This is a genomic window from Amycolatopsis stemonae (assembly GCF_054781455.1).
Genome location: NZ_BAAGUJ010000025.1, coordinates 1 through 56,353 on the forward strand (window position 1 = coordinate 1; position 56,353 = coordinate 56,353).

A 56,353-nucleotide genomic window follows, 5' to 3' on the forward strand; every position below is an offset into this window, starting at 1 on the left:
TTTCAACAACCCCCCATGCGAGGAGCTGTGATATCCGGTATTAGACCCCGTTTCCAAGGCTTATCCCAGAGTGCAGGGCAGATTACCCACGTGTTACTCACCCGTTCGCCACTCATCCACACCCGAAAGTGCTTCAGCGTTCGACTTGCATGTGTTAAGCACGCCGCCAGCGTTCGTCCTGAGCCAGGATCAAACTCTCCAACAATGTCTTCGAATTCAATCGAGGCAATTCAATGCTCTCAAAGGAACCTCATACGAGGTTCAATACATAAGCTCTACTGGCTTAGTTCACTAGCACACTGTTGAGTTCTCAAGCAACACACTCTGGATTAACCGCCTTATCAGCGGCTTCGTCCTCGGCGTTTGTTCCAAGCGATATTCAAAGCTTTTGGTCGAGCATGCCTCAGCCTACGGTGTTAGTCGTAGGGGATCGGCGGCCGCTCGTGGGCCGACGCTGAACATTACCCGGTCCGATCCGCGGTGTCAACCCGCTCGTCCCGTCCGGATCTCCGGGGCTTGCGGCCCCGGTGTGACCCGGTGTTCCTGGCGACGAAGAGTAGATTACATGCCCCGAAACCGGTCCCGAACAGGGGGGTCACTTAACGCCATTGCCGCAGGTCAGAGCGTGTTCAACGGGCTACTGGGGCAAGGCCGGCAGGTAACGCGGCGGGACGCGGGCCGGCGCGACGCGTTCGAAGTCGGCCGCGAGCGCGAGCATCCGGGCGTCGGACCACTGCGCCCCCATGAACGAGATGCCGACCGGAAGCGGTCCCGCGAAGCCGGCCGGCACCGTCACGTCGGGGTAGCCCGCGACCGCGGCCGGGGTCGACGACGGGATCACGTCGTCGTCGCCCGTCGCGCAGTCGGTCTTCCACGCCGGCGGGTTGGTCGGCGACGCGATCGCGTCGAGGTGGTACTTCGCCAGCGTCTCGTCCAGGGACCGGCGGGCGAGGTCCGACAGCTCCGCGCGGCCGGCGAGGTAACCCGGGTCGGTCGGCGGCGGCGCGGCCAGTGCCTGTTCGAACAGCTCCTGCCCGGCGAAGCAAGTCCGCTCCAGCGGGTCGGACCGGTTGTACGCGATCAGGTCGGCCAACGTTCGCGGTCCGGCCGGCCGGGTGGCCAGGTACCTGTCGATGTCGCGGTGGAACTCCGTGAGCAGCGCCGGGAACTCCAGCTCGGCCAGCCGGTCCTGGTACGGCGGCGTCACTTCGACGACCGTCGCACCCGCCTTGACCAGGGAGTTCCGCGCGGACGTCAGGATCGCGTCCGTCGCCGGGCCGAGCACCGGCAGCCGCCACAGGCCGATCCGGGCGCCGCGCAGGACACCCGGCCGGAGCAGCTTCGCGTAATCCGTCGGCTGGGTCTTCGGGTACCGCGAGGTCGCCGGGTCGGCGGGGTCGCGCCCCTGCAGGACCGAGAGCGTCAGGGCGACGTCGACGACGTTGCGGCCGATCGGGCCGGCGGTGTCCTGCTCGGCGGAGATCGGCACCACGCCGGCGCGGCTGACCAGGCCGAGGCTGGGTTTGTGCCCGACCGTCGCCGTCATGCCCGCCGGGCAGACGATCGAGCCGTCGGTCTCCGAGCCGATCGCCACCTGGGCCAGCGAAGCGGCGACGCCGGCCGCGGATCCGGCGGACGACCCGCACGGGTTGTGGTCCAACACGTACGGGTTGTTCGTCTGCCCGCCTACGCCCGACCAGCCCGACGTCGGCTTCGCGGCGCGGAAGTTCGCCCATTCGGAAAGGTTCGCCTTGCCGAGGAGCACCGCCCCGGCGTCACGCAACCGGGTGATCAGCGTGGCGTCCTTCGCCGGGAGGCTGCGCAGGGCGCGCGACCCGGCCGTCGTCTGCTGGTCACGCGTGTCGACGTTGTCCTTGACCAGCACCGGGATGCCGTCGAGCGGGCCGCGCAGGTGGTGCGCGCGACGCCGGGCGTCGCTCGCGGAGGCCTGCGAAAGGGCGGCGGGGTTGAGCGCCAGGACGGCGTTCACCTTGCCGTCGAGCCGGTGGATCCGCTCGAGGTAAGCGCTGGTCAGGCCCACCGCGGTCAGCCGGCCGGACGCCATCCGCGCCTGCAGGGCCGGGATGTCGGCCGAGTCGAGGTCGAACTTCGACGAGGCCGACGCCGGCACCGCGGTCGCGAGGAGCAACGCGGCGGCCAGGATCGCGAGGAACACCGGCCGCCGCCCCATCAGAGCACCGGGAGGAGCGTCCGGAGTTCGTACGGGGTGACCGCACTCCGGTAGTTGTCCCATTCGACGCGCTTGTTCCGGAGGAAGAAGTCGTAGACGTGCTCGCCGAGGGCTTCCGGCAGGAGCTCGGACTTCTCCATCTCGGCCAGGGCCTCCCCCAGGTTCTGCGGCAACTGCGCGTAACCGGCGGCGCGCCGCTCGGAATCGCTCAGCTGCCAGATGTTGTCCTCGGCGGGCGGCGGCAGCTCGTAGCCCTTCTCGATCCCCTTCAGCCCGGCGGCCAGGATGACCGAGTACGCCAGGTACGGGTTGCACGCCGAGTCCAGGGTACGGATCTCCACCCGTCGGGATGACGCCTTTCCGGGTGAATACATCGGGACGCGGACGAGCGCGGAGCGGTTCGCGCGGCCCCACGAGACCGTCGTCGGCGCCTCACTGCCGCTGATCAGGCGTTTGTACGAGTTGACCCACTGGTTGGTGACCGCGGAGATCTCCTTGGCGTGGTGCAGCAGGCCGGCGACGAACGCCTTGCCGGTCTCCGACAGCTCGTGCGGGTCCTCTGCGTCGTAGAAGGCGTTGCGGTCGCCCTCGAACAGGCTGATGTGGGTGTGCATGCCCGAGCCGGGCTGGTTCGTGAACGGCTTCGGCATGAACGTCGCGCGCACGCCCTGGGTCAGCGCGACCTCCTTGACGACGTAACGGAACGTCATCACGTTGTCGGCCATCGTCAGCGCGTCGGCGTAGCGGAGGTCGATCTCCTGCTGGCCCGGTGCCCCTTCGTGGTGGCTGAACTCGACCGAGATGCCCATCGCCTCGAGCGTCTCGATGGCGTGCCGGCGGAAGTGCGTCGCCGTGGCGTGGCTGGCCTGGTCGAAGTAGCCGCCGTTGTCGGCGGGCTCCGGCTCGCTGCCGTCTTCGGGCAGGTTGGCCAGCAGGAAGAACTCGATCTCCGGGTGCACGTAGCACGTGAAGCCCGCTTCACCGGCCTTCGACAGCTGGCGGCGCAGGACGTGGCGCGGGTCGGCCCACGACGGCGAGCCGTCCGGCATCGCGATGTCGCAGAACATGCGGGCCGAGTACGGGCTGCCGTCCGGGGTTTCCCAGGGCAGGACCTGGAACGTGGCCGGGTCCGGCTTGGCGACCATGTCCGATTCGTAGACGCGCGCGAAGCCCTCGATGGCGGAGCCGTCGAAGCCGATCCCCTCGGTGAAAGCGCCCTCCAGCTCGGCGGGCGCGACCGCGACGGACTTGAGGAACCCCAGCACATCGGTGAACCAGAGACGGACGAAACGGATGTCGCGCTCCTCGAGCGTGCGGAGCACGAATTCCTGCTGGCGATCCATGGCCGCACCCTAACGACAGCGTGTTAACGGGATGTTTCACGACGCGCCGGGGGTGACGAAGTCACGTCGCGAGCACCGGAACGGGCTTCTTCGCGCGGGTGATGGCCAGCGATGCCGCCGACGCCAGCACCGCCAGGACGGCCGCCGAGTACCAGGCCACGTTGTAGTTGCCCAGCTGGTCGCGGACCAGGCCGGCCGCCGATGCCGCGAAGGCTGCGCCCAGCTGGTGGCATGCGAAGACCCAGCCGAACACGATCGGGCCCGCTTCGCCGAACGCGCGGACGCACAGGGCCACCGTCGGGGGGACCGTGGCCACCCAGTCCAGGCCGTAGAACAGGATGAACGCCCACATGCTCGGCTGGACCGAGTTCGTGAACAGCTGCGGCAGCAGCGCCAGCGAGAGGCCGCGCAGCGCGTAGTAGACGCCGAGCAGGATGCGCGGGTCGACGCGGTCGGTGAGCCAGCCCGAGAAGATCGTGCCGACGACGTCGAAGACGCCGACCAGGGCCAGCAGGCTCGCCGCGGTCGTCTGGGGCATGCCGTGGTCGTGGGCGGCCGGGACGAAGTGGGTGCCGACCAGGCCGTTCGTCGTCGCGCCGCAGATCGCGAAGCCGATCGCGAGCAGCCAGAACGTCCGGGTCTTCGCGGCTTGGCCCAGCACCGACAGCGCGCGGCGGGCCGAGCCGGTCTTCGCCTCCGGGCGGGCGACCTCGGCGTCGGCCGGAGCACCGTACGCCGTGGTGCCGATGTCGGCGGGGTGGTCTCGGATGACCAGCAGGACCACCGGGACGACGGCCAGCGCCGCGATCGCGATGACCAGCGACGCCGTCCGCCAGCCCGAGCCCACCGCGAGGTTCGCGATCAGCGGCAGGAAGATCAGCTGGCCGGTGGCGCCCGCCGCGGTCAGGACGCCGGTGACGACGCCGCGGCTGCGGACGAACCACCGCGTCGCGACCGTCGCCGCGAAGCTCATCGCCATCGAGCCGGTGCCCGCGCCGATCAGCACACCCCAGCACAGGACCAGCTGCCAGCTCGCGCTCATGAACACCGTGCCGGCCGCGCCGAGGGCGATGACGAACAACGCCGTCGCCGAGACGCGGCGGATGCCGAAGCGCTCCATCAGCGCGGCCGCGAAGGGCGCGAAGAGGCCGTAGAGCACGAGGTTGACCGAGACGGCCGAGCTGATCGTGGCCGTGGACCAGCCGAACTCCTGGTGCAGCGGGTCGATGAGGACGCCGGGCGCGGACCGGAAGCCGGCGGAGGCGAGCAGCGCGACGAAGGCGGCGCCGGCGATCAGCCACGCGCGGTGCAGCCTCGGGGCAGGGCGGGTCTCAACAGTCACCTCAGCAGTGTCACCGTGCGCGCGAGCCGTCGAAAGTGGCCTGAAGGACATCGTCCGCAAGGATCGGGCCACCACTAGGCTCGGAGGATGTCCCGCGCCGCCCTCCTGCTCGTGCTCCTGCTGACCGCCGGGTGCACCGGTTCACCGGACACACGCGGGCCGTTCCCCGCGGGGTCCGAGCTGGTCCGCGACGCGGCGACGTCGTTCGCCGAAGTCCGCAGCGTGCACTTCGCGGCGGGCGTCAACGGCGTGCTGGCGGGCTTCCCGCTCCGGCAGATCGAGGGCGACGCGACCCTCGACGGCGGCGGCTCCGCGACCGGCACGGCCGACGTCCAGGACGGGGACGGGCACACGAAGTTCCGCTTCGCCGCGCGGGACGGCCAGGTCAGCACCGACGCCGGGAACTCGCCGCTCCCCGAGATCTACGCGGTCGGCAGGTTCCTCGGCCCGTCCGCCGGGCTGAAGCGGCTGCTCGACGGCGTCGCCGACGCGAAGACCGAGGGCAAGGAGAACGTCGACGGCGCCGCCGCCCTGCGCGTCGGGGGCCGGGTGCCCGCGGCCGTCGCGCACGGCGTGCTGCCGCAGGTCACCACGGACATCGTCGTGAAGGTGTGGGTTTCGGCGGACGGGCCGCGGCGGTTCGTCCGGCTCTGGGCGCAGATCCCGTCGGCGGGCGACCACCTCAGCCCGGTGATGATCGAGCTCTCCCTGACCAAGCAGAACGAGCCCGCGAACCTCGGCTAGCAGCGGGTCTCGGCGGCCGTTCCGTCGATGAGGTACGCGATGCCCGCGCGGTCCACGCACGCGTTGCCCTGAAGGAACACCGTGTGCTGCACGCCTTCGTAGGTGAGCAGCGTGCCGCCGAGGTCCTTCGCCAGGTCGACGCCCTGCCGGTAGGGCGTGGCCGGGTCGTGCGTCGTCGAGATGACCAGCGGCTTCGGCACGCCGGCCGGGTGCGGCGCGTGCTCGGCCGACGTCGGCGGGACCGGCCAGGTCGAGCAGATGTCCAGCTCGCTCGTGTCCGGGGTGCCGCCGGCCAGGAACGGCGCGCCGGCCAGCATCTTCTCGTGCGCGCGGTCGATCGTCGCGCGGTCCGCGACGCGGGTGTGGTCGACGCAGCGGACGGCGAAGTACGCGTCGATCGCGCCGCTGTAGTGCCCGTTGTTGTCGCGCTCGTAGTAGTCGTCGGCGAAGGCCAGCAGCGTCCGGCCGTTGCCCGCGGCGAGCTGGGCGAGGGCGGCGTTCAGGGCGCCCCAGTCGCCGCGGGAGTAGAGGCCGCCGAAGGTGCCGGTGATGGCGTCTTCGAACGACAGGTGCCGGTTGCCGGCCGGGGCCGGGTTCTTGATCAGCGGGCGCACCAGCCGCTGGAACGCCTCGGTGCCGCCGGGGATCGCGCAGTCGCGGCGGGCCGCGCACCACTTGCCGAACTCGTTCAGCGCGTCCTGGAACCCCGCGGCCTGCGTGACCAGCGAGTCGACCAGGCCCTGCGCGGGGTCGATGGCGCCGTCGAGCAGCAGCGCGCGCACGTTGCGCGGGTACGCCTCGGCGTAGGCCGCGCCGATCTGCGTCCCGTACGAATAGCCGAGGTAGGTCAGCTTCTCGTCGCCGAGAGCGGCGCGAAGGACGTCGAGGTCGCGTACGACGTCTCGCGTGCCGACGTTCGCGAGGAACTTCTTGCCGTACTTCGTCGCTTCGGCGCACTTCGCGCCGTACGCGGTCGTCTCGGCGAGCTGCTTCTTCACCCCATCAGGCGACATGTCGCTTTCGCTGTCGGAGGCGCGGTCCGCGTCCTGCTCCGCGTCGGAGCGGCAGGTGATCCGCGGCTCGCTCGTGCCGACGCCGCGCGGGTCGAAGCCGACCAGGTCGAAGCGGTCGAGCAGGGGCGCCGCGGCGGGTGTCCTGGCCAGCGACGCCGCCGTCGCCGTCCCCCAGCCGCCCGGCCCGCCCGGGTCGACGACCAGCGAGCCGATCCGCTGCTTCGCCGCCTTGTGCCGCAGCAGGCCGACGGTCACGGTCGTGCCGTCCGGCTTCGCGTAGTCCAGCGGCACGGTCAGGTGCGCGCAGTCCAGCGCGTCCCCGCACGGCGTCCACGCGAGCTTCTGCGAGGTGAACTTTCCCAGGTCAGGAGCACGCGGCGCGGGTGGCGGCGTGCTTTTGCACGCCGCCAGCAGCACCGCCAGGCCGACGGCTCCTACTGCCCGGAGCACCGCTTGCCGTCCGGCGGCACCGTGCCGTCGACCAGGTAGGCCGTGCCGGCGTCGTCAACGCACTGGACGCCCTGCAGGAACACCGTGTGCTGCGTGCCCTCGAAGGTGAGCAACGCGCCCTTCAGGCCCTTCGCGAGGTTGACGCCCGCCTGGTAGGGCGTCGCCGGGTCGTTCGTCGTCGAGATGACCAGCGTCTTCGCCAGGCCTTCGACGTTCGGCACGTGCGGTTCGGACGTGTTCGGCACCGGCCAGAACGCACAGGCGTCCCGGGCCGCCGAAGCCGGGCGGCCGTCGTCGAGGAACGGCGCCACCTTCACGTACTCCTCCTGCGCCTTGAGGATCACCGCCGGGTCCGTGACGCGCGGGTCGTCGACGCAGCGGATCGCCGTGAAGGCGTCCTGGGTGGTGCCGTACTTGCCGTCGGAGTCGCGCTCGTTGTAGATGTCGGCGAGCTTCTCCAGCGTCGCGCCGCGCTGCTGCTTCAGCTCGTTGAGGCCCGAATTGAGCGCGTCCCACAGGCTCTGCTGGTAGAGCGCCTGGATGACGCCGGTGGTCGCGTCCTCGTAGGAGAGCTTGCGGCCGTCGCCGACGGGCACCGGGAAGTCGATCAACGGCCGGACGAGGTCCTGGAACGCCTTGACCGCGGCGTTCGCGTCCTGGCCGAGCGCGCAGTCCTGCTGACCGGCACACCACTTCGCGAACTGCGTGAAGGCCGTCCCGAAGCCCTGCCCCTGGGCGACCAGCGACTCGACCGCGTCCTGCTCGGGGTCGACCGCGCCGTCGAGGATCATCGCGCGCACGTTCTTCGGGAACGCTTCGGCGTAGGTCGACCCGATCCGGGTGCCGTAGGAGTAGCCCAGGTAGGTGAGCTTTTCGTCGCCGAGGACCGAGCGGAGGACGTCGAGGTCCTTGACGACGTCCCGGGTGCCGAGGTTGGCCAGCATGCCGGTGCCGTCTTCGGTGCGCTGGGCGCACTTCGCGGCGAAGTCCTTCTCCTGCGATTCCTGCTTGAGCACACCCGCCGGTGAGCCGTCGGTCTCGCTGTCGTCGGCCCGGTCGGCGTCCCGCTCCTGGTCGGTCAGGCAGTGGACGGCCGGCTGGCTGGCCCCGATCCCCCGCGGGTCGAAGCCGACCAGGTCGAAGCGCTTGCCGAGGTCGGACTTCGCCGTCGGCTTGACCAGCCCCGCGGCCGCGACCATGCCGGACGCGCCCGGGCCGCCGGGGTTGACCACCAGCGACCCGATCCGGGCGCCCGCGTCCGTCGCCTTGTGCCGGAGCAGGCCCAGCGTGATCGTGTCGCCGGCCGGCTTGGCGTAGTCCAGCGGCACGGTCAGCCGGGCGCACTGGAGGTCCTTCGCCTGGAACGCCGACCTCGCGTCCTCGGACGTCGCGTAGGGTGCGCAGTCAGCCCAGGTCAGGCTCTGGCCGTAGAACCGCTCCAGCCCGGCGGGCACCGGCCCGGACGGCGGGTGCGACTCGGTGGTCGGCGCGGCCGGCGCCGGCCCACCGGTGGACGTGCAGGCGGCCAGCGAGGCCGCGATCAGCACGGATGTCGCAATTGCGGTGATCCGGCGACGACCGGACCTGGCGCTGGGATGAGGGAACACGGTTGGATCGTCCCATCCGGCCGCGGAACTCCGACGCACCACTGCCGCGTTGGGTGGTGGAGGCCGGTCGAGCGAAGAGAGAACGGGAGACCAGGGGTGGCAGCACTGATCAGCCGGGTGGGCAAGAAGCTCCGCCGGATCATCCAGCGGCCGGGCAGCGTCGAGCTGACCCGCTACGAAGCCTTGCTGCCCGCGGTCGAGAAGCTCGAACCCGAGCTCGAGAAGCTCTCCGACGAAGAGCTGACCGAGCGCGCGGGCAAGCTTCGCGAGACGCTGAAGGACACCGCGTTCGGCGACGACCAGCTGATCGAGGTGTGCGCGCTGGGCCGCGAGGCCGCCCGGCGGGCCCTCGGCGAGCGCGCGTTCGACGTCCAGGTGCTGGGCACGATGGGCCTGCTCACCAAGCACGTCGTCCAGATGGAGACCGGTGAGGGCAAGACGCTCGCCGGCGCGCTCGCCGCGGCCGGGTACGCGATCCGCGGGAAGCGCGTCCACGTCGTCACGGTCAACGACTACCTGGCCCGGCGCGACGCGGAGTGGATGGGCCCGGTGTACGCCCTGCTCGGCGTGTCGGTCGGCTGGGTCGAGCCGGCGCACTCCCGCGAAGAGCGCCGCGAGGCCTACGCCAAGGACGTCACCTACGGCGCGGTCGCCGAGATCGGCTTCGACGTGCTGCGCGACCGGCTGGTGACGTCGGTCGACGACCTGGTCCAGCCGGCCCCCGAGGTCGCGATCGTCGACGAGGCGGACTCGGTGCTCGTCGACGAGGCCCGCGTCCCGCTGGTGATGGCCGGCTCGATCGACCACACCGACGCCGACGAAGAGGTCGCGAAGGTCGTCCGGCGGCTGCGGCTCAACCTGCACTACGAAACGGACAGCGAAGGCCGCAACGCCTGGCTGACCGACGCCGGCGCCTCCGTCGTCGCGAAGTCGCTCGGCCTGGAGGTCGACGACCTCTACGGCGAGACGGCGTCCGACCGGCTGCCCGCGGTGAACGTCGCGCTGCACGCGCACGCGCTGCTCACCCGCGACGTCGACTACCTGGTCCGCGACGGCAAGGTCCAGCTCATCAACGCCGCCCGCGGCCGCGTCGCCGAGCTGCAGCGCTGGCCGGACGGCCTCCAGGCCGCCGTCGAGGCGAAGGAGCAGGTCACCGCGACCGACCGCGGCGAGATCCTGGACTCGATCACCGTCCAGGCGCTGCTGGCGCGCTACCCCGAGGTCGCCGGCATGACCGGTACCGCGGTCGCCGTGGCCGAGCAGCTGCGCGAGTTCTACGAGCTCGAGGTCGCGGTCATCCCGCCGAACACCCCGAACATCCGCGAGGACCTCGAGGACCGGATCTTCGCGTCGCCGTCGCAGAAGCTGCGGGCGATCGAGGAGGAGATCAGGACGGTCCACGAGACCGGCCGGCCGATCCTCGTCGGCACCCAGGACGTCGCCGAGTCCGAAGAGCTGGCCGAGAAGCTGGCGAAGGTCGACCTCGAATGCGTCGTGCTCAACGCGCGCAACGACGCCCAGGAGGCCGCGATCATCGCCGAGGCCGGCAAGAAGGGCGCGGTCACCGTGTCCACGCAGATGGCCGGCCGCGGTACGGACATCCGGCTGGGCGGCACCGACGGCGCGACCCGCGACGAGGTCGTCGAACTGGGCGGGCTGCACGTCATCGGCACCGCGCGGTACCCGTCGAGCCGGCTCGACGGCCAGCTGCGCGGCCGGTCGGGCCGCCAGGGCGACCCGGGCAGCGCGATCTTCTTCGCCAGCCTGAACGACGAGCTCGTGCTGTCGAACGCGCCGGACGTGCCCGAGGGCATCACCGACGACGAGGAGACCGGCGAGATCGTCGACAACGCGGCGCTGCGGCAGCTGAACCACGCCCAGCGCGTCGCCGAGGGCGTCGACCTGGAGATCCACCGCAACACCTGGCGCTACACCCGGCTGATCGAGCGGCAGCGGCGCGACCTGCTGGTGCACCGCGACAAGGTGCTTCGCACCGCGTACGCGGCGGAGCAGCTCGAGAAGGCGCACCCGGAGAAGTTCGCCGAGCTGAAGGAGAAGCTCGACGACCAGGACAAGCTGGAGCAGATGTGCCGCGAGGTGCTGCTGTTCCACATCGACCAGCTGTGGTCCGACCACCTGGCGTACCTGACCGACGTCCGCGAGAGCATCCACCTGCGCGCGCTGGCGCGGGAGACGCCGCTGGACGAGTTCCACCGCGCGGCGATCCCCGAGTTCCACAAGATCATCGGCGAGGCGGACTCGCGGGCGGCGAAGACGCTCGAAGAGGCGGAGCTGACCGACGAAGGCATCGACCTCGGTGAGGCCGGTGTGCGGCGCGCGAACACGACGTGGACGTACCTCGTGCACGACAACCCGTTCGACTCCGACTTCGAGCAGACCATCAAGAAGGTCCGGAGCATGATCAAGCGGAAGTAGCTTCGCCGAAAACCCCCGCCCGGTTCGTCCGAGCGGGGGTTTTTTCGGTTGCCGCGAGCGGCAGAATCGGCGCCATGCGCAAGATCCCGACGCTGTTCCGGCGCGACCCCGAAGACCTCCGGCGGGTGATCCGCGAAGTGCACCCCGCGTGCCAGTGGGTCCTCGACGGCGAAGGCGTGCCCACCCGCAAGTACGACGGCACCTGCGTCCGGCTCGACGAGTCCGGGACCTGGTGGGCGCGGCGCGAGGTGAAGCCGGGCAAGGACGCGCCTGCCGGGTTCGAGGCCGTGCAGACCGACCCCGAGACGGGCAAGACCGTCGGCTGGGAGCCGATCGGGCAGTCGGCGTTCGCGGCGTTCTTCGAGGAGGCGCAGGAGCGGCTTTTCGGGGCGGCACCCGGCACGTACGAACTGTGCGGCCCGAAGGTCAACGGCGATCCGGAGCAGCTCGGCGCGCACCGGCTGGTCCCCCACGCGAGCGCGCAGGAGTTCGCCGACGTCCCGCGCGACTTCGACGGGCTGATGGCGTGGCTGCTCGCGCACCCGGAGTTCGAGGGCGTCGTCTGGCACCACCGGGACGGCCGGATGGCGAAGCTGAAGCACCGGGACGCCGTCGCGTCGACCTAGCGTGGCATTTCGCCCACATTCGCTCGGCCGTGCGGGTGGCCGTGGTTCAGAATGACGGCATGCCGCAACTGCGCATCGCGCTCGCCCAGGTCAACCCCACGGTCGGCGACCTCGACGGCAACGCCGACCTGCACGTCGAATGGACCCGCCGGGCCGCCGAAGCCGGCGCCCACGTGGTGGTGTTCCCCGAAATGTCCCTCACCGGCTACCCCGTCGAGGACCTTTCGCTGCGCGGCACCTTCGCCGCCGCCTCCCGGCAGGGCGTCGAGTCGCTGGCCCGCCGGCTCGACGACGCGGGCTGCGGCGACGTGCTGACCTACGTCGGCTACCTCGACCTCGACGAAGCCGGCCCGCGCGACGCGGCGGCGGCGCTCTACCGCGGCGAAGTCGTCGCGCGGCAGTTCAAGCACCACCTGCCCAACTACGGCGTGTTCGACGAGCACCGCTGGTTCAAGCCGGGCACCGAACTCGACGTCGTCCGGTTCCACGGGCTCGACATCGGCATGGTCATCTGCGAGGACATCTGGCAGGACGGCGGGCCGATCTCGGCGCTGGGCCGCGCCGGCGTCGACCTCGTGGTGGCACCGAACGCGTCGCCGTACGAGCGGTCTAAGGACGAGCAGCGGCTGCCGCTCATCGCCCGCCGCGCCGCCGAAGCCGGCGCGCCGCTGGTCTACACCAACCAGGTGGGCGGCCAGGACGACCTCGTGTTCGACGGCGACTCGCTCGTCGTCGGCGCGGACGGCTCGGTGGTGGCGCGCGCGCCGCAGTTCGTCGAGCACCTGCTCGTGCTGGACATGGACCTCACCGCGGGCGGGCACGCCGGCGACGGCGAGCTCGAAGGCCTGCACGTCCGGCGCCGGGTGGTGAGCTCGGAACCGCTGCCTCCCTACGAGCCGACGGCCGAGCCGGTGATCAGCGAGCCGCTGTCGGACGAGGCCGAGGTGTGGTCGGCGCTGGTCGTCGGGCTGCGGGACTACGTGCACAAGAACGGCTTTTCGTCGGTGACGTTCGGGTTCTCCGGCGGCATCGACTCGGCCGTCTGCGCGGCGCTGGCCGCGGACGCGCTGGGCGGCGACAACGTCTACGGCGTCTCGATGCCGTCGAAGTACTCGTCGGGCCACTCGAAGGACGACGCGGCCGACCTCGCGCGGCGGATCGGGGCGCACTACCGCGTCGAGCCGGTCGAGGACATGGTGCGGGTGTACGTCGAGCAGCTTTCGCTGACGGGCCTGGCCGAGGAGAACATCCAGGCGCGGACGCGGGGCATGCTGCTGATGGCACTGTCCAACCTGGACGGTCACCTGGTGCTGGCCACGGGTAACAAGACCGAGCTGGCTGTCGGGTATTCGACGATCTACGGCGACGCGGTGGGGGCGTTCGCGCCGATCAAGGACGTCTTCAAGACGCACGTCTGGCAGCTCGCGCGGTGGCGGAACGACACAGCGGCTCAACGCGGCGAGACTCCGCCGATCCCGGAGAACTCGATCTCGAAGCCGCCGTCGGCCGAGCTGCGGCCGGGCCAGATGGACTCCGACTCGCTGCCGGACTACGCGCTGCTCGACGACATCCTCGACGACTACGTCGAGGGCGACCGCGGCTACGCCGACCTGATCTCCGCCGGGTTCGACCCGGACACCATCGACCGCGTGGTGCGGATGGTCGACAAGGCCGAGTACAAGCGGCGCCAGTACCCGCCGGGCACGAAGATCACGTTCAAGGCGTTCGGCCGCGACCGGCGGCTGCCGATCACGAACGCGTGGCGCGAGGGCAAGGCTTAGGTCAGCGCGACCTGGCGGCCGTCCTTCGCTTGGAGGGCCGCCGTCAGGCTCGCCTGGTTCGCCCGCCGGACCAGGAGTTCGAGGCCGAGCGCTTCCGTCGCGGTCTTGACCGACTCCGGGTCCGGGTGGGCGCCGGTGACCATCAGGAGCGGGATCGACGGCAGGCCGCGCGACGTCGGGTGCGGCGTGGTGCCCCAGTCGATGAGGAACGGGCGGAGCGTGCCCGGGAGGCTCGGCGGGGTCAGGCGCCAGCGGAGGACTTCGCCGTCTTGGGTCGCGCGGGACATCTCGACGGCGTCGCCCGGGTCGAAGCCGTGGGCTCTCGCCTGGGCGATCGTCGCGTCGAGGTCGGTGGTGCGGACGGCCCAGGCGACGAGCGCGGGCTCGGTCAGGTCGTCGATGCCGAAGGGGCGCGGGTTTTCGGGCTCCGGCTGCGCGGGATCGGGACCGACGACCTCCAGGTACATGCCGGCACCGAGGTCGGCGAGGTGGTTCGCGGTGCCGAGGCCGACGTGGCTGCCGCCGGGCGCGGGCGTGACGCCGGTGAGCGCGGTGACGCGGGCGACGGCCTCGGCGAGGTCCGGGCCGGCGTAGACGAGGTGATCGAGCACGGAGTCATTTTGTCGTACCCCGGTCGTAGGCTCGCAAGATGACATCGGGGTGGACGGCGTTCGACACGGCGATCGGCGAGTGCGGGCTCGCGTGGCGTGACGACGTGGTGGTCGGCACTTCGCTGCCTTCTTCGTCGTTGCGGGCTTGGTTCAGCCGACGGTTCCCGGAGGGCGCTCCGGGGCCGGGGGCGCAGGCGGCGGTGGACGGGATCGTGGCGTTGCTGGGCGGCGCGCGGGCGGATCTGACGTCGGTGGAGCTGGACATGGCGGGAGTGCCGGAGTTCAACCGCCGCGCGTACGAGATCGCGCGGACGATCCCGCCGGGCAAGACGCTGACGTACGGCGACATCGCCCACCGGCTGGGTCAGCCCGGTTCGGCGCAGGCCGTCGGGCAGGCGATGGGGCACAACCCGTTCCCGATCATCGTGCCGTGCCATCGGGTGCTGGCGGCGGGAGGGAAGGACGGCGGGTTTTCGGCGCGGGGCGGCGTCGAGACCAAGCGGCGGATGCTCGTGATCGAGGGGGCGTTGGCTGACGAGCCGACGCTGTTCTGACGGGACGCTGTTTTGACGGGACGCTGTTCTGACCGGCTGTGGGGCCTGGACGCTTGGGTGGGCGCGGGGGCCGGAGTGGTGGTGTGGTCCGGGGCCGGGCTTGTGCGCGGAGGTTCGGCACGCGTGATTGAGCGGTCGACGCGCGTGACTGGGGAGCCGACTCGCGTGATTGAGGGGGCGACACGGCCCGGCGGGGGTGCCGCCGGGCCGAGGCGTGGGGTGAGGTGGGCGGGGCGGGTCAGGCGGGTTGGGGTTGTGGCTTCCAGGGCTTCATCCACGGGGACTCCGGCCAGCCCTCCGCCGCGGCCATCAGGGGGATGGCCGTGCCGCCGTCGATGTGTTCGCGGATGATGTCCGCGTGGCCCGCGTGGCGGGCCGTCTCCTCGATCAGGTGCAGCAGGACCCAGCGGACCGACCACGCCTCGACGTCCTGCGGGTACCACGGCACGCCCTTCGGCACCGGGACCGCCTGGCCGAGGTCTTCGATGCCCGCGATGACCTCCGCCGTGCGGGCCGCCACCTCGTCGTAGCGGGTCAGGACGGCCGCCAGCGTCTCGTCCGGGCCCAGGCTGTAGCCGGTCCGGTAGTCCGCCATCGCTTCGTCGAACGGCTTCTGCGGCAGCTGCAGGATGATGTCCAGCCAGCCGTCCTCGGTCGTCGCGACGTGCTTGACCAGGCCGCCCACCGAGAGCGCGCTCTTCGTCGGGGTCAGGCGGGCCTGCTCGTCCGTCAAGCCGTGCGCCGCCAGCTTCAGCACGTACCTCTGCTGCTCGAGGAACTTCACCAGCCCGTCACGCTCGTCGGTCACCGGGGACACGTTTCCCGCCATCTTGATCCACTCCTTCGGCTTCGTCGCCCGCATCTTCCCACCGGCCACCGACATTTCCGCGCAGTCATAAGCAAAGTAGTCAGTATCAATTTCGTCTATGTACTTTGCGGGTAGAGTCGGGAGCGTGTCAACGGAGAACACCCCCAGCGGTGCGGAGCTGGCCGACGCGCTGCGGCGCATCACGCACGTCCTGCGCCGGTACGCGGGTGCGCCCTACGCCAAGCGCGGCTGGCCGACCGCCCAGGTCCAGCTGCTGCTGATGGTCGACCTGCTCGGCGACCGGCCGCGGATGGGCGAGGTCAAGCGCCGCCTGGGGGTGACCGGCCGGGCGATCACCTCCGCCGTCGACGCGCTGGAGCGCGACGGGCTGCTGCGGCGTGAACCCGACCCGACCGACCGGCGGGCGAGCCTGCTGGCCGTCACCGACGCCGGACGGCACCGGCTCGGGGAGATCGAGAAGATCCAGCACGGGCACGCCGACGAGACGTTCCGCGTGCTCGACCCGGCCGAGCGCAAGACGCTGCTGGAGCTGCTCAGCCGGCTCGAGGAGCATGTCGTGGCGCAGGCTTGACGAACGCGTACGTCCCGCCGACGCCGTAGAGCACGGCCCGCACCACCAGCTGGGCGCGCGTGAAGATCCCCTCGTACGAGCCCGTCTGCCGAGCCAGCACGACGGCCAGCCAGGTGGCCATCACCAGCACGAGACCGGCGACGGCGAGGGCCCGCCAGCCCGGCGGCCACCACAGGATCAGGCTGACCACCCCGACCGCGAGCACCACGCTGAGCAGCGACGAAAGGACGTCACTGTGCTCCGGGTAGACGGCCTGGATCAGCACGAGCAGGCCGAACGCGCTCACCGAGATCGAGCTGAGCCGCGCCGACCACTGGACGGGCCCGAGGCGGTGCAGCGGCGGCCCGGCGAGCAGGAACGCGACACCGGACACCGCGAGCAGGACCCGGAACACCGGCGGGCCGGCGAGCAGCGCCGACGCCGGATCGTCCACCGGGGACACCCCCGTCGGCAGGAAGAACTCCAGGAGCCAGCCCGAATACGCGAGGACGGCCACCCCCATGAGGAAGGCCGAGGCGATCCGAGCCGTGCGCACGAGGCACACATTAAGCGACCCCGGCGGTTCCGGCGGAACCAGCGTGATCAGTTCGACCGAGTCGTTACGCCTGCGGACGGACGAACGGGAACAGGACCGTCTGGCGGATCGACGCCCCGGTCAGCATCATCAGCAGCCGGTCGACGCCCAGACCGAGCCCGCCGGTCGGCGGCATGCCGTGTTCCAGGGCGAGCAGGAAGTCTTCGTCCAGCTCCATCGCCTCGACGTCGCCGCTGGCCGCGCGCAGCGACTGCGCCTCCAGCCGCCGCCGCTGCTCGACCGGGTCGGTCAGCTCGGTGTAGGCGGTGCCGACCTCGGAGCCGAACGCGATCAGGTCCCAGCGCTCGGCCAGCCGCGGGTCCTCGCGGTGCTCGCGGGTGAGCGGCGAGACGTCGGTCGGGTAGTCCGTGTAGAACGTCGGCAGCACGGTCGCGCCCTCTACGAGGTGCTCGAACGCCTTGAGCACGAGGTCGCCGTGGCTCGGGTCCTCCCCCACCGGCACGCCCGACGCGGCGCACAGCCGCCGCAGGTCGGCCACCGAAGTCCCCGAGTCGACCTGCTCCCCGAAGGCCGCCGAGACGGCGTCGTGCACCGTGATCACCGGCCAGTCGCCGGAGATGTCGTGCTCGACGACCCGGCCGTCCGCGCCGGGCCGGCGCACGACCTGGGCGCCGTACGCCGCCTCGGCCGCGTGCTGGACCAGCTCGCGCGTCAGCGTCCGCATGGTGTCGTAGTCCGCGTACGCCTGGTACGCCTCGAGCATCGTGAACTCGGGGTTGTGCGTCGCGTCGACGCCTTCGTTGCGGAAGTTGCGGTTCAGCTCGAAGACGCGCTCGACGCCCGCGACGCACAGGCGCTTGAGGTACAGCTCGGGCGCGATCCGCAGGTACATCCGCATGTCGTAGGCGTTGATGTGGGTGACGAACGGGCGGGCGTTGGCGCCGCCGTGCACCGTCTGCAGCATCGGCGTCTCGACTTCGAGGTAGTCCGCGTGGTGCAACCGGTCGCGCACCGCGCGGACCACAGTGGACCGCAGCCGCAGCATGGCCGTCGAGTCCGGGTTGACCGCGAGGTCGAGGTAGCGCTGCCGCACCCGCGTCTCCGGGTCGGTGAGGCCCTTCCGCTTGTCCGGCAACGGGTGCAGGCACTTCGCGGTGACCGTCCACTCGTCGACGAGCACCGAGAGCTCGCCGCGCTTCGACGTCACGACCAGGCCGCTGACGCCGACGTGGTCGCCGAGGTCGACGCCCGTCCGCCAGCCGGTGAGGTCGAGCTCGCCGGCCTCCAGCATCAACTGGATTTCGCCGCTGAAGTCCTTGACGCGCGCGAAGCACAGCCCGCCCATGGTCCGGAGCGCCAGCACGCGCCCGGCGATCCGGACGCGGTGGCCGGTGGCGGTGTCCGGGTCCAGGTCGCCGAACTTCTTGACGACGTCGCCGATGTGGTCGTCGCGGCGGAAGCCGACCGGGTACGGGTCGATCCCGGCTTCGCGCAGCTTGGCGAGCTTGGCCATCCGGACGCGGACCTGTTCGGGCCGCCGCACCGGCTTCGCCGCCGGGACCGCCGCGGACTCCTCGATGGCCTTGACGCGCGCGACGAAGTCGTCGGTGACCGTCTCCAGCCGCAGCGACCGCGACCGCCCGGTCGGGACGAACCCTTCGAGCGCGCCCGCGACGATGCCGACGCGCGGGAGGCGCCGCGCCGAGGAGTAGCAGAGGAACCGCGGCTCCCAGTCCGGCCCGTACTTGGCGTTGGACCGGTACAGCGACTCCAGCTGGAAGAACCGCGAGGCGACGCTCAGGATCCCCTTCCAGGCCCGCAGGACCGGGCCGGCGCCGATCCGCTCGCCCTCGGAGAACACCGCGCGGAACATCGCGAAGTTGAGCGAGATCCGTTGCGCGCCCAGGTGCGGCCCGGCCGCGACGACCTCGGCGATCATGTACTCGTTGAGGCCGTTCTCGGCGTCGCGGTCGCGGCGCATGAGGTCGAGGGACAGCCCGCGCCGCCCCCAGGGCACGAACGACAGCAGGCCGCGCAGGTCGCCGCGCGCGTCGTAGGCCTCGACCATCACGCTGCGGCCGTCGCTCGGGTCGCCGAGCCGGCCCAGCGCCATCGAAAACCCGCGTTCGGTTTCGGCGCCGCGCCAGGCCTGGGCCCGCGCGAGCAGCTCGGCCATCTCGTCGTCGGGGATCTCGCCGTGGCGGCGGACGCGCGAGGTGTACCCGGCGCGTTCGATGCGCTTCACGGCCTGGCGCACCGAGCGGCGCTCCGGCCCGGCGAGGCTGAACTCGCGGACGTCGAGCACCGCCTCGTCGCCGATCTCCAGGGCGCGGAGGCCGGCGTCGGTGTACGCCTTGGCGCCGCGTTCGCTCGCCCCGAGCACACCGGGCGTCCAGCCGTAGGTGCGCGCCTCGTCGAGCCACACGCGGACGGCGTCCGGCCAGGCCTCGGGGGCGCCCACCGGGTCGGCGCTGGCGACGCTGGTGCCGGCCAGCACCCGGTAGGTGACGGCCGCGCGGCCGTTCGGCGAGAAGACGACGCTCTTGTCACGCCGGGTGGCGAAGTAGCCGAGGGAGTCGTCCTCGCCGTGCTCGGCGAGCAGCTCACGCACGCGAAGCTCTTCTTCGTCGGTGCGCAGGCGGCGGCTGCGGACCCCGCGGAAGAGCAAGTACAGCGCCCCGGTGACGACCGCCGTCGCGCCCAGGTCGATGAGGACGTCCAGCCAGGCCGGGCCCTCGCCGACGCCGATCCGGCGCAGCTGGAGGTTTTCCCCGGTGGCGTGGTTGACGACCCAGGCGAACCGCTCCCAGGCGTCGCCGAGGTGGCCCGGGAACGCCTCGGCCAGCAGGAAGCCGACCGCGATGACCGTGGCGAACCCGCCGACCAACATGGTGAGGCCGTCGCGCCAGGCGCTCGGCGCGAGCCGGGCGGGGAACGCCCTGCGCAGCGCGAGCAGGAAGATGATCAGCGCGACCGACAGCACGTCGGCCGCGGTGAGGGCCCACAGCTGGGCCGGGATGTGGCGGGCCTGCTTCGCGCCCAGCGAGAGCAGCTCGGGCGACCACAGCAGCGTCGCCTGCAGGGCGACCGTGAGCACCAGGCCGACGACCTGGAACAGCACCAGCGTGTACAGGGCCGCCTTCTTGCGCCGGCGCAGCGCGGCGCCCAGCACCGCCATCAGCAGCACCATCACCAGGCTCGCGCTGGTCGGCACGCTCAGGCTCGAAAACGCCATGTCGATGCCGTTGAGCAGCCGTCCGTGCGGGCCGTTGGTGAACAGGAGGATCACCGAGAACACCGCGGCCAGCTGGACCACGGTCGCGACGATGCCGCCCGCCTTCGCCTTCCACGCGGGGAGGCGCGGGCGCGTGCTCGCGAGGTTTCCCATGGGTGCTTTTGTCGCCTTTCGCGGCCGATCGGGGGTCATGCCCTCTACTTGACGTAAGTGAACACAGGTTGGTTGTCCCCGGGCATCAACCTGAAGGCTGACGGCGTCTGGTCCCGCCGCACGAGGGTGTGAAGCTGGTCCCACCAGGTTGGGGCCCGTGCGTCAGCGTGTCACGCTTTGAGACGCCTCTGCTCCACGACCCGGGGACCTCACCGAGGCCTCGAGGGAAGGACGGTCGACGACGATGTCTGCCAGCGCCGAAGAACCCGCCCCCTACGGCACCGGACCCGCCGCCAAGCCGGCGCCGGGCCGGAAGGTCCGCGTCCACCACCTGCGCGAGCTCAAGGACCGCGGCGAACCGTGGCCCATGCTCACCGCGTACGACATGTACACCGCCGCCCTGTTCGACGAGGCCGGGATCCCCGTGCTGCTCGTCGGCGACTCCGCGGCCAACAACGTCTTCGGGTACGACACGTCGCTGCCGGTGACGGTCGACGAGCTGCTGCCGCTGGTCCGGGCGGTCACCCGGTCGGTCAAGCGGGCCCTGGTGGTCGCCGACCTGCCGTTCGGCTCCTACCAGCTCTCGCCGCAGCAGGCGCTCGAGACGTCCGTGCGGTTCATGAAGGAGGGCCGCGCGCACGCCGTGAAGCTCGAGGGCGGCCGGCGGTTCGCCGCGCACGTCGAGGCGCTGACCTCGGCCGGGGTGCCGGTGATGGGTCACATCGGGTTCACCCCGCAGAGCGAGCACCACCTCGGCGGCTACCGGGTGCAGGGGCGCGGCGAAGCGGCGGACGTGCTGCTCGCCGACGCGCTGGCGCTGCAGGAGGCCGGGGCGTTCGCGGTGGTGATGGAGATGGTGCCCGCCGAAGCCGCGAAGCGCGTCACGGCGGAGCTGAAGATCCCGACGGTCGGCATCGGTGCCGGCCCGGACTGCGACGCCCAGGTGCTGGTCTGGCAGGACATGGCCGGGCTGCGGCGCGGCAAGGCACCGCGGTTCGTCAAGCGCTACGCCGACGTCGCGACCGTGCTGCAGAACGCGGCGACGGCCTTCGCCGAGGACGTCCGCCGCGGCGAGTTCCCGGCTCCGGAACACGCTTTCCACGACTAACCCCGGTTCCTGAACCGCTCGGCGAGCGCCGGGTCGTTCTCCCACCACAGCCCCGACGTCGAAGCGGCGCCCGAAGCGGCTTGTTCGTCCAGCTGGACGTCGATCTGCTTCGCGCGCCGCTCGTCGTCGCGGGCCCAGCGGACGAACAACGCCACGACGAACGGCAGGCCGGCGACGTCGCCACCGATCCACAGCACGCCCGCGCCGATGATCTGGTCGGTCCGGGGGTCCGGGCCGTGGCCGGGGTGCGCCGCGGCGTAGTGGTCCGGGGCGAGCAGCGGGCCGAGCCAGAGCACCAGGCCGAGCGCGCCGTCGAAGATCACCTCGGTGAACGCGATCCACACGGACACGAGGTGCGGGTCCCGGCGCGGCGTCGGGTCGAGGCCGAGGCGCGTCCAGAAGTACGTGAAGCCGCACAGCACGAGAACTACCCGGACCAGCCCGTCGGCAACCGGCGAGCGCAGCGTGAGGTCGTAGAGCGGGGTCAGGTAGACCACCAGCACCGGCGCGACCAGCACGACCGTGACGACCGGCGGGAACGTCAGGGCCCGCGCCACCGGGCCGCGGCCGTGGCGCCGCAGCCAGGCCGCGGGCCGCGTGTCCAGCAGGAGCCGGATCGGCGCGCCCAGGGCCAGCAGCAGCGGCGTGACCATCAGCAGCGTCGTGGTCTGGACCGCGCGGACCCAGAAGAACGTCGTGTCGTAGACGGCCAGCGGCGAGCAGGTGACCAGCACGATCGTCGCGAGGCCGGTGAGGAACGCCGTCGTGCGGCCCGCCGGCCAGCCGCGGCCGCGGGCGGCCCGGACGTAGAGCACGCCGAGCACGAGGACGACGATGACGGCCGGGGCGTCGAACGTCAGAGGCACGTCACACCGCGAAGTAGAGCAGGCTGCCGATTCCGGCGACCACGCAGTAAATGGCGAACGGGGTCAGAGTTCGCGTTTCGAAGTATCCGGTGAGGAACCGGACAGAAATGTACGAAGCCACCCCGGCGATGACGCTGCCGACGAGGGCCGGGCCGAGCGAAGCCTGGTTCTCCGGGGCGAACAGCGTCGGCATCTTGAGGACGCCGGCGGCGAGGATGACCGGGGTGGCGAGCAGGAAGGCGAACCGCGCGGCGTCTTCGTGGCCGAGCCCGCGGCGCAGCCCCGCGACCATCGTGATGCCGGACCGGCTGATGCCGGGCAGCAGCGCCAAGATCTGCGCCGCGCCGATCAGCACGGCCTCGCCGACCCCCAGCTTCGCCAGCCGGACGTCGGTCGCCTCCTCGACCGTGACCGCCCGCATGACCAGGGTTTCCTCGGCCGAGAAGTCCACCGTGTCCGCTTCGTCGGACGGTTTGGCGCGCGAGAACTTCTCGGCGGCGTAAAGCACACCGCCGTTGAGCGCCAGGAAGATCGCCGACGGCACCGGCTTGCCGAGGAAGTCGCGCAGCAGCCCTTCCAGCAGCAGGCCGGCCAGCCCGACGGGGATGGTGGCGAGCACGAGCAGCCACGCGAGCCGCTGGTCGGGGGTGCGGACTTCGCGGCGGCGGATCGACGTCCAGAGGCCGCCGATGATCCGCACCCAGTCCTTGCGGAAGAACAGCACCAGCGCCAGTGCGGTGGCGACGTGCATCGCGACGAGCACCGCGAGGTACGGCGAATCCTTGCCGATGCTCAGGTCCCGCTGCCATTGCCCGCCGAGCCAGGCGGGCAGCAGGATGCTGTGGCCGAGACTGGACACCGGAAACAATTCCGACACCCCTTGCAAGGCGCCGACGACAATCGCCTCGACATAGGTCACCGCGGACATTCCGGGTCCTTCCGTACCGCTTTCCGAGATCTCGTCACCGGAAAGTACCGGCCCATTCGTTAACACCGGGCAAGGGGGATGTGGTCACTCAGCGTTCCCTCAGCGGATCCTCTACCAGACGTTCACATCCATGAACATCAATCATGTTCTTGACTGGTGTTCCGGTCGTGGCTTAGCGTTTAGCCCGTCGCCGCCACGACGAAGAGTTCGAACCCTCGACGAGGAGGACCGGAATGCGTGAGCGGATTGCCGGCCGTCGTGACCACCCCGACGGCAGCGGTGTTCACCACCACGACCGCGGGACCCGCATCTGGGCCGCCGCCCCCTCCGGAGCCGGGAACTTCGCGGACGCGGCCACCGGCCGCTGACGCGTCATCGACCGGGAGCCCGCTCAGCCCGGCGGCGGGGGCGGGCTCCCACCTTTCTTGGCCGTCGTCCCGGTACCCGGCGGCGGGGCATCGGGGCGACGGTCAGGACCCTCCGGCAAAGTGTCACCCATGGACGAGCTCTACCCGCCGGTTCCCCTGCGCGCGGAAGGTTTTCTGGACGTCGGCGACGGCCACCGGATCCGCTGCCAGGAGGCCGGCGACCCGGCCGGGAAGCCGGTCGTGGTGCTGCACGGCGGGCCGGGCAGCGGGATCGCGCCGATGGCGGCTCGGCACTTCGACCCCGCGGCCTACCGGATCGTCCTGTTCGACCAGCGCGGGTCCGGCCGGTCGACACCGGGCGCGGACGACCTGGGCGCCAACACCCTGTGGCACCTGGTGTCCGACATGGAAATGCTGCGCGAGCGGCTCGGCATCGACCGCTGGCAGCTCTTCGGCGGTTCCTGGGGCGCGACGCTCGCGCTCGCCTACGCGGAGACGCACCCTTCGCGCGTCAGCGAGATCATCCTGCGGGGCGTGTTCACCGTGCGCCGCAGCGAACTCGACTGGATCTACCGGGGCGGGGCCGCGAACCTGTTCCCGCGCGAGTGGGAGGCCTTCCTCGCCCCGATCCCGCCGGACCGCCGGGAAGACCCCCTGGCCGCCTACGCCACCTTGCTCGACGACCCCGACGAAGGCGTCCGGAACCGGGCCGCGGTCGCGTGGAGCACGTGGGAGGGCGCGACGGTCTCCGTCCGGCCGCACGAGTCGTTCCTCCGCCAGTACGCCGACCCGGAGTTCGCGCTGACCTTCGCGCGGCTCGCCGTCCACTACTTCTCCCACGGCGCGTGGCTCGAAGACGGCCAGCTGATCCGCGACGCGGGCAAGCTCGCGGACATCCCCGGCACGATCGTGCAGGGCCGCTACGACGCGGTGTGCCCGCCGGTCACCGCGTACGAACTGCACCGCGCGTGGCCGGGTTCGGTGCTGAACCTGCTCGAGGGCGCGGGGCACGCGGTGACCGACCCGGGCGTGCTGGCCGCCCTGCGCGCGGCGACGGACTCATTCCGCGAGTAGCACCGCGAACACCTTTTCGAGCTTGCGCCGCAGCGTCCCTTCGTCCGCGCGGTTCAGCCCGGTGCTGCCGATCAGCGTGCGCATGACCCAGAACCCGGCGATGACCGCGAGGACCATCGCGGGCCCCTCGGTGCCGTCGCGGACCGGGAGGACGTCGGTCAGGTGCTTCTCGACGTGCCGTTCGATGCCGGCGCGCAGGATCTCCGCGGCCCGCGGGTTCGGCGCCGAGCGCAGCATCAGCAGGAACGGGTCGAGCCGGCCGGCGTCCGGCGCGGTCCGCCGGACCAGGGCGACCGCGATGTCGGCGGCCAATGTCGCAGGGTCGTCCGTCAGCACCGTCCGCTCGGCCATCGCCGCCTCGACGACCTCGGCGAACAGCCCTTCCTTCGAGCCGAAGTAGCGGTTGACGAGCATTGCCGTGACCCCGGCGGACTGGGCGATCTCGCGCACGCCGACGCCGTCGTAGCCGGCCCGGGTGAACGCTTCGAGCGCGGACGCCAGGATCGCTTCCCGGGTCGCGGCGGCGTTGCGGGTCTTCATGTATACGAGTGTAGACTTGCGTTAAGTCTACAGGTGTATACATAGATCGGAGGGGTCTAGTGGACCTCGGAATCACCGGCCGGCGCGCCCTCGTCACCGGCTCCAGCGCGGGTCTCGGCGCGGCGATCGCGCGGCTGCTGGCCGCGGAGGGCGCGGCCGTGGTCGTCCACGGCCGGGACGCGACCCGCGCCGGCAAGGTCGCGGCCGAGATCGGCGCGGCCGGGGTGGCCATCGGCGACCTGTCGACCGACGAGGGCGCGGCCGCGGTGGCCGCCGCGGCCGGGAACGTCGACATCCTGGTCAACAACGCCGGCTCGTACGACCACCTGTCGTGGTCCGACGCGACGCCGGAGGACTGGACGGCGACCTACGAGGCGAACGTCGTCTCGGCGGTCCGGATGATCCACCGGTTCGTGCCGGGCATGCGCGAGCGCGGCTGGGGCCGCGTGGTCCAGATCGGCGGCGGGCTGGCGATCCAGCCGATGGCGCTGCAGCCGCACTACACCGCGACGCTCGCCGCGCGGCACAACCTCGCGGTGTCGCTCGCCCGGGACCTCGCCGGGACGGGCGTGACGTCGAACGTGGTCTCGCCGGGCGCGATCCTGGTGGACTCGGTGCGGGACCTGCTCACGGAAATCGCACCCGCACACGGCTGGGGCGACGCATGGGCCGACATCGAGCGCAACGCGGCGCGCGACTTCGTGCCGAACGACGTCGGGCGCTTCGGGCGTCCCGAGGAGATCGCGGCCGCGGTCGGCTACCTCGTGAGCCCGGCGGCGGCGTACGTGAGCGGCGCGACGATCCGCGTCGACGGCGGCACGATCCGTTCGGTGCACTGAAGTTCGCCCGTTCGGGCCCGGCCCGGCGGCCCGTGCTGAGGACACTGGCGCCATGAGCGACTACATCCTCGCCCAGGCGCCGGACCGCGAAACCGAGCGGCGGCGGCTGGCGTTGCTGCAGGAGTACCACGACGCGCCGACGATCCGCGGGCTCGAGGCCACCGGCGTCACGGCGGGCTGGCGCTGCCTCGACGCGGGCGCGGGCGCCGGGTCGATCAGCCGGTGGCTCGCCGGCCGGGTCGGGACGGGTGGCGCCGTGCTGGCCGTCGACCTCGACCCGAGTCTGCTGGAAGAGCGGGAAAACCTCGGCGTGCGCCGGCTCGACCTGCGGAGCGACCCGTTGCCGGACCGGGCGTTCGACCTCGTTCACGCGCGGCTCGTGCTGACCCACCTGCCGGAGCGCGAAGAGGTCCTCGACCGGCTGGTGCGCGCCGCGCGCCCGGGTGGCTGGGTGGTCGTCGGCGACATCAACTTCGGCACCACCCGGCCGGACGGCGACGACGCCGCGTTCACCCGCGTCGCCGACGCCTACCCGGCGGTGTCGGCGAGCGCGGGCGGCGATCCCGCGCTCGGCCCGAAGCTCGCCGGGATGCTGGTCCACCGCGGCCTCACCGAGATCCACGCCGAGGCCTACCGGACCTACGAGTTCGGCGGCAGCGTCGGCTCGCTCGCGATGAGCTTGACGTTCGAACGGATCCGGGAGCCCGCTCGCGCCCTCGGCGTGACCGACGCCGACGTCGACCACGCCCGGGCGCGGCTGGCCGATCCCGGGTTCGGCTTCTTCGGCCCCGAGTTCTGGACGGTCCGGGGCCGGAAGTCAGAGACGTCCGCCTGAAGCCGTGTCGCCCGAAAGCCGTTGCGCCAGGTACACCGGCACCGTCGACACCACGATCAGCACCGCCGCGACGACGTTGACGATCGGGGCCTGGTTGGGCCGGAACAGGTTGTCGTAGATCCAGATCGGCAGCGTCTCCATGCCGGTGCCGAGGGTGAACGTCGTCACGATGATCTCGTCGAACGACAGCGCGAACGCCAGGAGCCCGCCCGCCAGCAGCGCCGAGCGCAGCATCGGGAACGTCACCAGCCGGAACGTCGTGAAGCCGGTCGCGCCGAGGTCCATCGACGCTTCCTCGAGGTTGCCACCCATCCGCCGCAGCCGCGCGACGACGTTGTTGAACACCACCACGATGCAGAACGTCGCGTGCGCGATGATCGCCGTGAGCAGGCCGAGGTCGATGCCGAGGATCGTGCGGAAGGCGTTGTTCAGCGCGATGCCGGTGACGATGCCCGGCAACGCGATCGGCAGGATGATCAGCAGCGACACCGGGTTCCGGCCGAAGAACCGGTAGCGCTGCAACGCGAACGCGGCCATCGTGCCGAGCACCAGCGCGATCGCCGTCGCCGCCAGACCGGCCTCGACGCTCGTCCACAGGGCGTGCAGCGCACCCTCGTTCGACGCCGCGCGTCCCCACCAATCCAGCGTGAAGCTCGACGGCGGGAAGCCGAACGTCGTGTCCGCGTTGAAGGAGTTGAGCAGCACCACCACCAGCGGGAAGTAGATCACCGCCAGGCCGAGGCCCAGCGCGGTCCACAGCAGCGCCCGGGACGTCCGCACCGCGACTCCTAGAGGTTGTCCAGCGCGCCGGTGCGGCGCACCGCGGCCAGGTAGACGAGCATGATCACGACCGGCACGGTCGCCACCGTCGCCGCGAAGGGCAGGTTGTTGGCGGCGCCGATGTTGTCGTAGACGACGTTGCCGAGCATCTGCGACGTACCGCCGACGATCTTCACGGCGATGTAGTCGCCCAGCGACAACGAGAACGTGAAGATCGAGCCGGCCACGATCGCCGGGAACGTCAGCGGCAGGATCACCGAGCGGAACGTCCGCGGCGAGCGGGCGCCGAGGTCGCCCGAAGCGTCCACAAGGGAGTCCGGCAGCCGGTCGAGGCCCGCGTAGATCGGCAGGATCATGTACGGCAGCCACAGGTAGGACAGCGTGATGATGGTGGCCGTGACGCCGTACCCGGGTGAGATCCAGCTCAGGGCGCCGTTGCCCGACAGCATCGAGCGCCAGGCGTACGCCTTGACCAGGTAACTCGCCCAGAGCGGCGTCATCACCGCGATCACCAGGATCCGCTGCGCGCGCGGCGACGCGAGCTTGGCCATCGCGTAGGCCATCGGGAACGCGATGACCGCGTCGATCACCGTGACCAGCGCGGCGATCCCGACCGTGCGGAAGGTGATCGTGCGGTAGACCGCGTCGCTGAACAACGTCTTGAAGTTGTCCAGCGACCACTCGATGGCGACCTGGCCGGTGAACGCGTCGGTGTGCCAGAACGCCGTCACGAACAACGCGGCGAGCGCGCCCAGGTAGGCCAGGCCGAGCCAGAGCAGCGGGGCCGAGAGCAGGAAGCCCAAGCGCAGCCTGGGCTTCCTGTAGAAGAAGGCCGATACGGCGGTCATGTCAGCCCTTGATCTCGGTCCACGCCTTGGTCCACTCGCCGTAGTCCTTGCACTTGACGTCCGTGCGGCCGTCGAGGCACTGCTGGATCGGCGTGGTCCAGTACGCGATCTTCGACGCGTAGGCGGAGTCGTTGGCGTGGTAGGTGTCGCAGAGCGTCTTGTCGGTCATCTCCGCGCACGCCTTGGTGTTCGCCGGCGCCTCGCCGAAGTATTCGGCGACCTGGGCGTTCACCTTCGGGCCGATGATGTAGTCGAGCCACTTGTAGGCGCACGTCTTGTGCGGCGACTTCGCGGCGACCATCCAGGTGTCCGACCACCCGGTGGCGCCTTCGCTCGGCACGGACGCCTCGAGCGGCGCGCCCTCGCCCTTGGTCAGGTTGACCGTGACCTGCCAGGCGGTGCCGACGACGGCGTCGGCGTTCTTCAGCGCCTGGGACTCCTTCAGGTAGTCCGACCAGTACTCGGACACCAGCGGCCGCTGCTGCTTGAGCAGGTTCACCGCGGCGGTGAACTGCTTGTCGTCGAGGGCGTACGGGTTCTTGATGCCGAGGTCCGGCTGGTGCGCCATCAGGTACAGCGCGGCGTCGGCGATGTAGATCGGCGAGTCGTAGGCGATCACCTTGCCCTTGTAGGGCGAGTTCGCGTCGAACATCACCGACCACGAGTCCGGCGCCGGGGTCACCTTGTCGGTGCGCCAGGTCAGCAGGTTCGCGCCCCAGCCGTGCGGGATGCCGTAGGCCACGTTGCCGACGCTGTTCCAGGACTTGTTCTTCAGGAACGGCTGGACGTCGTTGTAGTTCGGGACGAGCGCGGTGTTCACCGGCTCGGCGTCCCCGGATGCGACCAGCCGCAGCGACGCGTCACCCGACGCGGAAACGACGTCGTACTGCCCGGTCTTCATGAGCGTGACGGCTTCGTCGGACGTGCCGAACGGCTTGACGTTCACCTTGCAGCCGGTCTGCTGCTCGAACGGCGTCACCCAGTTGACCTTCGGGTCGTTGGAGCCGTTCTCCGCGTAGCCGGGCCAGGCCAGCACGTTCAGCGCGCCCTCCGGCTGGCCGAGCGCCTTCAGCGCTTCGAGCTTCGGCGGGGTGAACCCCTGCGCGCCCGGCGGCGCGGCGGAGTTCGAACCCGACGTGCCACATGCAGCCAACAGCAGGCTGGCGCCGAGGAGCCCGGCAAGCCGCGTCTTCCTGTTCTTCATGGCAAACCCTTCACTGACCGGGAACCTGAAAACTGTGTTCGGTGCGCCAGCTCAGCCGGACTCTCCCGGCGGCGAAGGCGCCCTCGGTGTTCTGCTGGACGACCGAGAGCTGGCCACCGGCGTCCAGGGCGACCGAGTAGCGCACGGTCGCGCCCGCGTAGACGACGTCGGTGACCGTGCCGGTCGCGCTGGTGTCCCCCGGCGCCGCGGGTTCGGACAGGGCGTCGTCGATGCGGATCTTCTCCGGGCGGATGCTGAACAGCCCCGGCCGGCCGATCACGGACTCGGCACCGCGGCCGCCGAGCAGGTTGGACGTCCCGACGAACCCGGCGACGAACGCGCTGGCCGGCCGTTCGTAGACCTCTTCGGGCGTCCCGACCTGTTCGATCTTGCCGTCGTTGAAGACGGCGATCCGGTCGCTCATGGTGAGCGCCTCGTCCTGGTCGTGGGTGACGAAGACGAACGTGATGCCGACGTCGCGCTGGATCTGCTTGAGCTCCAGCTGCATCGCCTGCCGCAGCTTGAGGTCGAGCGCGCCGAGCGGCTCGTCGAGCAGCAGCACCTTGGGCCGGTTCACCAGCGCCCGGGCGAGCGCCACGCGCTGGCGCTGGCCGCCGGACAGCTGCGCGGGCTTGCGCGCGCCGTAGTCCTCCAGCCGGACGGTCTTGAGCGCTTCGAGCGCCCGCTCCCGGCGTTGCTGCTTCGGGACGCGCTTGACCTTCAGGCCGTATTCGACGTTCTGCTGCACCGTCATGTGCGGGAACAGGGCGTAGTCCTGGAAGACCGTGTTGACGTCCCGCTCGAACGGCGCCAGGTGCGTGACGTCCCGCCCCTCGAGCTCGATCGAGCCCGCGGTGGGCAGCTCGAACCCGGCGATCAGGCGCAGCACGGTCGTCTTGCCGGAGCCGGACGGGCCGAGCATCGAGAAGAACTCGCCGGGCGGGATGTCGAGGTCGACGCCGTCGACCGCGTGGACGTCGCCGAAGTGCTTGCGCAGCCCGGAAAGCCGGATCGCGGGCCGCGCGGTCTCGTTCGACGGCGCGGGGTCCTCGCGCGTCTCGGTGGGTGCTTGGTTGGGCATCGCCAGCCTCACAGTGCGCTCATCACGTGCTTGATCCGGGTGTAGTCCTCGAGGCCGTACAGCGAGAGGTCCTTGCCGTAGCCCGACTTCTTGAACCCGCCGTGCGGCATCTCGGCCACCAGCGGGATGTGGGTGTTGATCCAGACGCAGCCGAAGTCGAGCTTCGCCGAGACGCGCATCGCGCGCTGGTGGTCGCGGGTCCAGATCGACGACGCGAGGCCGTACTGGACGGCGTTCGCGGCCTTCAGCGCTTCTTCCTCGTCGGAGAACCGCTGGACGGTGATGACCGGGCCGAAGATCTCGTTCTGGCTGATCTCGTCGTCCTGGCGGACGCCGGAGACGACCGTGGCCTCGTAGAAGTAGCCCTCGTCGCCCGCGCGGTGTCCTCCACAGTGGACGGTTGCGTGCCTCGGCAGCCGGTCGATGAACCCGGACACCTTCGCCAGCTGGGCCGCGTTGTTGAGCGGGCCGTACGCGACGTCTTCGTCGTCCGGCTTGCCGGTCTTGGTGGCCTCGGCCTGCCGGGCGAGGGCCGCGACGAAGGTGTCGTGCACCTCGTCGGCGACCAGCACGCGGGTGGCGGCGGTGCAGTCCTGGCCGGCGTTGAAGTAGCCCGCGACGGCGATGGCTTCCGCGGCGGCGTCGAGGTCGGCGTCGGCGAAGACGATGACCGGCGCCTTGCCGCCCAGCTCCAGGTGCACGCGCTTGACGTCGGTGGCCGCCGACTTCGCGACCTCGATGCCCGCGCGGACCGAGCCGGTGATCGACACCATGGCCGGGATGTCGTGCTCGACCAGCGCGCGGCCGGTGTCGCGGTCGCCGCACACGACGTTGAACACGCCCGGCGGCAGGAACTCCCCGGCGATCTCGGCGAGCAGCAGCGTCGAGGCCGGCGTGGTGTCCGACGGCTTGAGCACGATCGTGTTGCCGGCCGCGAGCGCGGGCGCGATCTTCCAGATGGCCATGAGCAGCGGGTAGTTCCACGGCGTGACCTGCGCGCAGACCCCGACCGGCTCACGGCGGACGAAGGACGTGTGGCCTTCCATGTACTCGCCGGCCGAGCGGCCCTCCAGCACGCGGGCGGCGCCGGCGAAGAACCGGACCTGGTCGAGGACCATCGGGATCTCTTCGGCCATGGTCAGCGCGACCGGCTTGCCGGTGTTCGCGGACTCGACCCGGACGATCTCCTCCGCGCGTGCTTCGAGGGCGTCGGCGATCTTCAGCAGCGCGAGCTGGCGCTGGGCCGGTGTCGTCGCCCGCCAGGTCTCGAACGCGGTCGCGGCGACCTGCAGCGCGTTGTCGACGTCCTCGGGCCCGGCGACCGGCGCGGTGCAGTACGGGCGCCCGGTGACCGGGTCGGTGATCTCCGCCGTCCGGCCCGACTTGGACTCGACGTACGCGCCGCCGACGTAGTGCTTCAGCTCCTGCACGGTGGACTCCCTCGGGTTCGCAGGGCTAAAACATATAAGTCCATATGTAATAGGACAAGTGGATCAGGCAAGATTGGTGCGAACGGGTAGCCCCGACGACGAAGGGTCACGATGCGCAAGGGCATGTCGCACAGCGCGCGGTCCGCCATGTTCGCGCCGCTCGGCCAGGTCGGCCGCGCGGAAGCGGTGGCGGCCCGGCTGGTCGACGCCATCACGCTCGGCCTGCTCGCCGACCAGGAGCAGCTGCCGAGCGAAGCCGACCTGGCCGCGCAGTTCGGCGTCTCGACCGTGACGGTCCGGGAAGCGCTGGTGGCGTTGCGGCAGCAGGGGCTCGTCGAGACGCGGCGGGGACGTAGCGGCGGCAGCTTCGTCCGCGCGCCGGCCAACCCGCCGTCGGACGCCTGGCGCGCGCGGCTGAGCGAGGTGTCACTGTCGGACCTGCGCGACGTCGGCGACCACTACCTGGCGATCGCCGGGGCCGCCGCGAAGCTCGCCGCCGAACGCAGCTCCCCCGAGGACGTCGCCCGGCTCGGCTTGGCGACCGACGACCTCCGCACCGCGCGGGGCATCGACTTCACGCGGGCGGAGCGGCAGTTCCACCTGGAGGTCGCGGCCGCGGCGCAGTCACCGCGGCTCACCCACGAAGAGGTCCACCTGCAGGCCGAGCTGGGCGGGCTGCTCTGGCTGCCGATCGGTTCCGAGGCCCACGCGCACGAGGAGCACGCGGCGATCACCGCCGCGATCGACGCCGCCGACGGCGACTTGGCCCGCAAGCTGACGGAGGAACACATCCTGGGCGCGCTCGACCGCCTCGCGGACGTGCACCTCGGCCTGCTCGCCCCGTAAACTCCGCACAACCCGCGCATCGAGGTGAGCACCGTGAACGACACCCGCACGCTGGCCGGCGACGAGGTCGTCGAGCAGGTTTCGGCGCTGGTGGAAGGGGTTTTCGACCGGCTGAAGCCGCTGCTGGCGGCCGCCGAGTCGGTCCTGGCGGACACCCCGTCCGCGGCGGCGCTGCACCGGATCCGCCCGCAGGTCACCGAGGCCCTCGGCGGCTTGATCATCGGCGCGGGCTTCGTCAGCGCGCCGAACGTGCTCGCGGACTCGGAGTTCGGCTTCGAATGGTGGACTCGTTCGGCTTCCGAACCGCCGTCGCAGCTGTTCATCAGCTTGGACCCGGGCAGCGAGAACTTCCTCGACTACACGCGCCAGTCCTGGTTCACGGTCCCGCGCGACACCGGGCGGCGGCACATCAACGGCCCGTACGTCGACTACCTCTGCACGGACGAGTACACGCTGACGTTCACGATCCCGGTGTTCCTGGGCGGGGCTTTCGCGGGCGTGGTGGGCGCCGACGTCTACGTGCGCGAATTCGAGCGGGCAGTACGGCCGCGGCTGCGGTCACTGGGCCGCGGGGCGGCCCTGCTGAACGCGCAGGGGCGGGTGATCGTGTCGAACAGCGTCCGCCAGCCGACGGGGTCGCTGGTGCGCGAGGCCGACGTCCCGGCCTGGTGGTCCGCGGACGCGGAACCGGGGCCGTCGTTGCGCCGGTGCGGCGATTCGCCGATCGTGCTGGTGACCGGGGACTAAGGGCCGCCCATCATCGCGTAGCCCACGTAGCAGTCGGGCCCGTCTTGCACGAGGACGATCATCGGCGCGTCTTCGGGGACCGGCTTCCTGACGAACACGGGGTGCGCGGCCCCGAACCAGGTGTCCACTTCGTCGACCTGGGCGAGGGTGGCGTCGAGGTTCGCCGACGTCACGCAGTACGGCTCGTCGTGACACCACCCGGCTCCAGCACAGGTGGTGTAGCTGCGGTAGTCCCGGCCGGCGTGGTGAATGCGGTACGGCAGCCCGTGGTCGCCCGGCAGCGCGTAGCCGAAGTGGTTGGCCGTCCAGGGCAGGAACGCGAGCCCGCCCGCCGCGAGGAGGACGACCGCGAGTGCCACCAGTGCCGTGCGTCTGTAGACCACGAGAAGAGGACGTCCGACCCGGCGCTGGTGTTGCTCAGGCCTGCAAAGCCACCCAAAGCTCCGCCCGAACCCCAGGCGCGTCCAGATCCCGGCCGAGCAGTTCCCCGGCCTTCCGGATCCGGTTCCGCAGCGTGTGGCGGTGCACGCCGAGCCGGGCGGCGGCGATGTCCCAGTGGCCGTGGTGTTCCAGCCAGCAGCGCAGGGAATCGACGAGGTCGCCCCGGCCCGTCTCGTCGTGCTCGCGCAACGGTGTCAGCACGCCGCGCGCAAACGCTTGCGCCACCGCCGGTTCGATCAGCGACAGCAGGCCCCGGCCCGTGTGCTCGGCCGCCGACACCAGGACCTTGTCCTCCGCCAGCGCGACTCCGGCCGCCAGTTCCGCCTGCTCCAAGCCGACGGCGAAGTCCGTTGTGGACACCGGGCCCGCCACGCCGCCGTGCAGGCCGCCGATCCGGACCGCCGCGTCCGTCACGGGTCCCGCCTCGCCGATCGCGACCACCGACGAGCCCCACCGCGCCGCGAACACCGGCTCGCTCTCCAGCGCGCCGAGCAGCTTGCGCCGGGCCGCGGGCGAGCCGGCGAACACCAGCACCGACCACGGCGCCGCGGGCGGCTCGGCCCCGGTCGCCGCCAGCACCCGCAGGGCCAGCTCGGCCTGACCGCCGGCCAGCAGCTCCAGCAGTCCCGTGCGCAACGCCTCCCGCGCCGCGGCCTGCGCGCGATCCTGTTCCAGCGCCAGGGAAAGCACCGAAACCGCGGTGTTCACGATGTGCCGCCCCGCGGTGTCGAGCGACGCCCCGACGGCCAGCACCCGGCGCGCGCTCGTGTCGAGCGTCTGGAGCACGACCTCTTCGCCGTCGAGGACGACAACCCGCGTGCCGGTGCGAAGCCGCTCCAGTTCTTCGCGCAGAGAAGGGCCGTACGCGCGTGCGCTCGCCGGAGCAGCTTCGACGACCGTAGTGCGCTCGAGAAGCAGCACCCAGCCGTCGACGAGCTTCGCGAGCTTCCGCAGCACCCCCGCCGGGCCGCCCTTGCCGACCGCCGTGCGGGTCAGCTCCTGCTGGGCCCGGCCGATCCGGACCGTCGTCGCGTACTCGTCCGCCGCCACCGCCCGCGACACCGCGCGGGTGATCGCGATGAACGGCGTCTCGCGCGGCACTTCCAGCACCGGGAGCCCCACCTCGGCCGCCGTGGCCACGAGCGAGCGCGGGACGGAGTCGTGGCTCAGCCCGACGCCGAAGCCGAGCCCGGCGGCTCCCGCGTCGACCAGCCGCCGGACGTAGGCCGGGGACGTGTCCTCGTCGAGGGCCAGCCCGGTGGTGAGCAGGAGCTCGCCGCCTTCGAGGAAGGCGCGCGGGTCGGTCAGCTCGGTCGGGTGCACCCAGCCGATCGGGCGGTCCAAGACGTCTTCGCCGGTCAGCACCCGCAGCCCGAGCGGGCGGTCGGCGGCCAGTCCGGCCAGCGTGAGTGCCATAACGGCACATTCTACGCCCCGATTTGTACAGAACGGCCAGCTGACGGCGCTCGCGCGCGGACTCATCCTGAGGACGTCCACCGACTTCCCCCAGGAGCACGCCGTGACCACGAGCACCACCGCCGAGCCGCAGGCCCCGGCGCCCCGGCAGCGCAGGCTGCGCACCGAAATCCCCGGTCCCGTCTCGCGCGAGCTGCAGGAGCGCCGCGCGAACGCCGTCGCGGCCGGGGTCAGCTCGGTGCTGCCCGTCTACGTCACCTCGGCCAGCGGCGGCCTGCTCACCGACGCCGACGGCAACGTCCTGATCGACTTCGGCTCCGGCATCGCGGTGACCAATGTCGGGCACTCGGCGCCGGCGGTCGTCGACCGCGTCCGCAAGCAGGCCTGCTGGTTCACCCACACCTGTTTCATGGTCACGCCGTACGAGGGCTACGTCGAGGTCTGCGAGGCGCTGGCCGAGCTGACGCCGGGTGACCACGCGAAGAAGTCGGTGCTGTTCAACTCCGGGGCCGAGGCCGTCGAGAACGCCGTGAAGATCGCGCGCGTGGCGACCGGGCGCCAGGCCGTCGTCGTGTTCGACCACGCCTACCACGGCCGCACCAACCTGACCATGGGTATGACCGCGAAGTCGGTGCCCTACAAGCACGGCTTCGGCCCGTTCGCGCCCGAGGTCTACCGCGTGCCGGGGTCGTACCCGTACCGCGACGGCCTGTCCGGCCCCGAGGCGGCCGCGCTGGCCATCGACCGGATCGAGAAGCAGATCGGCGGCGACCAGGTCGCGGCGGTCGTCCTGGAGCCGATCCAGGGCGAGGGCGGCTTCATCGAGCCCGCGCGAGGCTTCCTGCCCGCGATTGCGGCCTGGTGCCGCGAAAACGGCGTCGTGTTCGTCGCCGACGAGGTCCAGACGGGCTTCTGCCGCACCGGTTCCTGGTTCGCCTCCACCGACGAAGACGTGGTCCCGGACCTGATCGCGACGGCCAAGGGCATCGCGGGCGGCCTGCCGCTGTCGGCGGTCACCGGCCGCGCGGAGTTGCTGGACGCGGTCGGGCCGGGTGGCCTCGGTGGCACGTACGGCGGCAACCCGATCGCCTGCGCCGCCGCGCTCGGCTCGATCGAGACGATGAAGTCCGAGAATCTGGCTGAGTCCGCGAAGCGCATCGAAGGTGCTGTGCTGCCGCGGCTGCGGGCCCTGGCCGACGAGACCGGCGTGATCGGCGACGTCCGCGGCCGCGGCGCGATGCTGGCCGCCGAGTTCGTGAGGCCCGGGACCACCGAGCCCGACGCGGACCTGACCAAGCGCGTCGCGGCGGCCTGCCACCGCGCCGGCGTGGTCGTGCTGACCTGCGGCACCTACGGCAACGTCGTCCGGCTGCTGCCGCCCCTGTCCCTGTCCAACGACCTGCTCGACGAGGGCTTGGCGGTCCTCGAGCACGCTGTCCGCACGGAGGCTCGCGCATGACTTTCCCCTTCTGGGTCGCCGGAAAGCCGGTGACCGGCGGCTCGACGGCCGTCGTCCGCCACTCCTATGACGACTCTTCCGCGGGGGCCCATTTCGTGCCGTCCGCGTCGGACGTCGAAGCCGCGGTCCAGGCCGCGCACGACGTCGCGGACGAGTTCGCAACGCTGCCCGCGCACGTCCGCGCGGGGGCGTTGGACCACGTGTCCCGGGCCTTGGGTGAGCGGTCCGAAGAGATCGCCCAGCTGATCACGGCCGAGTCCGGCAAGCCGCTGAAGTGGGCCCGCGGCGAGGTCGGCCGCGCCGTCTCGACGTTCCGCTGGGCGGCCGAAGAAGCGCGCCGCTTCTCGGGCGAGCTGCAGCGCCTCGACACCGACCCGGGCGGCACCGGCCGGCTCGCCCTGGTGCGGCGCGTGCCGCGCGGCCCGGTGCTGGGCATCACGCCGTTCAACTTCCCGCTGAACCTCGTGGCGCACAAGGTGGCCCCGGCGATCGCGGTGGGCGCGCCGATCGTGCTCAAGCCCGCACCGGCGACGCCGCTGACCGCGTTGCTGCTGGGCGAAATCCTGGCCGGGACGGATCTGCCGGCCGGGTCGTGGTCGATCCTGCCGGTGGACAACGAGACGTCGTCGCAGCTGGTCGAGGACCCGCGGCTGCCGGTGGTGTCGTTCACCGGCTCGGTCCCGGTCGGCTGGGCGATCCGCGACCGCGTCCCGCGCAAGCACGTCGCGCTGGAGCTGGGCGGCAACGGCGCGGTGCTCGTCTGCCCGGATTGGCCGGACCTCGGCTTCGCGGCGCAGCGGATCGCGACGTTCGCGATGTACCAGGCGGGGCAGTCGTGCATCTCGGTGCAGCGGGTCTACGCGCACACCGACGTCTACGACGCCTTGGCCGAGAAGGTGCTCGCGCAGGTCGCCTCACTGCGCACGGGCGACCCGCGCGCCGACGGCGTCGACGTGGGCCCGCTGATCAACTCCGACGCCGCTGCCCGGGTGTCGTCCTGGGTCGCGGACGCGGTCTCGGCCGGCGCCCGCCTGCTGACCGGCGGCGGACGTTCGGGCGCCACGGTCGAGCCGACGGTGCTGGCGGACGTCCCCGAGGACGCTTCGGTGATGGCCGAGGAGGTGTTCGGACCGGTGGTCTCGCTGGTCCGGGTCGCTTCGGTCGAAGAGGGCGTCGCGCGGATCAACGCGTCCCGCTTCGGCCTGCAGGCGGGCGTGTTCACGCGCGACCTGCCGACGGCGTTCTCGGTCTCGGCGTCCCTTCGCGTGGGCGGCGTCCTGGTGGGCGACGTCCCGAGCTTCCGCGCGGACCAGATGCCGTACGGCGGGGTGAAGGACTCCGGAGTCGGCCGCGAGGGCCCGGCGTCGGCGATGGCGGACTTCACGGAGGAGCGGGTAACGGTCCTGACCGGCTTGACGCTGTAGGGTGGCTACGTCGAGCACTTCGCGCACCTCGAAGCGTGGCTTGGGGGAATCGCATGACCCTGGCGCGCAAGGGCGCACGGCGCATCACCGTCGACGGCACGGACTACCGCTGGACTGTCCGCCCCAAGGCGACCTATTCGCAGGCGATCGGCGCCACCATGACCTTCGCCGTCGAGCTCGCCGGGCATCCTGGCGCCACGCTGGTCGTCGACACCGGGCGGCCGCGACCGGACAACTGGGTGTACCCGCCGGGCGAACCGGTCCAGCCGGCTGAGGTCGCCGAGGCCGTCCGCGCCGCGGTGGCGCGGGGCTTCGACTTCACAGCCGCGCCAGCGCCTGCGTCAAAGCGGCGTGGGCGTCGACCAGCGAAGGTCCGTACCAGGTGAGGTGCCGGCCCGAGACCAGGACGTATCGCGCGTCCGGGAAGTGGTCCGGCCCGTCCTCCTCGGTGAACAGGTACGGCTCGTCCGGTAGCACCAGCAGGTCCGCGTCCGCCGCGAAGTGCGCCCGCAGCTCCTCCACGTCCGGCCTCGGGTACCGCTCGTCCGAAGCCGCGTAGACGTTCGCCACCCCGGCCCGGCGCAGGACGTCGCCCGCGAACGTGTCGCGGCCCAGCACGATCCACGGCTTGCGCCACACCGGGACGACCGCGTGGAACCGCACCGGCCGGACCTCGCGCCAGACTTCCTCCGCCGTCACCAGCCACTCCGGCTCGTCCAGCTCGTACGCCTGCGTCAGGATCCGCCGCAGCGAGCCCAGCGCCGCGGGCACCGAAGCCGCCGCGGCCATCACCCACACCGGGATTCCGTTGGCGCGCAGGCGTTCCACGTCCTCCGGGCGGTTCTCCTCCGAGTTGGCCAGCACCAGGTCCGGCGCCAGGTCCAGCACCCGGTCCAGCTTCGGGTACTTCGAGCCACCCACCCGCGGGACGTCCAAAGTGGACGGGTGCGTGCAGTAGTCCGTCGCGCCGGCGAGCCGGCCGGGCGCGCTGACCTCGACCGCTTCCGTCAGCGACGGCACCAGCGAAACCACGCGCGACGCCGGGCCGCGCACCGGCACCGGCTCCCCGAGATCGTCGACGAAGGTCATGCGCGTTCGAACGACACCTTCCGCTTCTCGACGTCGACCGCGGTCAGCCGCACCCCGATCCGCTCCCCCGCGGTCAGCCGCTCCCCCGCGCACTTCGCCATCACCGTCGGGTCCTCGACCAGGATCTCCGCCTTGTTCTCGTCCGCGCGCAACACGACCGCGCTGAACTCGCCGCCGATGTGCTCGGCCAGCACCCACGCCTCGACCTGGTCGATGCACGCGCGTTCGACCTTCGCGGCGAGCGTGTCCGACGCCGTCATGCGGTCCGGGACGTCCGCGAGCGCCGCCCGCACCCACTCCGGGACTTCGCGACCGGCCGAAACGGCGAGGCAGATCTCCGTGGCGAACCGGTCGACCAGCCGCCGGATCGGTGCCGTGACGTGCGCGTACGACCCGCCGATCCCGGCGTGCGTGGTCAGCGCCGGCAGTTCGCCGTCGAACGCCGTGTAGCCCGCGCCGCGCAGCAGCCGCGTCGTGTCGGCGTAGAGCGCCATCGACGCCGGCTGCCCGGGGTCCAGCCGGGACAGGAACTCCGAAACGGTCGCCCCGGGCGACCACGTGATGCCCAGCGCCTCCGCCGACCGGCGCAACCAGTCGACGGCCTCGGGCTCCGGGTCGGGCAGCGTGCGCAGGACGCCGACGCGCGCGTCGAGCATGATCCGCGCCGCCGCCATGCCGGTGAGCAGCGAAATCTCGGCGTTCCAGGCGTCGACGGCGGTGCGCGGCCGGCGGGCGAGGACCCAGCCGCCGTCCGCGTCGCCGCTGATCTCCTGCTCCGGCAGCTGCAGTTCGACGGCGCCGCGCCGGACGGCCAGTTCGCGCCGCCGCCGGCCCAGCTCCGGCAACGCGGCCACCGACGGGTGCGGGTGACCGGCGTCGAGGGCCGCCTGCACCGTTTCGTAGTCGAACTGTTCGGTCGACCGCACCAGCGCGCGGCGCACCCGGGTCGCGGTGGGCTCGCCCGCGTCGTCGGTCTCGATGGTCCACAGCACCGCGGGCCGGATTTCCCCCGGCAGCAGGCTTGCCGCCCCCTCGGACAGCACGGGCGGGTGCAGCGGGACGTTCCCGTCGGGCAGGTAGAGCGTCTGCCCGCGCAGGCGCGACTCGCGGTCCAGCGCGCCGCCGGGCGGGACGAACGCGGCCAGGTCGGCGATCGCGTAGTGCACGCGGAAGCCGTGCGCGGTCCGTTCGACGACCATCGCCTGGTCCAGGTCCTTGGAGCCGGGCGGGTCGATGGTGACGAACGGCAGGTCCGTCGCGTCCTCGCGGGGTTCGGGCGAGGCCAGCGGATCGAGGACCGCCGCCTCCGCCTCGGCCAGCACCTCGGGCCCGAAGGACTCCGGCAGCGAAAACTCGGCGCGCAGGGGGCCGAAGTCCCCGCCCGCCGAGTGTGTCCTGATCACGAGGGGAGGCACCCCCCAACCCTAACCCTCGCGGGGCCCGATGATCGCCCGATCGGGCGCGGGCCGGTCGGGTGTACGTTTCTCGGCAATAATGAAAACCGTCTTCATTGTCAGAAGGGAACCCGAGAAGTGAAGATCGCGTTCGTCGGCAAGGGCGGCAGCGGCAAGACCACGCTTTCGTCGCTGTTCGTCGCGTCCCTCGCCGATGCCGGCCTGCCGGTGCTGGCCATCGACGCCGACATCAACCAGCACCTGGCGGTGGCCCTCGGCGCGACCGAGGAGGAAGCGCTCGCCTGGCCGACGCTCGGCGACAACATGGCGCTGATCAAGGACTACCTGCGCGGCGAGAACCCGCGCGTCCCCGACGCGGCGTCGATGATCAAGACGACCCCGCCGGGCCGCGGCTCGCGGCTGGTCCGGCCCTTCGAGGACAACCAGGTGTTCTCGGCCTGCTTCCGGCAGCTGGGCGGCGTGCGGCTGGGCGTCACCGGCCAGTTCGACGAGGACGACCTGGGCGTCAAGTGCTACCACTCGAAGGTGGGGGCGGCCGAGCTGCTGCTCAACCACATGGTGGACGTCGAGGGCGAGTACGTCGTGATGGACATGACCGCGGGCGCGGACGCGTTCGCGTCGGGGCTGTTCACGCGGTTCGACGTGACGTTCCTGGTGTGCGAGCCGACGGTGCGGAGCGTGGGCGTGTACCGCCAGTACGCGGACTACGCACGCGACTTCGGCGTGCGGCTCGTGGTGGTGGGCAACAAGGTGACCGACGCCGAGGACGTCGAGTTCCTGCAGGACCAGGTCGGCGACGCGCTGCTGGGGTGGCTGTCGGCTTCGCGGCACGTGCGCGCGGCGGAGCGCGGCACGACCCGGCCGATCACCGAGCTGGAGCCGCGCAACCTGGAGACGCTGGCACTGATGCGGTCGACGGTGGACGCGGAGCGCCGCGACTGGGCGCGCTATCAGCGCCAGGCGGTGGAGTTCCACCTGCGCAACGCCCGCGCCTGGGCCGGCGCCGACCTGGCGTCCCAGGTCGACCCGGAGTTCGTGCTGGGCCCAGGGCTGTCGGTCTAGTCGTCGTTCCAGGCGGCGTCGGCGGCGTCGGCCTTCTTGGTCCGCTCACGGGCGATCTCGAGCGCCCGCCGCGCGGTGGCCTCGTCGGGATAGGGCCCGAGCAGGTCGATGCCGCGGCTGCGTTCGAGGTGCTCGACCTCGTGGGTGCGGGTGTTGTAGTACCACCCCTGGTCCGGGTTCGGATCGTTGGACATGGTCCTAGGTTCGCACCCGAAGGCCCGCCTGTCAGCGCTTGTACCGGTAAGGGATCTCGGTCGGCTGTCCGGTGGGGCCGAAGTCCTGGGGTTCTTCGGGTTCCCGGGCCTCGGGGTCGTCGAACTCGTCGAACCACCCGCGCGGGTTGCCCCTGGGCGGGGTGGCAGGTTCTTGCCGGGTCGAGGGTTGCGGCAGAGGGGTGTCTCGGCCGGGGAAGACCGGGCGGGCGGCGTTCGGTGGTGCCGGGGGCATCGTTCCCGGGCCGGGGAAGACCGGGCGGGCCGGGGCGGCGTGGCGGGTCGGGAACGGTTGGGGGGTCGATTCCGGGCCCGGGAAGACCGGCTTGGGGCGCGCCGGTGGGGTGGTTCCGGCCGGGGGTTGCGGTGGGGGCTGGTTCTGCGGGGTGGCCGGTGCTTGCTGCGGGGTGGCCGGGGGCTGGTGCGGGGCTGGCTGGTGCGCCGGGGACTGCGCTTCCTGCGCGACTGCTGGCGGTTGCTGGGGGGTCGCCGGGGCCTGGTGCGCGACGGCCGGTGGCTGCTGCGCCGGGGCCGGAGTTTGCTGCGCAACGGCCGGTGGCTGCTGCGCAGCAGCTGGCGGCTGTTGCGGCGACACGGGGAATTGGTGCGCCGGGGCCGGAGTTTGCTGCGCAACGGCCGGTGGCTGCTGCGCAGCAGCTGGCGGCTGTTGCGGCGACACGGGGAATTGGTGCGGCGGGGCCGAAGGTTGCTGAGCGACAGCCGGAGGTTGCTGCGAGGCAGCCGGAGGCTGGTGCGCCGGAGCTTCCTGAGCGACAACCGGTGGCTGCTGCGAAGCAGCCGGAGGCAGGTGCGCCGGAGCTTCCTGAGCGACAACCGGAGGTTGCTGCGGGGCACCCGGAGGCAGGTGCGCCGCTTCCTGAGCGACAACCGGTGGATGCTGCGAGGCACCCGGAGGCAGGTGCGCCGCTTCCTGAGCCACGGCAGCCTCCTGCTGCGAGGCAGCCGGAGGCTGCTGTACCGGAGCCTGGGCTTGCTGCGCAGCAGTTGGCGGCTGCTGCGGCGACGTTGGGGCTTGCTGCGCCGCAGCCAGCGGCTGCTCCGGCGCAGCCGGTGGTTGGTGCTCCTGGGCGGGCCCTGGCGCAGCTGGTAGCCGAGGCTCCGCCGCCGGTTGGCGCTGCGCAGGGGGCGCCTGCGGTGCACCAGCCGGTTGCTGAACCGCGTCCGACGGCTGAGACCCGCCGGGCGCCTGCTGCGAGATCGGCGCCTGGGACACCTCAGCCCCCGGCTCCTGGTGCCCGGTAGACGCCTGGCCTGCAGCCAGCGACTCATCGACGGCCTGTGTCTCGTGCGACGCAACCGTCGCTTCCTGGTGCTCCACGGGCGGCTGCACCGCAGCCAGCGACTCTGGACCGGCAGCCGATGGCTCGGGCGACGAATTTGGCGACGGTTGGTGTCCGGTCGCCTCCTGCGGTTCAGCCGCCGAGGATTCCTGGGCGGGAACCTCGTGCGGGTCACGCGGCGACTGCTCCTGCGACTCCGCGGCCGCGGGTGATTCCTCGGCGGCAGCAGGAACCTCGCGCGGCTCAGCCGACTGCTCCCGCTCCCCGGCAGCCCGCGACTCCTCGGGGGCGACCGACGGCTCCTGCACCGCAGGCGGTTGCTCGGCCGCAGCAGGGGGTTGCTCCTGCGTTTCGGCCAGCTTGGCCGGTGATTCCTGGGCGGCAGCCGGCAGCTGGTCCGATCCGGTCGCCCGGGCCGCAGCCGGTGCCTCAGCCGGAGCAGGGGGTTGCGCCTGCGACTGGTGCTGAACGGCGGCCGCCTCAGGCTGCCGGGTCACCGGCTGTGCCGATGCGGCCTCCGACACATCCGGCGTGCCGATCTGCGGAGCAGCAGGCGTTTGCGACACCTCGGACCGCGCACCGGCAGGCTGCGGCTCGGTCGACGGTCCCGTCTGGAAGTCGGGCGGGATCGGATGGATCGGCCCGTTGTCAGCCACCTCAGACCGGGCTGCCTCCCACGGCCCGGGCTCCGTGACGGCGCTTTCGGCCGTTGGCTCCGGGGCTGCGTGGCGGGCCTGCTGAGGCGCCCTGACCGGGCCCGGCAAGTCCGGTCCCGACCGATCCGGCGGAGACGCTCCATGCCGCCCCCAGGCCGACGGACCGGGCGCGTCCTCAGTCCACGTAGCACTCAATCCCGGCGACGGCGCGGGAGGCGCGGGAGGCGGCTGAGGCACCGTCCGCCAGACGGGTGCCGGGCCGATGTTCATCGGGGCCGGGGCCGCGCCGGGCGGGGCTCCCGGTGGGGGCGGCGTCGGGCGCGCCGCCGGTTTGGGGATCGGGTCCAGGCAGGACACCAGGACCGAGGTGTTCTCCGGGTCCTCGACCTTGCGGCCGCTTCGCTCGCGGTAGACCATCTCGCCGTCGGCGTCCATCTCCACCAGGTAGCCCGCCTCTGCGAGCTGCTCCTCGTCGAGGTCCGACAACATCTCGTACCGCGAGGGCACCACCCGGTAGATCGGCCAGGCCAGCGCCGCGTGCTCCGCGTGGAACTGGGCCAGCAGCGCCGCCATCTGGTGCTGCCACGGCAGCGACATGCCCTCCGCCAGCGAGCGCGGCAGCACGACGTACCCCGGGTCGACGCCCGGGTAGCCCTGGCTCAGCTGGTCGGCCAGCGGGGTGCTCGACGCGGGACGTGCCGACTGCCGGGGCGGCTGGGGCGCGCCGAACAGCGTCGCCGGGTCCTGGGGCGAGCCCTGGCCGGGCTTGCCGCGCTTGCCGAATTTCCGTCCCACGTGCTCATCCTCTGCCAGTACGCGGCCACCTGCTCGTGGAAGCGCCGCGACGTCGGGTGAATCGGTTCCGCTGTCGGCCGAATCCGCCGGGCCTGGTCCTGTCAAGGGCCCTCAACCCATGCTAAACGCCGGGACGGACGGCCTGGGGCACCACTTCGGCCTCGTCGAACGAGAACGGCCGGGTGTGCACCGGGACGCCGGTCTGCTGCGCCTCGACGACCTTGCCGTCGCCCAGGTACATCATCACGTGGTGGATCGTGTCCGGGTTCGACGGATCGGTGGCGAGGAACAGCAGGTCACCGGGCTGCGCCTCGCGCACCGGCAGCAGCGCGCCGGCGTGGTACTGGTCGCGGGACACCCGAGGCAGGATGATCCCCGCCGACTCGTACGCCCGCAGCATCAGCCCGGAACAGTCGTACGAGTTCGGCCCTGTGGCGCCCCACACGTAGGGCTTCCCCTGCTCGCCCAGCGCGAAACTGATCGCCTTCCCGGCCGCCTGGCTCGGCGGCAGCAGCTGGCCCAGCCCGGTCCCGCAGGCGACGACGTCGGCGACCTGGCCGACGTTCTCCACCAGCGTCGCCGCCATCGGCTCCCACTTGTGGTAGCGGTCCGGGAAGCCCGAGCGCTCGACGGCCTGCGCGGCGTCGCCCGGGCGCTTGTTCTCCCAGTCCGGCACCGCGAGCAGCACGTCGTAGAACTTGTTGATCGCGTACTGCGGGTTGGTGACCTCCGCGACCGAGCCCCAGCCCATCGACGGGCGCATCTGGAAGATGCCCTGGGAGTCGCGGTCACCGTAGGTGAGGTTGTGCAGGCCGGACTCCGTCATGCCGGCCTGGATCGCGACCTGCCAGGCGCGCGGGGCCAGGGTCCGCTGCTTGCCGATCGTGATGATCAGCGCGACGATGCCCTTCTGCTCGTCGTCCAGCTTGGACGCGTCGACCGTGCCGCGCTCGCCCTGACCGGGCTGGGTCGGCCCGACCGAGGCGTCGCAGCTCATCAGCGAGACGCCGCGGGCCTGCGCCTGCTGGTTGTCCACGACGACCTTGGCGGCGACGGCGGTGACGACCAGGGCGCCGATCGCGACGAACACGACCAGCCCCAGCCACAACCCCAGCCGCCGCACGCTCAGCTCGCCTGGTCGTAGTCGGCGACCCGCCAGCCGGCGTTCGTGTTCACGACCGTGATGGCCAGCTTGGGCCCGTCGGTCGGGATCGTCAGCTGCACCGAGCTGGTGTAGGACGTGCCGACCACGGGCTCACCGGTGACCTTCGTCGCCGGGATGTTCGCCGGGTCCACCGAGGACATCACCGGCAGGTATTCCTCGGTGGTGAAGGGTTTCAGCTTCTCCAGCCACTGCGCGGACGTGATGCCCGCCGGGTGGTCGACCCAGGCCGCGGCCCACTCCTTCGCGACGCGGACGGCGTCCCCGTTCGGCGCCGCGGTGGTCGGGGTGGCCAGGGGCGCGGACAGCCGCGTCGGCAGGTTGGACGTCGGCACCGGCGCCGCGACGCCCGGCGGGGTCGCGGTGTAGGACGTCGACGTGCCGGTGGGCGGCGCCGCCTTGGCCTGCGGCTTGCCGACGACCTTGGGCAGCACGATGCCCAGCGCGGTGACGAGGATCGCCAGGAAGACCAGCGTCCCCATCAGGTGCCGGGGCGAGCGCAGCGGCCACCCCCACAGGCGGCGGTAGACCGCGGCGCGGCCGCGGTTGGTGCGGATCGGCATCGGTCACCGCCCCATCACTTGGTCGGTGTCACGCGGTTCTTCGCGGACTTCGATGCCGCGCGACGGCCGGTACAGCACGAAGACCGGCTTCCCCGCGACGACTTCGGGGTCGACGCGACGCGGCTGGGCGCGCACGCCCGGCGTCCGCGGCACGTCCTGCGGGGTGTGGTCGCTGAAGCCGGATTCGGGCGCCCGCAGGTCGGACGGCACGACGACCGGCTCGGGTTCGTCGTTCCAGCGCCGGTCGGCGACCGGCGAGGTGTCGACGCGACGGCTTTCCTCGCGCGTGACCGGCCGCCCGCCGGCCCCGACGACGACGTAGTCGCCGGGGTCGCCGTTGGCCGGGTTGTACTGGCCGAACACCGGCGAGCCGGGCCGCCCGCCCGCGGGCAGCGCACCCGCGGACCCGCCACCGCCGACGGCGCCCGGCCACGGCGCACCGGACCAGGCCGCGGCCGGACGGGCCGCACCCGAGCCGTTGTCGAGCCGCTGCGCGTTGGCGAAGATCGTGGCTTCCGGCCGGAACCGGCCGCCCCCGGCGGTGGCGCCGAGCGGGCCGCGCTGGTCGCCGTCGACGACGTCGTCGGTTTCGCGCATGTGCTGCCAGAACTCGTCCTGCGGCGTCGGGCCGCTCTTGTGGCGCCGGAACCGCGAGAAGATCCCGCCACCCGGCGACGGCACCGCGGCGCCGACCATGCTGACCGACATCTCGACCATCTGCCACAGCCGCCGCACCGGCCGCCCGACCATGAACAGCAGCACGGTGATCAGTCCGGCGAGGACCATCTGCGTGAGCATGTTCAGCGAGTTGCCGGCGTCGAAGATGGCCTGCAGCAACAGAGCGTGCACCCCGGCGAGCACCGAAAGCACGACCAGGTTGAACGCGACCCCGCCGGCGACCTTGAGCACGCGGCGCAGGATCTCCGGGTGCAGCAGGGCGATGAGCCCGATCAGCGGCGCGGTGAGCGCGAAGAGCCGGATCAGGACCTGGGCGAGCAGAACGCTCGCCTTGGCCAGGAGCTGGAAGAGCGAGTAGACGAGCGCCTGGCCGAGCGAGAGAAAGCCCGCCCCGGTGCGGCCGCCGGCCTCGCCGGTGAAGTAGCCGGTGGCGGGGCCGAGCTTGGTGGAGATGTCCTTGTAGGCGTTCTTCTTGCCGTCGATGACGGACTGGTTGCCGTCGTCGCCGTTGCGCAGCTGCGCCCACGTGAACGCCTGCGCGTCCAGGAGCGGGCGGCCGTACTGGTCCGCTTGCGGCGCGGTCGGCGAACCGAACTCCCCCCGCAGCCAGTTCTTGTAGACGATCTCGTTGTGGAGGTTCGTCGGCAGGACGTGCCGGATGACGCGGTCGTTCGAGTCGTCGACGAACCCGGCCTGGATGTTCGTCGTGGTCTGGACGATCGCCTTGTCGATCGGGTCGAAGTACCGCAGCATCGCGAGCGACGACGCGGCCAGCCAGACTCCGGCCAGCGCGTACAGCGCCCGTTTGCTGACCGCGGCGAGGTCGCCGCGCCAGATGTTGCGGAACAACATGATCGACATGACGAGCGCGACCAGCCCGAACAGCTGGGCGTAGATGTTGTTGTAGACCTTCTCGGCCCCGGACTTCACCGCGCTGTACAGCGGGTTGAGCAGACCGCCCTCGAGCACGGTGTAGTGCAGGGAGTTCGTCGCGCCGACGATGTTCTTGCCCAGGTTGAACAGCTGGTTGCCACCCCAGGTGTCCAAAGTGGACCCCGCTGGGGTGAGGTTCAGGCCGGTGCAGTTCGTCTCGAACGTGTTCCAGACGAACCCGGCGTAGCTGTAGTCGACGTACGGGCTGCCCGCCTCGCCGTGGCCTTCGGCCGGGTCGATCGCACCGACCATGCCCGCGCCGGGGCGTTCCGGGTTGGGGGCCTCGCCACAGGCCGCCGCGCTCGCCGCCGGGGCGGTCGCGATCGCCTGCAGGCCGAGCACGAGCATGACGGCGAACATCGTGGCCTTGCGGCTCGGCGTGCGCCGGGCGGAGCGCGGACCTTCCTTGATCCGCCGCTTGAGCGAGTGCCATCCCGCGGCCAACGTCAGCAGGACCGCCAGCGTCAGCACGGTACTCATGCGGCGTCCCGGCCGGTGCCGCCCTTTCCACCCGTGCGGGCGTGCTGCTGCCCGCCGTTCCCGTTGCCGTTGCCGTTCGGGGAGACGCCGCCTTCGACCTCGCCCGTCTCGGAGGCCAGGGGGTCCGGTGCGCCCAGGAGGTTCTCGTCCGCCAGGCCGACCTCCAGCTCCGCCGCCAGCTCGAAGTCCTGCTCCAGCTCGATGTCGTCCTCGGGTGGGACCGCGACGTACGGCTTCTTCTCCTCCGCGGGCAGGGCCAGCTCGTTGCCTGGGCGGCGCGGGGGCGATGCCGCGTCCTTCGAGCCCGGGGTCGTGTCCATCACCGAACGCAGGTGGTCCAGATGCGGGCCCGAGAAGTCGACGCGGATGCGCTCCACGCCGCCCGCACCGTCGCCGAAGATGAACTGGCGGGGCTCGACGTCGCGCTCCAAGCCGCTGCGCTGGGAGCCCGGGCGGCGGCCCAGCGCCGCCACGACCTGCTCGTAGCCCACGCCCACCGGGACCTTCAACAGCCGCAGGGCGTCGGCCTGGGCGTCGTCGTCGTCCAGGCGGCCCACGAACACCGAGTCCAGCAGGGCCACGAAACCCTGGATCTTCAGGAAGTCCGCCGGGATCTGGGACGACAGCAGCACGCGGACGTTCCACTTCCGCGAGTCACGCGCGAAGCGGTTCATCAGCACGCGCCCGGTCGGGACCTCGGACAGGAAGAACGCCTCGTCGATCCAGACGCCCTTGCGCAGTTCCTTCGGCTTCTCGTACACCGACCGCTGGGTCAGCCACGCCGCCAGGTTCAGCATCTCGACGCCGAGGGACTCCGCGTCCGTCCAGTACTCGCGCGGGACGCCGTCCTTCGGCAGGGTCAGCCCGGCCATCGTCAGGACCGTCAGGCGGTCGTCGCGGGTTTCCGAGTACGGGTCCGCGTCCGTCTCCGGGATGAGCAGCGCCATCCGCTCGCGCATCTCGTCGAGGAAGTCGGCGACGACGACCGCGTGCTCGTGGTGTTCCGACGAATCCCGCCGGAGCGCGTCGATCACCTGGCCCGGGTCCGCGTCGAAGCGGCCGCCGACCGCGCGGACCGCGCGCAGCAGCACGATCCGGGTCTGGGCCATGCGGGACACCTCGTACGGCAGGACACCCGTGAGGACGTCCAGCACCAGACGTCGCCGCGTCGCGCCCGCCAAGGCCTTCTCGCGGCGCCAGGAGCGCTCGGGGTCGTCCTCGTCCATGAAGTGCTCGATCAACGGCTCGGCGACCACGCGGTAGGGGTTGAGGATCCCCGGCTGGGCGTTGAGCAGGTTGATCGGCCGCGCGTACGGGCGCAGCTCCGGCAGGTCGCACAGCCGCGACAGCGGGCCGGACGGGTCGAGGATCGTCCAGTTCGCCCCGGCGCGGAGTGTCTTGTAGACGATGCCGCCGCCGAGGAACGACTTACCACCACCGAGACCGGCGACCATCGCCGTCAGGCCGGAGCCGTCGCGGATTTCCTGGGCCATCCACGGGTCCCAGGCCACCGGGCGCCGGGTGGCCGTGCACGTCTCGCCGAGCAGGATGCCGCGGCGGTCGCCGACCTCCGCGGTCGCCGTCGGGACGGCCGAGGCGCTCCAGACCACCGAGCCGCGGCGCATGTACGCCGCCGACGCGAGGGGCTCGCCCGGGATGAACTCGCGGGCCATCGCGTACTGGGCTTCGGGGTGCTCGATGGCGATCTTCGGCTTGTACAGGTCCAGCAGCTGCTGGGCCAGGCGCAGCGCGTCGCGCTCGGTCGGGCCGGACACCGCCAGCCGCCACCACGAGCGCACGCGGGTGGCGAGCGCGGTGAAGCCCGACGTCATCTCGTCGTCGATCTCCAGCACGCGCCCGGCCTGCCGGGACAGCGACTGCGGCGGCTCCAGCTCGTGCTCGTCGGTGTAGTGCTTGACCTGCGAACGCACCTTGTTCATCTGGCGCTGCAGCTCGCCGGCCACCTCTTCGGGACGCCGGACGTAGATGCGCGCGGACACCTCGACCGCGGCGGGCAGCCGGTCGGCGTGCTGGATCCACGGGTCGTCGACCTCGGGGATCTGCAGGCCGTGCATCTGGCCGACGGTGAGGATCGCCAGGTGCCGCGAGACGCCGGCGTTCGAGCCGGTGCGGCCGCGGACGGTCACCGTCGGCGCGTACGGCTCGGCGTAGTAGTCGGCGGCGTCGGTGAAGCTGGCCAGGTCCTCCGGCTCCCAGGCCGCGCCCGGCACCGCGGGCATGTTCCGCGGCGCGGGCAGGCCGAGCGAGCACGAGCGGTGCATCAGCCAGGACATCTCCTCGGCGTGCACCGGACGGCCTTCCAGCCCGGCGCTGCCGATGACCTGGTCGAGGTGCTCGACCTCGGAGTCCAATGCGGTCAGCTCGGCGTCGACGGCCTCGGGCAGGATCTTGCGCAGCACCGGCGCGGCCCGCTCGACCGCGCGGTCGACCATCCGCCGCGTCTGCACCTGGACACCGATGTAGACCTCTTTTTCGGCCATCGAGCGGCCCATGAGCTGCTGCTGCTCGCCGATCAGGTAGTCGTCGAACGACAGGGCGCCCGGGACGTCGTTGGGGCGGCCGTGCGCGTTGTAGACGTGCGCCTCGGCCCACATCCGGATCGGGTACGGCCGGTTCGTCACGCGCAGGTGCAGCCAGCGGCCCTGCAGCTCGGCGTACTGGCCGGCGATGGCCGCGATCAGGTCGCGCCGCTGCGAGTCCGAGCGGAACGACCAGCGCTGCGGTGCCAGCCGGTACCAGGCGTAGACCTCGTAGCCCGTGCGCACGAGGTGCCCGTCGATGCTTCGCACCGCGATCGACGGGGTATACGCGGGGATCGCCTGCTCACCGGTCAGGCGACGGCCCTTGCCGCCCCCCGAGCCGTTCCGCGACGCGCGGACCTGCTCGGGCGGCTGCCACGCGCCCGAGTGTGCGTCCCGACCCCGTTTTCCTCGGCTACCGCCGCGACCGAACAACGACTACCTCCCGGCCCGAGCCGCGTTGCCGCGGCTCCGGCGCGCTCGTGGTGTTCCCTGGGTGAAGGCAGCACCCGGCGGCCCGCCGTGGTGCTGGTACTGCCGCCTCCGCCGGTGCTTCGGCAGCGGGCGCTCGGCCCGTACCCGGACGCGGCTGGCGCTGACCGCGCCGCCGGTGCCCGTGGTCACCTCTCTGGGGGTGTTGAGCTCGCGTCCGGCCATCGCGACCACGGCGCCGAGCGGGCGCTCGTGGCTGATCTTGGCCGTGAGCAGCCGGGTGATCACGATGGTGGCGACGAACGCCCACGCGGTCGAGAAGAACCCGAAGCTCCACCCGGCCCAGCGCTCGACGCCGAGCACGACGAAGAACGCCGGGATGCCGATGAGCCACGCCACGTAGCGGGCCCGCCAGGGAAAAGTCGCTTTCGGCGGGCCGAGCCACACGGCGTCGACCCGGTAAACCTCGTCGTCGGTCCTGATGCGCACGCCGTCCGCCTCAGCCCGTGAACAGGCCGGCGATCCACTGGCCCACGTTCACGCCGGCGCCGCTGACCGCGAGCCCGATGATCGCGAGCGCGATGACCACGCCGGCCAGGCGCCGCATGACGCCCGCGTTGTCGCCCTTGCCACCGCCCAGCCAGAGGAGCAGGAGGGCGACGGCCAGCAGCACCAGGGGGATGATGTTGTCGAGCAGCCACTGGCGCACGTTGCCGGTGCCCAGCTCGCCGTTGGCGGCCAGCGTGTCGAGGGTGGTCAAGGTCGTCATCGTGATACTCCCGGTGCGCGGTGGGGCCCGCGCGGCTCTGGCTCAGGCGGTGCTTCGAACAACATCATGGAGGCTACGAGGGGTAGTGGTCAAAGCGCGCTGCGTAGATGACGGCTGGCTTGTCAACCGGTGTGGCGCGCACGGCACACGAAAACTCCACGCCCACCATCATCGCGGCAAGGGCCCTCGGGTTAAAGCCCGGGCACCCATACTTCTCAGTGTGCTGACGAACTCACCCCATTGCCCGGGATTTGCTCACTGTGGGTACTTGCGCCGTGGCCGTTGTGCGGCCTGGAACAGTGTGACATGACCCGAACGGCCCTGTCGCATGAGTCCGTTGTGTGACGGCCATTCGGCCGGTCGGCGGCCATGTCGATCTTGCCGGCCGCCGCCGTCCGTCACAGGGCGCTCAAAACCTCACGCGATTTTCACTACATAGCGTGATCTTGGTCGTCAGCCCCGGCGCCGGGCGAAGACACCGGCCGGGAAGGCCCCGGCCGCGACCACCCGGCGGGTCAGGTCGCGGCAAAGCTCCTCCAGCCGAGCCGTCTTTTCCGGCCCGAGGTGGTCCCACGGCGCCTTCGAGGCGGCTTCGGTGGCGACCTCGACGCGGTCACGCACCGCGACACCTTCGCCGGTGAGCGCCCCTTCGCCGTCGAGGACCCCGCGGTCGCGCAGGCCCTGCTCGGCGGCCGTCCACTGCTCGTCGCTCCAGCCGCGCGTCAGCTTGGCCGAGTCGACGGTGAAGCCGGCACCGGTGGCGACGTGCGTGACGAGCGCTTCCACGCCGCTCAGGCCATTGAGGACGAGCGCCGCGATGTGGCCGTCGCCGCGGTACTCGCGAAGCAGCGTGATGGCGTGCCAGAGGGCGAGGTGCGGCAGCTCGGGCCAGTCCAGCCCGGCGTGCGCGGCGTAGAGCGGACGTCCTTCGCCCGTGCACGCTTCGCTCGCTTCGCGCGCGAGTTCGGCGGCCTCGACGACCTGGTCGCTCTTGAGCTCGCCTTCGCCGATGAGCCGGGTCAGGGCCTTGTCGACGCCTTCGAGCCGGGCCTTGAGGACCTGCTCCGGCGTCGCGAGGGTCCAGGCACGCGGGATCACGCGGGCGACGACCTCGGGGTTGAAGTTGTAGAAGGTGGCGGCGACGACTTCGGGGCCGACGGGACCCATGGCCGCGGACCGCCCGGCGAAGTACGGCATCCGCCCGGGCCGCAGCCCGATGCCGGTGAGGGCTTCGTCCACTTCGGGCGCGAAGTACGCCAGAGCGTGCAAGGAATCGAAGGCCGACTTGAACCGCTTCTCGTCACCCGCCATAGCGGCACCCTACTACCGGGTAACCACCGCTGGCGACGCCTGACGGTCGTGAGTGTCCAGGGCGGTTCCAACCGCGCTGGACACTCACAACGGGCGTGGGCGGACGAGCCGGCATGTAAGCCGGATCCTGTTCCCCGGTCGCCTCGCGGCTCCCGGGGCGGCGGCCATCCATCTCGGCCTGCCGTCGCCGGCAGGCTCCAGCGGCCTACCCGCAGGCTCGGACGGGCCGTCCTCGAACGCCTGCGCAGGAGCCCGAAGGCTCCCTCTTGGCCTTGCTCCGGGTGGGGTTTACCCAGCCGCCCCGGTCACCCGGGACGCTGGTGGTCTCTTACACCACCGTTTCACCCTTACCCCGGCCCTCGCGGGCCGTGGCGGTCTGTTTTCTGTGGCACTTTCCCGCGGGTCACCCCGGGTTGCCGTTAGCAACCACCCTGCCCTGTGGAGTCCGGACTTTCCTCGAGCCGGGTCGCCCCGGCTCGCGGCCGCCCTGCCGGCTCGTCCGCGGAGCAGATGGTAGCCCAGTGCCCGCGGCCGGGTGGGTCTGCCTCGGCGAGGGCTCAGTACCCCGCCGCGGCGCGGCTGTGGTGACGTGGCCGGACGGCTTCCGGGGGCCGCTGGGGCGGCGCGATCGACGGCGCCGGGTGCTGGCGGGCCAGCTCGGCCGTCCAGTGCAGGACCGCGGCGGGGCTGTCCAGGCCGACGAGCCCGATGAGCCTGCCGTGCCGGACGAAGCCGGTGATCGGCCGCGTGCCGGACACCGGGGACTCCAGGAGCACCGTGTCCGTGCCGAGCATCGGACGGCCGGCGACCTGGATCCGCACCCCGTGTTGTTCGGACCAGTACCGCGGCACCGGCGTGTAGGCCGGCGAGCCCTGCGGCCCGGCCAGCAGGTTCTCCGCGGCCGCCCGGCTCATCTCCACGGCGTTGAGCCAGTGCCCGTCGCGGTGGGGCGTGGGGTCGTAGCGGAGGTTGGGCCAGCGGGCGACGTCGCCGGCCGCGACGATCGTGTCCGAGCCGAGAACGTGGCAGGTGGGCCCGCAGACGACGCCGTCGTCGAGCGGCAGCTTGGCGCCGCGCAGCCAGGACACGGCCGGGACGCTGCCGACGGCGACCACGACGCAGGCGACGTCGAGCGCCCGGCCGTCGGCGAACTCGAGGCCGACGGCCGTGGGCCCGGGCCGCCACCGGCGGATCGTGGTGCCGAGCTCCAGCCGGACGCCGCGGGCGGTGTGGAGCGCGGTGAGCCACTCGCCGATGTCGGGGCCGAGGACGTCGGCCAGCAGCGCCCGCGACCGGCCGAAGAGGACGACGTCGCGGTCCATCTCGCGCAGGCTCGAAGCGACTTCGCAGCCGATGAAGCCGTCCCCGACGACGGCGACCGGCCCTGGATTGCCGGCCAGCGCGCGCTGCAGCGCCGTGGTGTCCGAAAGGGTCCGGACCACGACGACCCGCGGGTGGCCGTGCGGCGCGCCCGGCAGCCGCCGCGGCTCGACGCCGGTCGCGATGATCAGGCCGTCGTAGCGGACTTCCTCGTCGCGCAGGTGGACGACCTGCCGGTGCGGCGACAGCGCGGTGACCGGGGAGTCGAAGTACCACTCGGCGTCGACTTCGAGGGGGTCGGCGAGCAGCGTCTGGGCCCGGCTGACCGCGCCGGTGAGCAGGCTCTTGGACAGCGCCGGGCGGTGGTAGGCGATGTCGGGCTCGGCCCCGAACACGACGACCTCGCCGTCGAACCCGAGCTCGCGCAGCCGTTCCGCGGCGCGCAGGCCGGCGAGACCGGCTCCGGCGATGACGATGCGTTCGCTCATCGGGTGGCTCCCAACAGGTGGATGGCTCGCATGGGACAGGCGCGCGCGGCCGCGCGGACGTTCGGCGTTTCCCCGGCACCGGGCCGTTTCTCGTACGCCAGCTGCCCGTCGCGGCCGAGCTTGAAGACGCCGGGGGCCTCGGACTGGCAGACGCCGTAGGAGTGGCAGCGGTGGCTGTCGACGTCGACGCGCAGCGAGGCGACTTCGGGCTCCGGTTCGATCAGCCCGGCCCGCACGAGGGCCGACGTGGGCAGCACCCGCAGGGCCGACAGCACCACGGGGGGCACGAGCAGCGTGATCCCGGCGAGCCAGACGACCGCCAGGTGGCCGCTCGCGATCGCGCCGAGCCAGGCGTGCACCGCCAGCAGCGCGATCGCGAGGTAGCCGAGCTGGTGGAAGCGGAGCCAGCGGCCTTCGCGGGCCCCGCGGCGCAGGCCGGCCGTGACGGACACGGCGACGACGAGCTCGAGGCCGGCGATGCCGAGCGCGTGCCTCGGCGTCCCGTCGTAGAAGGGGACGAGCAGGTCGGCGACGCCGAACGGGTCGTCCTCGAGGAACAGGAACGTCAGCCCGTGCACCGTGCCGGTCGCGAGGGTGAACGCGGCGAGCAGGAAGTGGCCGGCACGCAGCGCCTCCTGGCCGCCGAACCGGCGGACCCAGCCGGTGGCGGCGAGCACGCCCCAGCACAGGGTGAGGCACAGGCAGAGGTAGGTCAGGCGGCCGGACAGCGCGGCGGCCTCGGCGATCCCGGTGTCGTGCGGCGACACCGGGACCAGCGCGGCGGACAAGGACATGGGCGGCTTACCTCCGGGTGCGCGGCTGAGTCCTGCCGGGGGTTCCGAGCAGGCGGAGCAGTCCGAACGTGGCGACGGCGGCGACGGCCACGAAAACG

Annotated in this window: 50 protein-coding genes, 1 rRNA gene and 1 other RNA gene (1 of these 52 cut by a window edge); 18 read left to right on the top strand and 34 right to left on the bottom strand. The window is 71.7% G+C overall.

Annotated features, from left to right (window positions below):
- The 4 genes from ACYVLJ_RS45325 to ACYVLJ_RS45340 form a co-directional block, all read right to left on the bottom strand.
- Positions 1–205: ribosomal RNA gene (locus ACYVLJ_RS45325) — 16S ribosomal RNA — on the bottom strand; the annotation flags it as partial.
- 432 nt (positions 206–637) lie between these two features.
- On the bottom strand, positions 638–2,191 hold the full coding sequence (locus ACYVLJ_RS45330; protein WP_460443363.1) for an amidase: 1,554 nt from the start codon (positions 2,189–2,191) through the stop codon (positions 638–640).
- Entirely contained in the window at positions 2,191–3,534 is a 1,344-nt protein-coding gene (gene glnA / locus ACYVLJ_RS45335; protein ID WP_451987836.1) for a type I glutamate--ammonia ligase, read from the bottom strand. The genes ACYVLJ_RS45330 and glnA overlap by 1 nt, the downstream gene beginning before the upstream one ends.
- A 61-nt stretch (positions 3,535–3,595) precedes the next feature.
- Positions 3,596–4,876 carry an MFS transporter gene (locus ACYVLJ_RS45340; protein WP_460443364.1) on the bottom strand — a complete coding sequence of 427 codons (1,281 nt, stop codon included), beginning with the start codon at positions 4,874–4,876 and terminating at the stop codon, positions 3,596–3,598.
- A gap of 87 nt (positions 4,877–4,963) precedes the next feature.
- On the opposite strand from ACYVLJ_RS45340, the gene ACYVLJ_RS45345 reads away from it, so the two are divergent.
- Positions 4,964–5,620: a LolA-like protein gene (locus tag ACYVLJ_RS45345; protein ID WP_460443365.1), complete on the top strand. Its 657-nt coding sequence runs from the start codon at positions 4,964–4,966 to the stop codon at positions 5,618–5,620.
- Here the strand turns inward: ACYVLJ_RS45345 and ACYVLJ_RS45350 are convergent.
- Together ACYVLJ_RS45350 and ACYVLJ_RS45355 are read right to left on the bottom strand one after the other, a co-directional pair.
- A complete protein-coding gene (locus ACYVLJ_RS45350; RefSeq protein WP_460443366.1) occupies positions 5,617–7,083 on the bottom strand; it encodes an alpha/beta hydrolase in 1,467 nt (488 codons plus the stop codon). The genes ACYVLJ_RS45345 and ACYVLJ_RS45350 overlap by 4 nt on opposite strands.
- Positions 7,068–8,630: an alpha/beta hydrolase gene (locus ACYVLJ_RS45355; RefSeq protein ID WP_451987828.1), complete on the bottom strand. Its 1,563-nt coding sequence runs from the start codon at positions 8,628–8,630 to the stop codon at positions 7,068–7,070. Before ACYVLJ_RS45355 ends, ACYVLJ_RS45350 begins: the two co-directional genes overlap by 16 nt.
- Before the next feature lie 156 nt (positions 8,631–8,786).
- On the opposite strand from ACYVLJ_RS45355, the gene secA2 reads away from it, so the two are divergent.
- From secA2 to ACYVLJ_RS45370, 3 genes are all read left to right on the top strand, one after another.
- Positions 8,787–11,126: an accessory Sec system translocase SecA2 gene (secA2, locus tag ACYVLJ_RS45360; protein WP_460443367.1), complete on the top strand. Its 2,340-nt coding sequence runs from the start codon at positions 8,787–8,789 to the stop codon at positions 11,124–11,126.
- A gap of 74 nt (positions 11,127–11,200) precedes the next feature.
- Entirely contained in the window at positions 11,201–11,752 is a 552-nt protein-coding gene (locus ACYVLJ_RS45365) for an RNA ligase 1 family protein (RefSeq protein ID WP_460443368.1), read from the top strand.
- A gap of 59 nt (positions 11,753–11,811) precedes the next feature.
- On the top strand, positions 11,812–13,533 hold the full coding sequence (locus ACYVLJ_RS45370) for an NAD+ synthase (protein ID WP_451987822.1): 1,722 nt from the start codon (positions 11,812–11,814) through the stop codon (positions 13,531–13,533).
- Here the strand turns inward: ACYVLJ_RS45370 and ACYVLJ_RS45375 are convergent.
- Positions 13,530–14,144: a VOC family protein gene (locus tag ACYVLJ_RS45375; protein WP_460443369.1), complete on the bottom strand. Its 615-nt coding sequence runs from the start codon at positions 14,142–14,144 to the stop codon at positions 13,530–13,532. The two genes, ACYVLJ_RS45370 and ACYVLJ_RS45375, sit on opposite strands and share 4 nt — an antisense overlap.
- A gap of 38 nt (positions 14,145–14,182) precedes the next feature.
- Here ACYVLJ_RS45375 and ACYVLJ_RS45380 point away from each other — a divergent pair, with 38 nt between their 5' ends.
- Positions 14,183–14,698: a methylated-DNA--[protein]-cysteine S-methyltransferase gene (locus tag ACYVLJ_RS45380; RefSeq protein ID WP_451987818.1), complete on the top strand. Its 516-nt coding sequence runs from the start codon at positions 14,183–14,185 to the stop codon at positions 14,696–14,698.
- A 238-nt stretch (positions 14,699–14,936) separates the two neighbouring features.
- Here ACYVLJ_RS45380 and ACYVLJ_RS45385 read toward each other — a convergent pair whose 3' ends face one another.
- On the bottom strand, positions 14,937–15,527 hold the full coding sequence (locus ACYVLJ_RS45385) for a DinB family protein (protein WP_460443430.1): 591 nt from the start codon (positions 15,525–15,527) through the stop codon (positions 14,937–14,939).
- A 124-nt stretch (positions 15,528–15,651) separates the two neighbouring features.
- Between ACYVLJ_RS45385 and ACYVLJ_RS45390 the strand changes: the two genes are divergently transcribed.
- Positions 15,652–16,098 carry a MarR family winged helix-turn-helix transcriptional regulator gene (locus ACYVLJ_RS45390; RefSeq protein WP_460443370.1) on the top strand — a complete coding sequence of 149 codons (447 nt, stop codon included), beginning with the start codon at positions 15,652–15,654 and terminating at the stop codon, positions 16,096–16,098.
- Here the strand turns inward: ACYVLJ_RS45390 and ACYVLJ_RS45395 are convergent.
- Both ACYVLJ_RS45395 and lysX read right to left on the bottom strand, forming a co-directional pair.
- Positions 16,061–16,633 carry a hypothetical protein gene (locus tag ACYVLJ_RS45395; RefSeq protein ID WP_451987814.1) on the bottom strand — a complete coding sequence of 191 codons (573 nt, stop codon included), beginning with the start codon at positions 16,631–16,633 and terminating at the stop codon, positions 16,061–16,063. The two genes, ACYVLJ_RS45390 and ACYVLJ_RS45395, sit on opposite strands and share 38 nt — an antisense overlap.
- A gap of 64 nt (positions 16,634–16,697) precedes the next feature.
- A complete protein-coding gene (gene lysX / locus ACYVLJ_RS45400; protein WP_460443371.1) occupies positions 16,698–20,021 on the bottom strand; it encodes a bifunctional lysylphosphatidylglycerol synthetase/lysine--tRNA ligase LysX in 3,324 nt (1,107 codons plus the stop codon).
- Positions 20,022–20,265: 244 nt separating this feature from the next.
- Here lysX and panB point away from each other — a divergent pair, with 244 nt between their 5' ends.
- Positions 20,266–21,129 carry a 3-methyl-2-oxobutanoate hydroxymethyltransferase gene (gene panB, locus ACYVLJ_RS45405; protein WP_460443372.1) on the top strand — a complete coding sequence of 288 codons (864 nt, stop codon included), beginning with the start codon at positions 20,266–20,268 and terminating at the stop codon, positions 21,127–21,129.
- Here panB and ACYVLJ_RS45410 read toward each other — a convergent pair.
- On the bottom strand, positions 21,126–21,995 hold the full coding sequence (locus ACYVLJ_RS45410) for a cytochrome c oxidase assembly protein (RefSeq protein WP_460443373.1): 870 nt from the start codon (positions 21,993–21,995) through the stop codon (positions 21,126–21,128). The genes panB and ACYVLJ_RS45410 overlap by 4 nt on opposite strands.
- Position 21,996: 1 nt before the next feature.
- On the bottom strand, positions 21,997–22,923 hold the full coding sequence (locus tag ACYVLJ_RS45415; RefSeq protein ID WP_451987806.1) for an undecaprenyl-diphosphate phosphatase: 927 nt from the start codon (positions 22,921–22,923) through the stop codon (positions 21,997–21,999).
- Positions 22,924–23,156: 233 nt separating this feature from the next.
- Here ACYVLJ_RS45415 and ACYVLJ_RS45420 point away from each other — a divergent pair, with 233 nt between their 5' ends.
- Together ACYVLJ_RS45420 and pip are read left to right on the top strand one after the other, a co-directional pair.
- Complete coding sequence (locus ACYVLJ_RS45420) at positions 23,157–23,291, top strand: hypothetical protein (RefSeq protein ID WP_460443374.1); 135 nt, start codon at positions 23,157–23,159, stop codon at positions 23,289–23,291.
- A 129-nt stretch (positions 23,292–23,420) separates the two neighbouring features.
- The gene (gene pip / locus ACYVLJ_RS45425) at positions 23,421–24,365 is read left to right on the top strand and encodes an alpha/beta hydrolase family protein (protein ID WP_460443375.1); all 945 of its coding nucleotides are present in this window, start codon (positions 23,421–23,423) and stop codon (positions 24,363–24,365) included.
- Here the strand turns inward: pip and ACYVLJ_RS45430 are convergent.
- The gene (locus ACYVLJ_RS45430) at positions 24,351–24,905 is read right to left on the bottom strand and encodes a TetR family transcriptional regulator (protein WP_460443376.1); all 555 of its coding nucleotides are present in this window, start codon (positions 24,903–24,905) and stop codon (positions 24,351–24,353) included. The two genes, pip and ACYVLJ_RS45430, sit on opposite strands and share 15 nt — an antisense overlap.
- A 59-nt stretch (positions 24,906–24,964) precedes the next feature.
- Between ACYVLJ_RS45430 and ACYVLJ_RS45435 the strand changes: the two genes are divergently transcribed.
- Both ACYVLJ_RS45435 and ACYVLJ_RS45440 read left to right on the top strand, forming a co-directional pair.
- Positions 24,965–25,744, top strand: a complete 780-nt coding sequence (locus tag ACYVLJ_RS45435; RefSeq protein ID WP_460443377.1) for an SDR family NAD(P)-dependent oxidoreductase — start codon at positions 24,965–24,967, stop codon at positions 25,742–25,744.
- 52 nt (positions 25,745–25,796) lie between these two features.
- Complete coding sequence (locus ACYVLJ_RS45440; RefSeq protein WP_460443378.1) at positions 25,797–26,579, top strand: methyltransferase domain-containing protein; 783 nt, start codon at positions 25,797–25,799, stop codon at positions 26,577–26,579.
- Here ACYVLJ_RS45440 and ACYVLJ_RS45445 read toward each other — a convergent pair.
- Genes ACYVLJ_RS45445 through ACYVLJ_RS45465 form a run of 5 tightly spaced genes read right to left on the bottom strand, consistent with a single transcriptional unit; the run spans position 26,562 to position 31,922 of the window.
- A complete protein-coding gene (locus tag ACYVLJ_RS45445; RefSeq protein ID WP_460443379.1) occupies positions 26,562–27,359 on the bottom strand; it encodes an ABC transporter permease in 798 nt (265 codons plus the stop codon). The genes ACYVLJ_RS45440 and ACYVLJ_RS45445 overlap by 18 nt on opposite strands.
- Positions 27,360–27,367: 8 nt before the next feature.
- Positions 27,368–28,207, bottom strand: a complete 840-nt coding sequence (locus ACYVLJ_RS45450; protein ID WP_451987792.1) for an ABC transporter permease — start codon at positions 28,205–28,207, stop codon at positions 27,368–27,370.
- 1 nt (position 28,208) lies between these two features.
- Positions 28,209–29,411: an ABC transporter substrate-binding protein gene (locus tag ACYVLJ_RS45455; protein ID WP_460443380.1), complete on the bottom strand. Its 1,203-nt coding sequence runs from the start codon at positions 29,409–29,411 to the stop codon at positions 28,209–28,211.
- Between the two features lie 10 nt (positions 29,412–29,421).
- The gene (locus ACYVLJ_RS45460; protein ID WP_460443381.1) at positions 29,422–30,492 is read right to left on the bottom strand and encodes an ABC transporter ATP-binding protein; all 1,071 of its coding nucleotides are present in this window, start codon (positions 30,490–30,492) and stop codon (positions 29,422–29,424) included.
- Between the two features lie 8 nt (positions 30,493–30,500).
- Positions 30,501–31,922 (bottom strand): gamma-aminobutyraldehyde dehydrogenase, encoded by a 1,422-nt coding sequence (locus ACYVLJ_RS45465; RefSeq protein WP_460443382.1) that lies wholly within the window; start codon positions 31,920–31,922, stop codon positions 30,501–30,503.
- Positions 31,923–32,033: 111 nt separating this feature from the next.
- Between ACYVLJ_RS45465 and ACYVLJ_RS45470 the strand changes: the two genes are divergently transcribed.
- Together ACYVLJ_RS45470 and ACYVLJ_RS45475 are read left to right on the top strand one after the other, a co-directional pair.
- The gene (locus ACYVLJ_RS45470) at positions 32,034–32,768 is read left to right on the top strand and encodes a FadR/GntR family transcriptional regulator (RefSeq protein WP_460443383.1); all 735 of its coding nucleotides are present in this window, start codon (positions 32,034–32,036) and stop codon (positions 32,766–32,768) included.
- Between the two features lie 33 nt (positions 32,769–32,801).
- Positions 32,802–33,515: a cache domain-containing protein gene (locus ACYVLJ_RS45475; protein WP_460443384.1), complete on the top strand. Its 714-nt coding sequence runs from the start codon at positions 32,802–32,804 to the stop codon at positions 33,513–33,515.
- On the opposite strand, the gene ACYVLJ_RS45480 is transcribed toward ACYVLJ_RS45475, so the two are convergent.
- Together ACYVLJ_RS45480 and ACYVLJ_RS45485 are read right to left on the bottom strand one after the other, a co-directional pair.
- On the bottom strand, positions 33,512–33,898 hold the full coding sequence (locus ACYVLJ_RS45480) for a hypothetical protein (protein ID WP_460443385.1): 387 nt from the start codon (positions 33,896–33,898) through the stop codon (positions 33,512–33,514). The genes ACYVLJ_RS45475 and ACYVLJ_RS45480 overlap by 4 nt on opposite strands.
- A gap of 34 nt (positions 33,899–33,932) precedes the next feature.
- Positions 33,933–35,372: a PucR family transcriptional regulator gene (locus ACYVLJ_RS45485; protein ID WP_460443386.1), complete on the bottom strand. Its 1,440-nt coding sequence runs from the start codon at positions 35,370–35,372 to the stop codon at positions 33,933–33,935.
- Between the two features lie 103 nt (positions 35,373–35,475).
- Here ACYVLJ_RS45485 and gabT point away from each other — a divergent pair, with 103 nt between their 5' ends.
- Genes gabT through ACYVLJ_RS45500 form a run of 3 tightly spaced genes read left to right on the top strand, consistent with a single transcriptional unit; the run spans position 35,476 to position 38,641 of the window.
- On the top strand, positions 35,476–36,831 hold the full coding sequence (gene gabT, locus ACYVLJ_RS45490) for an aspartate aminotransferase family protein (protein WP_460443387.1): 1,356 nt from the start codon (positions 35,476–35,478) through the stop codon (positions 36,829–36,831).
- Positions 36,828–38,255, top strand: coding sequence for an aldehyde dehydrogenase family protein (locus tag ACYVLJ_RS45495; RefSeq protein WP_460443388.1), 1,428 nt, complete (start codon positions 36,828–36,830; stop codon positions 38,253–38,255). The genes gabT and ACYVLJ_RS45495 overlap by 4 nt, the downstream gene beginning before the upstream one ends.
- Before the next feature lie 53 nt (positions 38,256–38,308).
- Positions 38,309–38,641, top strand: coding sequence for a hypothetical protein (locus ACYVLJ_RS45500; protein WP_460443389.1), 333 nt, complete (start codon positions 38,309–38,311; stop codon positions 38,639–38,641).
- Here the strand turns inward: ACYVLJ_RS45500 and ACYVLJ_RS45505 are convergent.
- The gene (locus ACYVLJ_RS45505) at positions 38,574–39,344 is read right to left on the bottom strand and encodes a helical backbone metal receptor (RefSeq protein ID WP_451987768.1); all 771 of its coding nucleotides are present in this window, start codon (positions 39,342–39,344) and stop codon (positions 38,574–38,576) included. The genes ACYVLJ_RS45500 and ACYVLJ_RS45505 overlap by 68 nt on opposite strands.
- Positions 39,341–40,747 carry an RNB domain-containing ribonuclease gene (locus ACYVLJ_RS45510; RefSeq protein ID WP_451987842.1) on the bottom strand — a complete coding sequence of 469 codons (1,407 nt, stop codon included), beginning with the start codon at positions 40,745–40,747 and terminating at the stop codon, positions 39,341–39,343. The genes ACYVLJ_RS45505 and ACYVLJ_RS45510 overlap by 4 nt, the downstream gene beginning before the upstream one ends.
- Before the next feature lie 129 nt (positions 40,748–40,876).
- Here ACYVLJ_RS45510 and ACYVLJ_RS45515 point away from each other — a divergent pair, with 129 nt between their 5' ends.
- A complete protein-coding gene (locus tag ACYVLJ_RS45515; RefSeq protein WP_460443390.1) occupies positions 40,877–41,821 on the top strand; it encodes an ATP-binding protein in 945 nt (314 codons plus the stop codon).
- Here ACYVLJ_RS45515 and ACYVLJ_RS45520 read toward each other — a convergent pair.
- Complete coding sequence (locus ACYVLJ_RS45520) at positions 41,818–42,015, bottom strand: hypothetical protein (protein WP_451987764.1); 198 nt, start codon at positions 42,013–42,015, stop codon at positions 41,818–41,820. The two genes, ACYVLJ_RS45515 and ACYVLJ_RS45520, sit on opposite strands and share 4 nt — an antisense overlap.
- A 493-nt stretch (positions 42,016–42,508) precedes the next feature.
- On the opposite strand from ACYVLJ_RS45520, the gene ACYVLJ_RS45525 reads away from it, so the two are divergent.
- A complete protein-coding gene (locus ACYVLJ_RS45525) occupies positions 42,509–43,144 on the top strand; it encodes a hypothetical protein (protein WP_460443391.1) in 636 nt (211 codons plus the stop codon).
- A 1,762-nt stretch (positions 43,145–44,906) separates the two neighbouring features.
- Here the strand turns inward: ACYVLJ_RS45525 and ACYVLJ_RS45530 are convergent.
- The 11 genes from ACYVLJ_RS45530 to ACYVLJ_RS45580 all read right to left on the bottom strand — a co-directional run.
- Complete coding sequence (locus tag ACYVLJ_RS45530) at positions 44,907–45,893, bottom strand: C40 family peptidase (RefSeq protein WP_451987840.1); 987 nt, start codon at positions 45,891–45,893, stop codon at positions 44,907–44,909.
- A gap of 17 nt (positions 45,894–45,910) precedes the next feature.
- Positions 45,911–46,510, bottom strand: coding sequence for a hypothetical protein (locus tag ACYVLJ_RS45535; protein ID WP_460443392.1), 600 nt, complete (start codon positions 46,508–46,510; stop codon positions 45,911–45,913).
- Positions 46,511–46,513: 3 nt separating this feature from the next.
- Complete coding sequence (locus ACYVLJ_RS45540; RefSeq protein WP_460443393.1) at positions 46,514–48,601, bottom strand: magnesium transporter; 2,088 nt, start codon at positions 48,599–48,601, stop codon at positions 46,514–46,516.
- Positions 48,598–51,576: an ATP-binding protein gene (locus ACYVLJ_RS45545; protein ID WP_451987756.1), complete on the bottom strand. Its 2,979-nt coding sequence runs from the start codon at positions 51,574–51,576 to the stop codon at positions 48,598–48,600. Before ACYVLJ_RS45545 ends, ACYVLJ_RS45540 begins: the two co-directional genes overlap by 4 nt.
- Positions 51,577–51,579: 3 nt before the next feature.
- Positions 51,580–52,062, bottom strand: coding sequence for a hypothetical protein (locus ACYVLJ_RS45550; protein WP_451987754.1), 483 nt, complete (start codon positions 52,060–52,062; stop codon positions 51,580–51,582).
- A gap of 10 nt (positions 52,063–52,072) precedes the next feature.
- On the bottom strand, positions 52,073–52,342 hold the full coding sequence (locus ACYVLJ_RS45555) for a hypothetical protein (RefSeq protein ID WP_451987752.1): 270 nt from the start codon (positions 52,340–52,342) through the stop codon (positions 52,073–52,075).
- Positions 52,343–52,795: 453 nt separating this feature from the next.
- Positions 52,796–53,653 (bottom strand): SCO6745 family protein, encoded by an 858-nt coding sequence (locus tag ACYVLJ_RS45560; RefSeq protein WP_460443394.1) that lies wholly within the window; start codon positions 53,651–53,653, stop codon positions 52,796–52,798.
- 100 nt (positions 53,654–53,753) lie between these two features.
- Positions 53,754–54,151: RNase P RNA component class A (gene rnpB / locus ACYVLJ_RS45565), an RNA gene on the bottom strand.
- 59 nt (positions 54,152–54,210) lie between these two features.
- Positions 54,211–55,461: an NAD(P)/FAD-dependent oxidoreductase gene (locus tag ACYVLJ_RS45570; protein WP_460443395.1), complete on the bottom strand. Its 1,251-nt coding sequence runs from the start codon at positions 55,459–55,461 to the stop codon at positions 54,211–54,213.
- Complete coding sequence (locus ACYVLJ_RS45575; RefSeq protein WP_460443396.1) at positions 55,458–56,255, bottom strand: ferredoxin; 798 nt, start codon at positions 56,253–56,255, stop codon at positions 55,458–55,460. The genes ACYVLJ_RS45570 and ACYVLJ_RS45575 overlap by 4 nt, the downstream gene beginning before the upstream one ends.
- A gap of 7 nt (positions 56,256–56,262) precedes the next feature.
- On the bottom strand, positions 56,263–56,353 hold the end of the coding sequence (locus tag ACYVLJ_RS45580) for a DUF4142 domain-containing protein (RefSeq protein ID WP_460443397.1). Its footprint extends 578 nt past the window's final position; the window shows 91 of its 669 coding nt (coding positions 579–669); its start codon lies off the right edge, out of view; its stop codon occupies positions 56,263–56,265.

Excerpts from the sequence above, each read along its gene's own strand:
- ACYVLJ_RS45330 (WP_460443363.1), bottom strand. The coding sequence starts at position 2,191 with ATGGGGCGGCGGCCGGTGTTCCTCGCGATCCTGGCCGCCGCGTTGCTC.
- glnA (WP_451987836.1), bottom strand. The coding sequence starts at position 3,534 with ATGGATCGCCAGCAGGAATTCGTGCTCCGCACGCTCGAGGAGCGCGAC.
- ACYVLJ_RS45345 (WP_460443365.1), top strand. The coding sequence starts at position 4,964 with ATGTCCCGCGCCGCCCTCCTGCTCGTGCTCCTGCTGACCGCCGGGTGC.
- ACYVLJ_RS45365 (WP_460443368.1), top strand. The coding sequence starts at position 11,201 with ATGCGCAAGATCCCGACGCTGTTCCGGCGCGACCCCGAAGACCTCCGG.
- ACYVLJ_RS45370 (WP_451987822.1), top strand. The coding sequence starts at position 11,812 with ATGCCGCAACTGCGCATCGCGCTCGCCCAGGTCAACCCCACGGTCGGC.
- ACYVLJ_RS45380 (WP_451987818.1), top strand. The coding sequence starts at position 14,183 with ATGACATCGGGGTGGACGGCGTTCGACACGGCGATCGGCGAGTGCGGG.
- ACYVLJ_RS45385 (WP_460443430.1), bottom strand. The coding sequence starts at position 15,527 with ATGGCGGGAAACGTGTCCCCGGTGACCGACGAGCGTGACGGGCTGGTG.
- lysX (WP_460443371.1), bottom strand. The coding sequence starts at position 20,021 with ATGGGAAACCTCGCGAGCACGCGCCCGCGCCTCCCCGCGTGGAAGGCG.
- panB (WP_460443372.1), top strand. The coding sequence starts at position 20,266 with ATGTCTGCCAGCGCCGAAGAACCCGCCCCCTACGGCACCGGACCCGCC.
- ACYVLJ_RS45415 (WP_451987806.1), bottom strand. The coding sequence starts at position 22,923 with ATGTCCGCGGTGACCTATGTCGAGGCGATTGTCGTCGGCGCCTTGCAA.
- ACYVLJ_RS45420 (WP_460443374.1), top strand. The coding sequence starts at position 23,157 with ATGCGTGAGCGGATTGCCGGCCGTCGTGACCACCCCGACGGCAGCGGT.
- pip (WP_460443375.1), top strand. The coding sequence starts at position 23,421 with ATGGACGAGCTCTACCCGCCGGTTCCCCTGCGCGCGGAAGGTTTTCTG.
- ACYVLJ_RS45430 (WP_460443376.1), bottom strand. The coding sequence starts at position 24,905 with ATGAAGACCCGCAACGCCGCCGCGACCCGGGAAGCGATCCTGGCGTCC.
- ACYVLJ_RS45440 (WP_460443378.1), top strand. The coding sequence starts at position 25,797 with ATGAGCGACTACATCCTCGCCCAGGCGCCGGACCGCGAAACCGAGCGG.
- ACYVLJ_RS45450 (WP_451987792.1), bottom strand. The coding sequence starts at position 28,207 with ATGACCGCCGTATCGGCCTTCTTCTACAGGAAGCCCAGGCTGCGCTTG.
- ACYVLJ_RS45455 (WP_460443380.1), bottom strand. The coding sequence starts at position 29,411 with ATGAAGAACAGGAAGACGCGGCTTGCCGGGCTCCTCGGCGCCAGCCTG.
- ACYVLJ_RS45460 (WP_460443381.1), bottom strand. The coding sequence starts at position 30,492 with ATGCCCAACCAAGCACCCACCGAGACGCGCGAGGACCCCGCGCCGTCG.
- ACYVLJ_RS45470 (WP_460443383.1), top strand. The coding sequence starts at position 32,034 with ATGCGCAAGGGCATGTCGCACAGCGCGCGGTCCGCCATGTTCGCGCCG.
- ACYVLJ_RS45485 (WP_460443386.1), bottom strand. The coding sequence starts at position 35,372 with ATGGCACTCACGCTGGCCGGACTGGCCGCCGACCGCCCGCTCGGGCTG.
- ACYVLJ_RS45495 (WP_460443388.1), top strand. The coding sequence starts at position 36,828 with ATGACTTTCCCCTTCTGGGTCGCCGGAAAGCCGGTGACCGGCGGCTCG.
- ACYVLJ_RS45500 (WP_460443389.1), top strand. The coding sequence starts at position 38,309 with ATGACCCTGGCGCGCAAGGGCGCACGGCGCATCACCGTCGACGGCACG.
- ACYVLJ_RS45505 (WP_451987768.1), bottom strand. The coding sequence starts at position 39,344 with ATGACCTTCGTCGACGATCTCGGGGAGCCGGTGCCGGTGCGCGGCCCG.
- ACYVLJ_RS45520 (WP_451987764.1), bottom strand. The coding sequence starts at position 42,015 with ATGTCCAACGATCCGAACCCGGACCAGGGGTGGTACTACAACACCCGC.
- ACYVLJ_RS45535 (WP_460443392.1), bottom strand. The coding sequence starts at position 46,510 with ATGCCGATCCGCACCAACCGCGGCCGCGCCGCGGTCTACCGCCGCCTG.
- ACYVLJ_RS45540 (WP_460443393.1), bottom strand. The coding sequence starts at position 48,601 with ATGAGTACCGTGCTGACGCTGGCGGTCCTGCTGACGTTGGCCGCGGGA.
- ACYVLJ_RS45555 (WP_451987752.1), bottom strand. The coding sequence starts at position 52,342 with ATGACGACCTTGACCACCCTCGACACGCTGGCCGCCAACGGCGAGCTG.
- ACYVLJ_RS45560 (WP_460443394.1), bottom strand. The coding sequence starts at position 53,653 with ATGGCGGGTGACGAGAAGCGGTTCAAGTCGGCCTTCGATTCCTTGCAC.
- ACYVLJ_RS45570 (WP_460443395.1), bottom strand. The coding sequence starts at position 55,461 with ATGAGCGAACGCATCGTCATCGCCGGAGCCGGTCTCGCCGGCCTGCGC.
- ACYVLJ_RS45575 (WP_460443396.1), bottom strand. The coding sequence starts at position 56,255 with ATGTCCTTGTCCGCCGCGCTGGTCCCGGTGTCGCCGCACGACACCGGG.